The sequence below is a fragment of the Pseudomonas fluorescens HK44 genome (assembly GCF_000217955.3).
GTDB classification, from domain to species: Bacteria; Pseudomonadota; Gammaproteobacteria; order Pseudomonadales; family Pseudomonadaceae; genus Aquipseudomonas; species Aquipseudomonas fluorescens_AQ.
Genome location: NZ_AFOY02000018.1, coordinates 57672 through 115342 on the forward strand (window position 1 = coordinate 57672; position 57671 = coordinate 115342).

The 57671-nt window shown below is 59.9% G+C and carries 48 protein-coding genes, 1 tRNA gene and 3 pseudogenes (1 of these 52 only partly in view); 28 read left to right on the forward strand and 24 right to left on the reverse strand.

The window, feature by feature from the left end:
- Positions 1–14 precede the first annotated feature (14 nt).
- Positions 15–2546 carry a PepSY domain-containing protein gene (locus tag HK44_RS21785; protein WP_019691844.1) on the forward strand — a complete coding sequence of 844 codons (2532 nt, stop codon included), beginning with the start codon at positions 15–17 and terminating at the stop codon, positions 2544–2546.
- A gap of 320 nt (positions 2547–2866) precedes the next feature.
- Here HK44_RS21785 and HK44_RS21790 read toward each other — a convergent pair whose 3' ends face one another.
- The 3 genes from HK44_RS21790 to ptsP are packed head-to-tail and all read right to left on the reverse strand — an operon-like array spanning position 2867 to position 8420.
- Positions 2867–4606: a PTS fructose-like transporter subunit IIB gene (locus HK44_RS21790; protein ID WP_019691843.1), complete on the reverse strand. Its 1740-nt coding sequence runs from the start codon at positions 4604–4606 to the stop codon at positions 2867–2869.
- An 11-nt stretch (positions 4607–4617) separates the two neighbouring features.
- Entirely contained in the window at positions 4618–5559 is a 942-nt protein-coding gene (pfkB, locus tag HK44_RS21795) for a 1-phosphofructokinase (RefSeq protein ID WP_019691842.1), read from the reverse strand.
- On the reverse strand, positions 5559–8420 hold the full coding sequence (ptsP, locus tag HK44_RS21800; protein WP_019691841.1) for a phosphoenolpyruvate--protein phosphotransferase: 2862 nt from the start codon (positions 8418–8420) through the stop codon (positions 5559–5561). Before ptsP ends, pfkB begins: the two co-directional genes overlap by 1 nt.
- A 307-nt stretch (positions 8421–8727) precedes the next feature.
- Between ptsP and cra the strand changes: the two genes are divergently transcribed.
- Together cra and HK44_RS21810 are read left to right on the forward strand one after the other, a co-directional pair.
- Complete coding sequence (cra, locus tag HK44_RS21805; RefSeq protein WP_019691840.1) at positions 8728–9723, forward strand: catabolite repressor/activator; 996 nt, start codon at positions 8728–8730, stop codon at positions 9721–9723.
- A gap of 3 nt (positions 9724–9726) precedes the next feature.
- A complete protein-coding gene (locus HK44_RS21810) occupies positions 9727–10503 on the forward strand; it encodes a TatD family hydrolase (protein ID WP_019691839.1) in 777 nt (258 codons plus the stop codon).
- A 68-nt stretch (positions 10504–10571) separates the two neighbouring features.
- On the opposite strand, the gene HK44_RS30670 is transcribed toward HK44_RS21810, so the two are convergent.
- From HK44_RS30670 to HK44_RS29925, 5 genes and pseudogenes are all read right to left on the reverse strand, one after another.
- Complete coding sequence (locus HK44_RS30670) at positions 10572–11285, reverse strand: methyl-accepting chemotaxis protein (protein WP_431357346.1); 714 nt, start codon at positions 11283–11285, stop codon at positions 10572–10574.
- A gap of 144 nt (positions 11286–11429) precedes the next feature.
- A pseudogene (locus HK44_RS30675) lies at positions 11430–12569 on the reverse strand (HAMP domain-containing protein); the annotation flags it as partial.
- Between the two features lie 347 nt (positions 12570–12916).
- On the reverse strand, positions 12917–13753 hold the full coding sequence (gene ampE, locus HK44_RS21820) for a regulatory signaling modulator protein AmpE (RefSeq protein WP_019691837.1): 837 nt from the start codon (positions 13751–13753) through the stop codon (positions 12917–12919).
- Positions 13750–14310: a 1,6-anhydro-N-acetylmuramyl-L-alanine amidase AmpD gene (gene ampD / locus HK44_RS21825; protein ID WP_019691836.1), complete on the reverse strand. Its 561-nt coding sequence runs from the start codon at positions 14308–14310 to the stop codon at positions 13750–13752. Before ampD ends, ampE begins: the two co-directional genes overlap by 4 nt.
- Positions 14311–14374: 64 nt before the next feature.
- Positions 14375–14506 (reverse strand): annotated as a pseudogene (locus tag HK44_RS29925) (hypothetical protein); the annotation flags it as partial.
- Between the two features lie 160 nt (positions 14507–14666).
- Between HK44_RS29925 and nadC the strand changes: the two are divergent.
- The 3 genes from nadC (at position 14667) to HK44_RS21840 (ending at position 16783) form a co-directional block, all read left to right on the forward strand.
- Positions 14667–15515, forward strand: a complete 849-nt coding sequence (gene nadC / locus HK44_RS21830; protein ID WP_019691835.1) for a carboxylating nicotinate-nucleotide diphosphorylase — start codon at positions 14667–14669, stop codon at positions 15513–15515.
- Positions 15516–15957: 442 nt separating this feature from the next.
- Positions 15958–16437 (forward strand): Lrp/AsnC family transcriptional regulator, encoded by a 480-nt coding sequence (locus HK44_RS21835; RefSeq protein WP_007894448.1) that lies wholly within the window; start codon positions 15958–15960, stop codon positions 16435–16437.
- A 136-nt stretch (positions 16438–16573) separates the two neighbouring features.
- Positions 16574–16783, forward strand: a complete 210-nt coding sequence (locus HK44_RS21840) for a DUF2788 domain-containing protein (protein ID WP_003228500.1) — start codon at positions 16574–16576, stop codon at positions 16781–16783.
- Here HK44_RS21840 and HK44_RS21845 read toward each other — a convergent pair.
- The 4 genes from HK44_RS21845 to HK44_RS21860 all read right to left on the reverse strand — a co-directional run bounded on the left by HK44_RS21845 (position 16778) and on the right by HK44_RS21860 (position 23212).
- The gene (locus tag HK44_RS21845; protein WP_019691834.1) at positions 16778–17419 is read right to left on the reverse strand and encodes a pseudouridine synthase; all 642 of its coding nucleotides are present in this window, start codon (positions 17417–17419) and stop codon (positions 16778–16780) included. The genes HK44_RS21840 and HK44_RS21845 overlap by 6 nt on opposite strands.
- A 70-nt stretch (positions 17420–17489) precedes the next feature.
- Entirely contained in the window at positions 17490–18989 is a 1500-nt protein-coding gene (amn, locus tag HK44_RS21850) for an AMP nucleosidase (protein WP_162174774.1), read from the reverse strand.
- Between the two features lie 111 nt (positions 18990–19100).
- The gene (locus HK44_RS21855; RefSeq protein WP_019691832.1) at positions 19101–20750 is read right to left on the reverse strand and encodes an acyl-CoA dehydrogenase family protein; all 1650 of its coding nucleotides are present in this window, start codon (positions 20748–20750) and stop codon (positions 19101–19103) included.
- A 74-nt stretch (positions 20751–20824) separates the two neighbouring features.
- Positions 20825–23212 (reverse strand): hybrid sensor histidine kinase/response regulator, encoded by a 2388-nt coding sequence (locus tag HK44_RS21860; protein WP_024265122.1) that lies wholly within the window; start codon positions 23210–23212, stop codon positions 20825–20827.
- A gap of 331 nt (positions 23213–23543) precedes the next feature.
- Here HK44_RS21860 and HK44_RS21865 point away from each other — a divergent pair, with 331 nt between their 5' ends.
- The 4 genes from HK44_RS21865 (at position 23544) to HK44_RS21880 (ending at position 27078) form a co-directional block, all read left to right on the forward strand.
- Positions 23544–24341: a hydroxymethylpyrimidine/phosphomethylpyrimidine kinase gene (locus tag HK44_RS21865; RefSeq protein ID WP_019691830.1), complete on the forward strand. Its 798-nt coding sequence runs from the start codon at positions 23544–23546 to the stop codon at positions 24339–24341.
- 18 nt (positions 24342–24359) lie between these two features.
- Positions 24360–24983, forward strand: coding sequence for a thiamine phosphate synthase (gene thiE / locus HK44_RS21870; protein ID WP_019691829.1), 624 nt, complete (start codon positions 24360–24362; stop codon positions 24981–24983).
- A 32-nt stretch (positions 24984–25015) separates the two neighbouring features.
- Positions 25016–26299, forward strand: coding sequence for a glutamate-1-semialdehyde 2,1-aminomutase (gene hemL / locus HK44_RS21875; RefSeq protein ID WP_019691828.1), 1284 nt, complete (start codon positions 25016–25018; stop codon positions 26297–26299).
- A 224-nt stretch (positions 26300–26523) separates the two neighbouring features.
- A complete protein-coding gene (locus HK44_RS21880; RefSeq protein ID WP_019691827.1) occupies positions 26524–27078 on the forward strand; it encodes a tetratricopeptide repeat protein in 555 nt (184 codons plus the stop codon).
- Between the two features lie 148 nt (positions 27079–27226).
- Here HK44_RS21880 and HK44_RS21885 read toward each other — a convergent pair whose 3' ends face one another.
- Complete coding sequence (locus tag HK44_RS21885; protein ID WP_008052403.1) at positions 27227–27556, reverse strand: DUF1820 family protein; 330 nt, start codon at positions 27554–27556, stop codon at positions 27227–27229.
- 135 nt (positions 27557–27691) lie between these two features.
- Between HK44_RS21885 and miaB the strand changes: the two genes are divergently transcribed.
- The 5 genes from miaB to lnt all read left to right on the forward strand — a co-directional run bounded on the left by miaB (position 27692) and on the right by lnt (position 33159).
- Positions 27692–29026, forward strand: coding sequence for a tRNA (N6-isopentenyl adenosine(37)-C2)-methylthiotransferase MiaB (gene miaB / locus HK44_RS21890; protein ID WP_024265123.1), 1335 nt, complete (start codon positions 27692–27694; stop codon positions 29024–29026).
- A gap of 249 nt (positions 29027–29275) precedes the next feature.
- Positions 29276–30295 carry a PhoH family protein gene (locus HK44_RS21895; protein ID WP_019691825.1) on the forward strand — a complete coding sequence of 340 codons (1020 nt, stop codon included), beginning with the start codon at positions 29276–29278 and terminating at the stop codon, positions 30293–30295.
- The gene (ybeY, locus tag HK44_RS21900; protein WP_019691824.1) at positions 30288–30782 is read left to right on the forward strand and encodes an rRNA maturation RNase YbeY; all 495 of its coding nucleotides are present in this window, start codon (positions 30288–30290) and stop codon (positions 30780–30782) included. Before HK44_RS21895 ends, ybeY begins: the two co-directional genes overlap by 8 nt.
- Before the next feature lie 5 nt (positions 30783–30787).
- Positions 30788–31627, forward strand: coding sequence for an HlyC/CorC family transporter (locus HK44_RS21905; protein WP_019691823.1), 840 nt, complete (start codon positions 30788–30790; stop codon positions 31625–31627).
- An 8-nt stretch (positions 31628–31635) separates the two neighbouring features.
- Entirely contained in the window at positions 31636–33159 is a 1524-nt protein-coding gene (lnt, locus tag HK44_RS21910; RefSeq protein ID WP_019691822.1) for an apolipoprotein N-acyltransferase, read from the forward strand.
- A 155-nt stretch (positions 33160–33314) separates the two neighbouring features.
- Here lnt and HK44_RS21915 read toward each other — a convergent pair whose 3' ends face one another.
- Together HK44_RS21915 and HK44_RS21920 are read right to left on the reverse strand one after the other, a co-directional pair.
- A complete protein-coding gene (locus HK44_RS21915; protein ID WP_019691821.1) occupies positions 33315–34076 on the reverse strand; it encodes a YdcF family protein in 762 nt (253 codons plus the stop codon).
- Between the two features lie 136 nt (positions 34077–34212).
- Complete coding sequence (locus HK44_RS21920) at positions 34213–34536, reverse strand: hypothetical protein (RefSeq protein ID WP_019691820.1); 324 nt, start codon at positions 34534–34536, stop codon at positions 34213–34215.
- Between the two features lie 307 nt (positions 34537–34843).
- Here HK44_RS21920 and leuS point away from each other — a divergent pair, with 307 nt between their 5' ends.
- From leuS to holA, 3 genes are all read left to right on the forward strand, one after another.
- Positions 34844–37450 carry a leucine--tRNA ligase gene (gene leuS / locus HK44_RS21925; RefSeq protein WP_019691818.1) on the forward strand — a complete coding sequence of 869 codons (2607 nt, stop codon included), beginning with the start codon at positions 34844–34846 and terminating at the stop codon, positions 37448–37450.
- 89 nt (positions 37451–37539) lie between these two features.
- The gene (gene lptE, locus HK44_RS21930) at positions 37540–38145 is read left to right on the forward strand and encodes an LPS assembly lipoprotein LptE (RefSeq protein ID WP_019691817.1); all 606 of its coding nucleotides are present in this window, start codon (positions 37540–37542) and stop codon (positions 38143–38145) included.
- A gap of 39 nt (positions 38146–38184) precedes the next feature.
- Entirely contained in the window at positions 38185–39222 is a 1038-nt protein-coding gene (gene holA / locus HK44_RS21935) for a DNA polymerase III subunit delta (RefSeq protein ID WP_019691816.1), read from the forward strand.
- A gap of 97 nt (positions 39223–39319) precedes the next feature.
- Here holA and HK44_RS21940 read toward each other — a convergent pair whose 3' ends face one another.
- The gene (locus HK44_RS21940; RefSeq protein ID WP_019691815.1) at positions 39320–40210 is read right to left on the reverse strand and encodes an esterase/lipase family protein; all 891 of its coding nucleotides are present in this window, start codon (positions 40208–40210) and stop codon (positions 39320–39322) included.
- 389 nt (positions 40211–40599) lie between these two features.
- Here HK44_RS21940 and HK44_RS21945 point away from each other — a divergent pair, with 389 nt between their 5' ends.
- Both HK44_RS21945 and HK44_RS21950 read left to right on the forward strand, forming a co-directional pair.
- On the forward strand, positions 40600–41370 hold the full coding sequence (locus HK44_RS21945) for a hypothetical protein (protein WP_019691814.1): 771 nt from the start codon (positions 40600–40602) through the stop codon (positions 41368–41370).
- Between the two features lie 44 nt (positions 41371–41414).
- Positions 41415–42164 (forward strand): hypothetical protein, encoded by a 750-nt coding sequence (locus tag HK44_RS21950; RefSeq protein ID WP_141651762.1) that lies wholly within the window; start codon positions 41415–41417, stop codon positions 42162–42164.
- Positions 42165–42250: 86 nt separating this feature from the next.
- Here HK44_RS21950 and HK44_RS21955 read toward each other — a convergent pair whose 3' ends face one another.
- Positions 42251–44320 (reverse strand): AsmA family protein, encoded by a 2070-nt coding sequence (locus tag HK44_RS21955; RefSeq protein ID WP_019691812.1) that lies wholly within the window; start codon positions 44318–44320, stop codon positions 42251–42253.
- 385 nt (positions 44321–44705) lie between these two features.
- Between HK44_RS21955 and HK44_RS21960 the strand changes: the two genes are divergently transcribed.
- The 8 genes and pseudogenes from HK44_RS21960 (at position 44706) to HK44_RS21995 (ending at position 51221) form a co-directional block, all read left to right on the forward strand.
- Complete coding sequence (locus HK44_RS21960; protein ID WP_024265124.1) at positions 44706–45224, forward strand: hypothetical protein; 519 nt, start codon at positions 44706–44708, stop codon at positions 45222–45224.
- Between the two features lie 157 nt (positions 45225–45381).
- Positions 45382–46014 (forward strand): TetR family transcriptional regulator, encoded by a 633-nt coding sequence (locus HK44_RS21965; protein WP_019691809.1) that lies wholly within the window; start codon positions 45382–45384, stop codon positions 46012–46014.
- 313 nt (positions 46015–46327) lie between these two features.
- Positions 46328–46828, forward strand: a complete 501-nt coding sequence (gene ureE / locus HK44_RS21970) for an urease accessory protein UreE (protein ID WP_019691808.1) — start codon at positions 46328–46330, stop codon at positions 46826–46828.
- Positions 46825–47499, forward strand: a complete 675-nt coding sequence (locus HK44_RS21975) for an urease accessory protein UreF (RefSeq protein ID WP_019691807.1) — start codon at positions 46825–46827, stop codon at positions 47497–47499. Before ureE ends, HK44_RS21975 begins: the two co-directional genes overlap by 4 nt.
- 23 nt (positions 47500–47522) lie before the next feature.
- Entirely contained in the window at positions 47523–48137 is a 615-nt protein-coding gene (ureG, locus tag HK44_RS21980; protein ID WP_019691806.1) for an urease accessory protein UreG, read from the forward strand.
- Between the two features lie 38 nt (positions 48138–48175).
- Entirely contained in the window at positions 48176–48748 is a 573-nt protein-coding gene (locus HK44_RS21985; RefSeq protein ID WP_019691805.1) for a HupE/UreJ family protein, read from the forward strand.
- Between the two features lie 173 nt (positions 48749–48921).
- Positions 48922–50055: an AGE family epimerase/isomerase gene (locus tag HK44_RS21990; protein ID WP_019691804.1), complete on the forward strand. Its 1134-nt coding sequence runs from the start codon at positions 48922–48924 to the stop codon at positions 50053–50055.
- A 140-nt stretch (positions 50056–50195) separates the two neighbouring features.
- Positions 50196–51221, forward strand: a pseudogene (locus HK44_RS21995) (IS110 family transposase).
- Positions 51222–51507: 286 nt separating this feature from the next.
- On the opposite strand, the gene HK44_RS22000 reads toward HK44_RS21995, so the two are convergent.
- From HK44_RS22000 to pnp, 7 genes are all read right to left on the reverse strand, one after another.
- Positions 51508–52275 carry an SDR family oxidoreductase gene (locus HK44_RS22000; protein ID WP_024265125.1) on the reverse strand — a complete coding sequence of 256 codons (768 nt, stop codon included), beginning with the start codon at positions 52273–52275 and terminating at the stop codon, positions 51508–51510.
- 104 nt (positions 52276–52379) lie between these two features.
- On the reverse strand, positions 52380–53603 hold the full coding sequence (locus tag HK44_RS22005) for a TerC family protein (protein ID WP_019691802.1): 1224 nt from the start codon (positions 53601–53603) through the stop codon (positions 52380–52382).
- 95 nt (positions 53604–53698) lie between these two features.
- A complete protein-coding gene (gene hflC, locus HK44_RS22010; protein ID WP_019691801.1) occupies positions 53699–54580 on the reverse strand; it encodes a protease modulator HflC in 882 nt (293 codons plus the stop codon).
- Complete coding sequence (gene hflK / locus HK44_RS22015) at positions 54577–55611, reverse strand: FtsH protease activity modulator HflK (protein WP_019691800.1); 1035 nt, start codon at positions 55609–55611, stop codon at positions 54577–54579. Before hflK ends, hflC begins: the two co-directional genes overlap by 4 nt.
- A gap of 951 nt (positions 55612–56562) precedes the next feature.
- Complete coding sequence (locus HK44_RS22020; RefSeq protein ID WP_019691799.1) at positions 56563–56868, reverse strand: DUF6388 family protein; 306 nt, start codon at positions 56866–56868, stop codon at positions 56563–56565.
- A gap of 132 nt (positions 56869–57000) precedes the next feature.
- Positions 57001–57076 (reverse strand) — tRNA-Thr (locus tag HK44_RS22025).
- Positions 57077–57267: 191 nt separating this feature from the next.
- Positions 57268–57671: the 3' portion of a polyribonucleotide nucleotidyltransferase gene (pnp, locus tag HK44_RS22030; RefSeq protein WP_019691798.1), read on the reverse strand. Its footprint extends 1702 nt past the window's final position; only the last 404 of its 2106 coding nucleotides appear in the window; its start codon lies off the right edge, out of view — the gene reads right to left on this strand; the stop codon is at positions 57268–57270.

Consider the following 57671-nt stretch of genomic DNA (forward strand, 5'->3'; position numbering starts at 1 on the left):
ACAAGGCGGGCGATGTGTTGAAGAAACCCCTGTTCCAGCTGCACTGGCTCTTCGGCATCAGTGCGGGGCTGGCACTGGCCTTGATGGGCATTACCGGTGCGGCGGTGTCGTTTCAGGATGAGATCCTGCGGGCACTCAACCCACAAGTCCTGCTGGTCGAGAAGCAGGTGGCTGGCGTACTGCCGCCGGCCGATCTGGTGGCCAAGGTCGAGGCTGCCGAGGGCAAGAAAGTTGCGATGCTTTGGGTCGAAACCGAGAGCGGCTTTGCTGCGCGCGTGTTCTTCACCCCACCGCCGGGCGAGCGCCGCGGCCAGATGCGCTACGTCGACCCGTACACCGGCGACTACATGGGCGATGCCGTCGGCCAGGACTTTTTTGGCCTGATGCTGCAACTGCACCGTTTCCTGGCGATGGGCGACACCGGCCGGCAAATTACCGGTGCCTGCACCCTCATTCTGATTTTCTTCTGCCTGTCCGGGCTCTACTTGCGCTGGCCGCGTCAGGTCGCAAGCTGGCGAGCCTGGCTGACCCTCGACTGGGCGAAAAAAGGTCGCAGCTTCAACTGGGACCTGCACTCGGTCGCAGGCACCTGGTGCTTGCTGGTTTATTTGTTGGCCGCGCTGACCGGGCTGTCCTGGTCCTATGAGTGGTACAACAAGGGCCTGAGCAAACTGCTGTCCGACGCGCCGCAAAACGAGCGCACCAGACCAGATCGTGGTGCCCCGCCATCGGCCGGCCCCCTGCCGACCGCCGATTACAACGCGATCTGGAGCAGCATCTACAGCGCCGCCGGACCGGGCCTGAGCGCCTATAACGTGCGCATGCCACCAGTGGCCGGACAATCGGCGACCGTGTTTTATCTGTTGAAAAACTCACCCCATGACCGGGCGCTGAACCAGATCACTCTCGACCCGGCCACCGGAGTTATCAGCCGTCATGATCGCTACGGCGACAAGAGCTTCAAGGCGCAACTGTTGACCAGCCTCTATGCGCTGCACGTCGGCAGTTACTTCGGTCTCGTCGGGCGAATTGTGCTGACCCTGGCTTCGTTGACCATGCCGCTGTTCTTCATCACCGGCTGGTTGTTGTACCTGGACCGTCGGCGCAAGAAACGCCAGATCAAAAACGCCCGTAAAGATCTGGAGCAAACCGCCAGCGATGCACCGGCATGGCTGATCGGCTTTGCCAGCCAGAGCGGTTTTGCCGAACAGTTGGCGTGGCAGACCGCCAGCCAATTGCAGGCCGCCGGGTTGCCGGTAAAAGTGCAATCGCTGGCGGCTGTCAGCGAGCAGAATCTGCGTGAGTCGAGCAACGCACTGTTCGTGGTCAGCACCTTTGGCGACGGCCAAGCACCAGACAGCGCCCGGGGTTTCGAGCGCAAAGTGCTGGGCCAAGCACTGAGCCTTTCGAGCCTGAACTACGCCGTGCTTGGCCTTGGTGATCGGCAGTATCAACACTTCTGCGGCTTCGCCAAACGCTTGCATAGCTGGCTTTCGGAACACGGTGGCACCACGTTGTTTGCCCCCGTGGAAGTCGACAGCGGCGACCCTTATGCCCTGCGTCATTGGCAGCAACAACTCGGTCGACTGACCGGACAGCCACCGGTCGATACCTGGAAAGCCCCGAGCTACAACAACTGGACCTTGAGCAAGCGTGAACTGCTCAACCCCGACAGCAGCGGCGCCGACGTTTACCTGCTGGGCCTGACGCCGCCCGACACCAGCAGTTGGCTGGCCGGCGATCTGGTTGAAGTACTGCCGCGCAACTGCCGGGGCGCGATTGAACAGTTCCTTGATGGACTGGGCATCGCCGGCAACAGTCGGGTGCAACTCAATGGCGTGCAGCAAACCCTTGAACACGCCTTGGCCAGTCGCCAGTTGCCGGAGAATCGCGTGCACCTGGTCGGCCTGCACGCTCAGGCGCTGGTCGATGCGCTGGTGCCATTGACCATGCGCGAATACTCGATCGCCTCGATTGCTGCTGACGGCGTGCTCGAACTGCTGGTGCGTCAGGAATGCCATGCAGATGGGCGTTTGGGCGTCGGCTCTGGCTGGCTGACCGAATACGCGCCATTGGGTTCTGCCATCAGCTTGCGGGTACGGCGCAACAGCGGTTTTCATCTACCGGCAACGCCCATCCCGATGATTTTGCTGGGCAACGGCACCGGACTGGCAGGCCTGCGCAGCCTGCTCAAAGCGCGGATTGCCGAAGGTCAGACACGCAACTGGCTGCTGTTCGGCGAGCGTAATCGCGAGCACGACTTCCTCTGTCGCGATGAGCTTGAGGGATGGTTGATCGAGGGTGATCTGGAGCGAATGGACCTGGCGTTTTCACGGGATCAGGCCGAGAAGATCTACGTTCAGGATCGCCTGCGCCAACGCGCCGTCGAGCTGAAACAATGGCTGGCAGGCGGTGCATCGATCTACATCTGCGGCAGCCTGCAAGGGATGGCCTCAGGGGTGGATCAGGTGCTCAACGAGTTACTCGGTGTTGATGAAGTCGAGCGGTTGATCGAGCAGGGCCGCTACCGACGCGACGTCTACTGAAGTCCCCCTCACCCTAACCCTCCCGAAACGTCGGACCGCCCCAAGGGGCGAGAGGACTGACCGTGGTGTTCTGAGGATGTGCTGCGACCTGAAAGCACTGTGCCGAATCCATAAACGACTCGGTTTTTCAGGCCAATGAACAGCAAGCCACGTCCACAGCTTGCATCACTCGACGGCGTCCCGAGTCGAATTCGCTCATGGTGTTCTCCCGAAAAGGAAAACTTAAGCATGGCTGTGTGAATCAGGCATGACACAAAAGTCCACCAGTGCCACTGGTCCCTTTGTGGGAGCGAGCAAGCTCGCTCCCACAGGGTTAGCTGTCAGGCGCTGGCCGGTTCCAATGCCAACTCGACAACTTCCGGACGCTTGACCAGCGCATAGACCACCGCCGTCAACAGGCTCCCGGCAACAATCGCCAGCAAGTACAGCAGCGCATGGTTGATCGCGTTCGGGATCAGCATCACGAACAAGCCACCGTGCGGCGCCATCAGTTTGCAGCCGAAATACATCGACAGCGCACCGGCCAGGGCACCACCGGCGATGCTCGCCGGAATCACCCGCAGCGGGTCTTTGGCGGCGAATGGAATAGCCCCTTCGGAGATAAAGCACAGCCCCAGCACCAAGGCGGCTTTACCGGCTTCGCGCTCGGTCTGGGCGAACTTGCGACGGGCAATGAACGTGGCGATGCCCAGGCCAATCGGCGGCACCATGCCAGCGGCCATGGTCGCGGCCATCGGCGCATAACTTTGCGACGCCAACAGCCCCACCGAGAACGCATAAGCGGCCTTGTTGATCGGTCCGCCGAGGTCGACGCACATCATGCCGCCGAGCAATACCCCCAGCAGAATCGCGTTGGTGGTGCCCATGCTGTCGAGGAAATGCGTCAGGCTTTCCAGCAGTCCGGCGACCGGTTTACCGACCACATAGATCATCACCAGCCCGGTGAACAAACTCGCCAGCAACGGGATGATCAGAATCGGCTTCAGCGCTTCCAGACTTTGCGGCAGGCGTGCATAACGGTTGATCGCCTGCGCCGCGTAACCGGCGATGAAGCCGGCAATGATCCCGCCGATAAACCCGGCGCCCAGGGTGCTCGCCAACAGCCCACCGATCATCCCTGGCGCCAGGCCCGGACGGTCGGCAATCGAGTAGGCGATGTAACCCGCCAGCAACGGCACCATCAACTTGAACGCGGTATCACCACCGATCTGCATCAATGCCGCCGCCAGCGTGCCCGGTTCCTTGAACGCAGTGATGCCGAAGACAAACGACAGCGCAATCATCAAGCCCCCGGCCACGACCATCGGCAGCATGAACGAGACGCCCGTCAGCAGGTGTTTGTAGACCCCGGTTTTCTCCTGCTTGGCCAGGCCTTTGGCGCCGGTCGACGCGGTTTCCTGCGTGCCTTCGGCCAAGGCTTTGTTGAGTGTGGCTTCGGCCTGCTTCAGGGCGATACCCGTGCCGCAGCGGTAAATTTTCTTGCCGGCGAAACGCTCGGTGGCGACTTCGATGTCTGCCGCCAACAGCACCACATCGGCATCCGCGATGGCTTGCGCGCTCAACGGATTGCGCGCGCCGACCGAGCCCTGGGTTTCCACCTGCAAGTCATAACCCAGACGCTTGGCCGCCTGCTGCAAGGCTTCGGCCGCCATAAAGGTATGGGCGACACCGGTCGGACACGCAGTGACTGCGACCAGACGCGGCGCGGTTTTGCTGACGGCCGCGGGTTCGACGACGGCTTGCGGGGCGACGTAGATCTGGGCTTCTTCAGCACCACGGCGCAGCACCGCATCGACGTCTTGCAGGGCTTGGGACGGCGTGCTCTGGAACACCCGCTTGCCGACAAACCGCGACATATCCACAGTCCCGGTGCTGACCAGCAACACCCACTCGGCATCATCGAGCGTCGCTGCGGACAACTGGCGCTCCGGGTGTGCGGCGTCATGCACTTCAACGCAGGTCATCCAGCCCTGACGCTGCGCGGCGGCATCGAGCAAACGCGCGCACAGCACACTGGTAACCATGCCATTCGGGCAGGCAGTAACAATGGCTAACTTCATGACCAACCCTCTTATTGTTCTGTCAGGGGGCGCACGCGCACACCCTGTTCGAGCTGCGCCAGTTGCGCGGCGTCGCCGATACCGAAACCGATCTGCGTGACGGCCATCGCGGCAATCGCCGTCGCGGTGCGCAACGTCTGCTCAGGCGTATCGGCACTGAGCAAACCGTGGAGCATGCCCGCCAGCAACGAATCGCCTGCACCCACCGTACTGACTACACTGACCCTGGGTGGGGTGGCGTGCATCGCCGAGCCGACACTGAACCAGTTGACGCCCTCGGCACCGTGGGAAATCACCACGTGTTCGATGCCATGTGCGTGCAAACGACTCGCCGCTTCGGCTTGTGCAGCCACCGAAACCACCTCGCAATCCAGCGCCTCGGACAGTTCTTCGGTGTTCGGCTTGATCAGCCACGGGCCCGCCGTCAGTCCTGCGCGCAAGGCTTCGCCGCTGGTGTCGAGGGCGACTTTCAAACCCCGTGACTTGAGGCGCAGCAACAACCCGTGCAACCACTGCGCGCTGACGCCACGCGGCAAACTGCCGGCGACCACTACGGCGTCATGACCCAAGGTGATCTGATCCAGACGATCGAGCAACGCCTGCTGCGCGGCGGTACTGACCACCGGCCCCGGACCGTTGATGTCAGTGATGCGTCCATCCGCTTCCGCCAGTTTGATGTTGCTGCGAGTCTCGCCAGGAACGCGGATGAAGGCGTCGACAAAACCGCGTTTGGCGAACAGGGCTTCGAACGCCTGAAGATTGTCCTCACCGAGAAAACCGCTGACCGTCAGCTGATGCCCGAGGTCTGCAAGCACCTGCGCCACGTTGATGCCCTTGCCGGCGGCGTGGGTGTGCATGGTGTCGCTGCGATTGACCTGACCAGGTTCCAGATGCGGCAACTGAACGGTGAGGTCCAGCGCCGGGTTGAGGGTCAGGGTTAGGATTTTGGCCATTACAGAGCCTCCACTAATGCGCGCACTTCATTTGCGCTGCCCACGGCCAGTGCCTGTTGGGCCAGATGTTTTACCTGCGCAAGACTCAGCTCACGAACCCGTGCCTTGACCTCGCCGATACTGCGCGCCGAAACGCTCAACTCATCCACACCCAGGCCAACCAACACCGGTACCGCCAGCGGGTCGGCCGCCAGTTCGCCACACACGCCGACCCACTTGCCATGGGCATGGGCGGCACGCACCGTGATGTCGATCAGTTGCAACACCGCCGGGTGCAAGCCATCGGCCTGGGCCGACAGGGTCGGATGACCGCGGTCGATGGCCAGGGTGTATTGGGTCAGGTCATTGGTGCCGACGCTGAAGAAGTCGACTTCCCTGGCCAACACCTGCGCCAGTAAAGCCGCCGACGGCACTTCGATCATGATCCCCAGTTGCAGGTCGGCCACCGGGATCTCCAGACGCAGGCGCTCGGTCATGTCCCGCGCCTGACGCCATTCATCCACGCTGCCGACCATCGGGAACATGATCCGCAACGGGCGGTTGTCGGCGGCGCGCAGCAAGGCGCGCAACTGGGCTTCCATAATGTGCGGGCGTTGCAAGGTCAGGCGAATGCCACGAACGCCGAGGAACGGGTTTTCCTCCTTGGCAATCGGCCAATACGGCAACGGCTTGTCACCGCCAACGTCCAGGGTCCGCACCACCAGCGGCCGCCCGGCCAGGCCGTCGAGCACCCGACGGTATTCGGTCTCTTGAGTGGCTTCGTCCGGCGCTTGCGGATGGGCCATGAAAATCAGTTCGGTGCGCAGCAGGCCAACCCCTTCAGCGCCCTGCTCCACCGCGCTGACCACACCTGCGCTTTCGCCGATGTTGGCGAACACTTCGACTGCATGGCCGTCGGTGGTCAGCGCCGGCTGGTGACGCTGGGCTGCTGCCGCTTGCAGGCGTTGTTCGCGGTTGTCACGTTCTTCGGCAGCACGCTGCAACGTCGCCGCATCGGCGTCGACATGCAGCCGACCACGCTGGCCGTCGAGCAGCAACGGCGTGCCCGGCGCCAGCCGCAACACCGCCACACCAGCGCCGACCAGCGCCGGAATGCCCAAGGCCCGAGCGACGATCGCGCTGTGGGCGGTGGCACCGCCACGCGCGGTAAGAATGCCGGCCACCCGCGTCGGGTCCAGGCGTGCAACGTCCGATGGACCCACTTCATCCATCACCAGAATATACGGCTGATCCGGTTCGCTCGGGGTCTCGATACCACACAGTTGCGCCAGCACCCGCCGACCGATATCGCGCAAGTCCGCTGCACGCTCGGCGAGCAAGGCATCCTGCAAGGATTCCTGTTGTCTGGCCGCCGCGTCGATCACCGCCATCCACGCCGCTTCAGCGCTTTCGCCTTGCTTGAGGCGAGTGTCGACGTCGTCGGTCAGTTCCGGGTCGTCGAGCATTTCCTGGTGGGTGATGAAAATCTCGCGAATGGCCTTGGCCTTGCTGCGCTGGATCAACCCTTCGATATCGCGGCGAACATCGGCCAGTGAAGTTTTCAGACGCTCACGTTCGATCGCCGTAGACTCGCCCCGCAACGGGTAATCGATCGCTTGCAGCACCTGAATATGCGCAGGACCGATGGCAATCCCCGGCGCAGCAGCGATGGCCTGAATCACGCTGCCGGAGGCGGGAGCAACCACGACGTCAATGATTTCGTCGATGACCTCGCTCTGTGCACTCACCGTCGGCAACGGTTCGATGTCTTCGCCCAGGCCTTCTTCGATAGCCGCCAGCAGCGCCGGTAACGCATCGGCGGCGATGCTCGGCTCGGCAATCAACTCCAACACCTGGCCGCGACGGGCGCCGAGGCTGAGCAGTTTGCTCAAGCTCTTCACCGACACGGCGCTGTCCTGACCGTCGACGATACGGATACGGATCTCGCCTTCAAAACTTTTCGCCAATTGCGCAAGGATCTTCGCCGGCCGCGCGTGCAAGCCGTGGGCATTCGCCAGGGTAATGCGGGCACTCGGCCAATCAGCCGGCAATTCGCCGCCCAGCACTTCCAGCACCGCACGACGGCTGGTGGCGCGACCGAGTTCGTGACCACGGCCTTCAATCAGCAAGGCGCAAAGACGTTCGAGCAAGGCCTGATGCGCCTCGCCAAGGCTGGCCAGACAGAACAGCCCGCTCAGTGGCTGGCCAAGGTAACGAATCGGTTTGTCCGGGGTGACGAAGGCCAGGCCCGGGCGTTTGACCGTTTGCTCGCTGTGCAACCACCACAGGCCATCACCCAGCGGCAGCGCTTCTACCTGCTGCAATACCGCGGAAAAACCATTGCTCACGCAGTCGGCCTGACGCAACAACCGCGCACCACGCCAGACCAGCTCTTCGAAATCGTCGGCGGAGACGCCCAGGCCGATCATTTGTGCATCCAGCGCCAGCTCTTGCGGTGCGCCTTGCAGCAGTTTCAACAAGGCGTCGCTGCTACTGGCGCGGCGCAAGGCCTGGCCCAGATCGGTTTCACCGAGGGCGCGGGTCAGCAATTGCAGCAGGCGCAAATGCTCGTCGGATTTGGCCGCGATACCGATCGCCAGATAGACGATGTGGCCGTCGCCCCAATCCACCCCTTCGGGGAACTGCAGCAAACGCACGCCAGTGGTGTGCACCAGATCGCGGGTATCGGGGGTTCCGTGGGGGATCGCAATACCTTGACCGAGAAAGGTCGAACCCTGGGCTTCACGCGCCTGCAAGCCGCTGAGGTAACCCTCGGCCACCAGGCCATCGGTGACCAGTTGGTCGGCCAACAAACGCAATGCGGCGGCTTTATCCACAGCCGACTGGCCCATGGATATCTGCTCTATGGTGAGCTCGAGCATGCTTTCTCCTTTTTGGCGCGGGGTCGCACCAGGTATTGTTTTGATTGAATCAGTTTAGGCTTTATTCAGAGCACTCTTTTTCAGAGCATCCTTTGTCGGTTTCGCGGCAGAACCGGCAAAAAGAGCCAATAGCGAAGAAAATACGCCTGCTGAAACGTTTAATCTAGATCAGTTGGCACGTTACTCGATAATCTCCCATCCTTGAAGTCCAACTTGTCGGATGAGTTGCGACATGGGTCGCGTGCCGTAATCGGGTAGGATTGGACAAAATGTCGGGGCAAGCCCGAAAAAACAAGGAAATCCCGGGTTGAAACTCAGTGATATCGCCCAGTTGGCCGGTGTGTCTGTCACCACCGCCAGCTATGTCATCAATGGCAAGGCCGAACAGCAGCGCATCAGCAACGCCACCGTCGAGCGCGTGCGCGCGGTGGTCGAGCAACATGGCTTTACGCCTAATCCTCAAGCGGCCGGATTGCGCAGTCGGCACACCCGAACCCTGGGCTTCATTCTGCCGGACCTGGAAAACCCCAGTTACGCGCGGATCGCCAAGCTCCTTGAACAGGGTGCCCGGGCACGTGGCTATCAATTGCTGATTGCCAGCTCCGACGATGCGCCGGACAGCGAACGCCAGTTGCTCAAGCTGTTTCGCGCACGGCGTTGCGATGCGCTGATCGTCGCCAGCTGCCTGCCGGCCGGCGATGACAGCTATCGCCAGTTGCAGGCCAAGGGTTTACCGATCATTGCCATTGACCGGGTCATGGAGCCTGAGTATTTCTGCTCTGTGATCAGCGATGATCGCGAAGCCAGCCTGAACCTCACCCGCAGTCTGTTGACGCCTGAGCCCAAACAGATTGCGCTGATCGGTGCGCGGCCCGAACTGAGCATCAGCCAGGAGCGTGCCGCCGGCTTCAGGCAGGCTCTGGTCGACTTCAAGGGTGACGTCCTGATCGAACACGGCGAGGCGTTCAGCCGCGACTGCGGTCGCCAGTTGATGGACGAGTTGCTGCAACGCCTCGGCCACTTGCCGGATGCGCTGGTGACGACGTCCTACGTGCTGCTTCAAGGCGTGTTCGATGCCTTGCATGACTTCCCGTTGAAAACCCGCCCGCTGCGCCTCGGCACGTTTGGCGACACGCAGTTGCTGGACTTCCTGCCGCTGCCGGTCAACGCCATGGCCCAACAGCATCAACTGATCGCCGACAAAGTCCTGCAACTGGCCCTCGCCGCGATTGAAGAAGCCCATTATCAACCCGGTGTGCAAGCCATCGCGCGGACCTTCAAACAGCGTATTCGCCAGGACTGAAACGTGGAGCTGATCGACAGCCACACTCATCTGGACTTTCCGGATTTCGACCCGGACCGGCAAGCTCTGTTGGCTCAAAGCCGCGCCCTGGGTGTGAAGCGAATGGTGGTGCTGGGGGTTTATCAGCGCAATTGGCAGCGGGTCTGGGATCTGGTGCAAAGCGATCCAGACCTGCATGCCGCGTTTGGCCTGCATCCGGCCTACCTCGATGAACATCGTCCCGCTGACCTGACTGCGCTGGCGGACTGGCTGACGCGTCTGGCCGGCCATCGGCAACTGTGCGCCGTGGGCGAAATTGGCCTGGATTACTTTCTTGAGGACCTGGACCGCGAACGTCAGCAAGCACTGTTTGAAGCACAGCTGCAACTGGCGGCAGACTTCCAGTTGCCGGCGCTGCTGCATGTGCGGCGCAGCCATGCGGCGGTGATTGCGACCTTGAAACGCTTCAGGCTCAAACGCGCCGGCATCATCCACGCCTTTGCCGGCAGCCAGGAAGAGGCCCGCGAATACCTCAAGCTCGGTTTCAAACTGGGATTGGGCGGCGCGGCAACCTGGCCACAAGCCTTGCGCATGCACAAAGTGATCGCCGGTTTGCCGCTGGAATCGGTCGTGCTGGAAACCGATTCACCGGACATGGCGCCCGCCATGTACCCCGGACAACGCAACAGCCCTGCTCACCTGCCGGCAATTTGCACGGCACTGGCGCAGATCATGGCCATCAGCCCCGAGCAACTGGCCGTCGCCAGCACCGCCAACGCCTGCGAGCTGTTCAACTGGTAATAACTGACAGCACAAAACACCTGTGGGAACGCCGCCCGGCTGCCCCCACATTTATTCGTGGTGAGGCATCAAACCCTGAATGCGCTGATCAAGTGCTTCAACTGCACCACTTGGGCCGACAGTGCACGACTGGCATGCTCGGTCTGGTGCGCACCTTCGGCGGTGCGCTCGCCGGCCCGGTTGATCTCGACAATGTTCTGGTCGATATCGTGGGCCACCGCGGTTTGCTGCTCGACTGCCGCAGCAATTTGCTGGTTCTGATCGACGATCATGCCCACCGCGCCCAGGATGTTTTCCAGGGCTTGCTGGACCTTTTCCGACTGGCCGACCGTGCCGCTGGCCATCTGGTGACTGACGCCCATGGCCTTCACGGCGGCGCCAACGCCACCGTGCAGCCTGGCAATCATTTGCTCGATTTCTTCGGTCGATTGCTGGGTACGTTTGGCCAGGGTGCGGACCTCATCGGCCACCACCGCAAAGCCACGTCCCTGCTCACCCGCACGGGCGGCCTCGATGGCCGCGTTGAGCGCCAACAGGTTGGTCTGCTCGGCGATGCTCTTGATCACTTCCAGCACACGGCTGATGGACTGGCTGTCGCTGGCCAGTTGATTGATCACCAGCACTGACGAGTCGATTTCGCTGGCCAGTTGCGCAATGCTGCCTTGTTGCGACTCGACCAACCCGCGACCGCTAATGGTTTCATCGTTGACGCTGTGGGCACTGCTGACGGCAGCTGCCGCACTGCGCGCAACTTCCTGAGCGGTGGCCGACATCTGGTTCATCGCCGTGGCGACTTGCTCGATCTGCGTACGCTGACCGGCCACCGCCTGATTGCTCCGGGCCGATACCGTTTCCACCTGACTCGCCTGACGCTCCACCTCGTTGACGGTCTTGCCGACCAACTCGATCAGGTCATGAATCTTGGCCACGGTGCCATTGAAGACGTTGCCCAACTCACCCAACTCATCGCGGCTGTGGGCGGTAAACGTGATGGTCATGTCACCGGCCGCCACCTTGTCCATGACTCCGCCGAGACGCTTGAGGGTGGTGCGGGTGGAGGCATAGAAGCCGCCATAGAGATAAAAAATCAGCACGAACACCACCGACAGCGCCACCGCCTGCAGCAGCATGTGCGTGCGGTTCTGTTCCAGGCGTTGCTGCAATTGAACGCCGAGAAACTTAAGCGTCGCGTCATTCAGTTGATAGGTCTTGTCCATCAGCCCGGTGACCTGATCGTAAAAACCCTGCCAGGGTTTATCGAGGGTATCGGCCACCACCACTTGCTCTTCAAACAGCTCGCTGGCTTGCTTGAGTGTGGCTTTGCTGACATTGGCCGAGGGTTCCAGCACCTCACGCGCCGCTTTGCCGGCAGCCAGTGCATCCTGCAACCTCAAGGCGTATTCAGCCTGAAGCTTCTCGATCTGAGCCAGCAGTTCATCGAACCGGGTGCCCGAAGCGGAGTTGAGAAACCCCTGCCCCAGCGAGTAGGCCCCCATCGCCCGGCCTTCGCCGAGGGTTTGCGTCACACGCGGGGTAACGTTGGTGATCAGCTCGCTCAATTGGCGCAAATCACTCTGGTTATCACGACTCAGGCCGGCCTGGCTGGCGATGATCTGACTGAAAATCTGCGCATTGCCGAGCAGTTTGCCGATCAGCGCACTTTTGCCTTGCAGAGACGTCTCCGCTTGTTGAGCCTTGAACGCTGCAATCATTTCATCGCGCTTGCCATCAAAAACGCTGACCTGCTCAGGATCGATGGTCATCGCGGTCAGGCTTTGCAGGCGTGCCAGCACGCTCTGCTCAAGGGTGCTGATTTTCGATTCGGTATCTCCAGCCTTGCCAGACTGGCCAAGGGTCGCGTTGATCTGTACCAGGTTGTTCAGGGTTTCCAGATCCCGCCGCAGCGTAAGCCCACTGCCCAGCAGATCGAGGCTTTGCAATTCGACCTGAGTGCCCTGGAATTCGCGATACGAATCCCGAACCAGATAGAAATTGGTCACCAGCATGGGGAAGAAAAACAGCACGCTGATCAGGCTGAACTTCATGCCGAAGCTCAGGCGATTCATCAGCGCAACGGCGGGATAGAGCAAACTCTTCACGGACGTCCCCCTTTCATTTCTTATTTTTTTTCGGTAGGCACGCAGATACAGCAAATAGCCACTATGGCGCGCTGCTTCTGTATAACTCAAATCGAAGGGAGGTTTTGTAACTTAAGGTTAACGTCCCGAACGCGATCACTCAGGCTGGCAGAAAAACCTGTGGCGAGGGGGCTTGCCCCCGCTGGGGTGCGAAGCGCCCCTAAAATAGAAGTACGCGGTTCGTCAGGAGAAGTGAGTCAACCGGTTTTACGACTGCTCTGCAGCCGAACGGGGGCAAGCCCCCTCGCCACAAAAGCGTTCGCCACACAGCTGGATCAGGGCAACACGGTCCAAACGGCAAACCCGGCATACCAGACCACCGCCGCCCGCAGCAGCAGTTCCCAGATCTGATCCAGGTTGTGAACCCCTTCCGGCCCCGCCACTGGCGCCGGAATCTCACCCGCGACCACGCCGACGTTTTCGATCAACTGTGCAGCGCTGATATTCCAGTTCAACAATTCATGGAGCATCACCCGGCTGACCGCGACGAAGTTGCCGACCAGAGCAAAACTCGCGGCCAGCAAGCGCACCGGCAGCCAGTCAAAGGCATGTCGCAATTGTGCGGCGCGCTCGACCACTGCCGGGTTCTTGCCGTGCTCGGCCGCCAGGGCCAGCAAGCGATAACTCAAGGCCGCCACCGGACCGAGCAGGAAGTACCAGAAAATCACCGCAAAAAAACGCTGGTAAGCCTCCCACAGCAAATGGGCTTGAACCTTCTGCAGCAACTGCTCGCCGCTGTCGGCGCAAATATCCAGGTCACGTTTGGCGACAAGCGCCGCCGCTTGCAGGTCTTCCCGGCGCCACGCATCACGAAACGGTCCCAGGCCACCGAGCAAATCACCACGGCCCAGGCTGTAAATCACCACCAGCAAATGCACCGGCAAGGCCAGCAAGCCATAGGCCACCGGCTCCAGTACCAGCAACAAAAAGCCGAGTAACGCCACAGGGAACAGCACCAGCAATGCCAGTACCAGCCAAGGCCGATTCACAAGCTTTGGGCTGGCTTCATAGTTGGCCAGCTCCCGCAGCCATCCACTGTCGCGCTGAACTTGATGCCGCAAGGCCGAGAACTTCTCGATCCAGACCGCCAGCAGTAACACCAGAAAACTCATTGTGCTTCCCCTTTTTCCAGAGCTCGGCGATAGCGTGCCCAGTCGAACGCCGGTCCCGGATCCGTCTTGCGCCCGGGTGCGATATCGCTATGCCCCTGGATACGTGAATGGGTGATGGCTGTAAACGTAGACTGCAATTGGTGGGTCAGGGCAATCAGCGCGTGATATTGAGCCTCGGTGAACGGCAGATCATCAGTGCCTTCAAGCTCGATACCAAGGGAGAAATCGTTACAGCCTTCGCGCCCCTCGAACCGGGAAACGCCGGCGTGCCACGCCCGATCAAGACAAGAGACAAACTGTGTGATCGCGCCGTCACGCTCGATCAGAAAATGCGCAGACACACGCAAGTCGGCAATCCCTTCAAAGTAGGGGTGCTCGGTGACATCCAGGCGGTTCTGAAAAAATTCCTGCACCTTGCCCGTCGCGAACTGCGCCGGTGGCAGGCTGATGTTGTGGATCACCAGCAAGGAGATTTCGCCCGTGGGGCGCGCATTGAAGTTGGGTGACGGGCAATGGCGCACGCCTTCAAACCAACCGCTCGCGGGGTCCAACTGCATACAGGCTCCTTCAATGACGGCTCTGACGGGCTCCAGTATGCCGTGATCGCCCCTCAGGTTGCGATCACTTGCCACAATTGAGTCGACGCAGGTTGCCAATCACCGACTCCAGTGCCCGATCGAACAACAAGCTGTCGTCGAGCGTACGCACCGCGCTACGGCGAAACTCCAGGGCCAGCCCGGTGCGAGCGCGCTCATCGCCGGATCATCGACAAAGTCATTCAGCCGCCGCTGCACCATCTGCTCGATGCGCAGGTCCAGGCTTGAGCATCGGGATCTGCAAGCACCCGATCAACGCCTTGGGTTCGCTTGCAGCATGGCCCTATAATCGGACCACTTTGTTTGTGGAGCCCATTATGCCGAATATACGCCTCGCCGATTTGACCGCCGAAATCGAAGCCAACGTGCGCCGTGCGTTGCTTGAAGACATCGGCAGCGGCGACATCACCGCACAACTGATCCCGGCCGAACGCCTGGCCAAAGCCACGATCATTACCCGTGATGCGGCCGTCATCAGCGGCACGGCCTGGGTCGACGCGGTGTTTCGGCAGCTGGACCCACGGGTCGCGGTGCACTGGCAAGTGCGCGACGGTGAACGCGTGAGCCCCAATCAGGCGCTGTTTCACCTCGAAGGCCCCGCCCGTTCGCTGCTGACTGGCGAACGTAGTGCGCTGAACTTTCTGCAGCTGCTTTCCGGTGTCGCCACGCGTGCGCAATACCTGGCCGACGTCGTTGCCGATACTCAGGTGAAACTGCTGGATACCCGCAAAACCCTGCCTGGGTTGCGATTGGCGCAAAAGTACGCCGTGACCTGCGGCAGCTGCCACAACCACCGCATCGGCCTGTACGACGCTTTTCTGATCAAGGAAAACCATATCGCTGCCTGCGGTGGCATCCCTCAAGCCATCGCCGCCGCGCACAAGATCGCGCCGGGTAAACCGGTCGAGATTGAAGTGGAAAGTCTGGAGGAGCTCAAGGAGGCCCTGGCGGCAGGGGCCGATATCATCATGCTCGATGAACTGAGCCTGGACGACATGCGCGAAGCCGTGCGGCTGAATGCCGGCAAGGCGAAACTCGAGGCCAGTGGCGGCGTCAACGAAAGCACCTTGCGGCCAATCGCCGAAACGGGCGTGGATTACATCTCGATTGGTGCCATGACCAAGGATGTGAAGGCTGTGGACCTGTCGATGCGCTTGAGTCTCTGACAATCGGCATAGGGGACAGCCTTCATAGGCCGTTCCCCTGCCACACCGCCCAGCATGCGGGTCCGTACCGGGCGGGCCTGATCTTTGACCACAAACCCACATCATTGCGCCCATGCCGGGCGCACATAAAAAAGGGAGACCCGTCGGCCTCCCTTTGAGAACTTCGTCCGTGCTCGACGCTTTTGACGTCGGCTCACCTCACTCCGTCTTCTGGACAGTGTGTAGCCCGGGGGCCAACTCAGCTCCGGTGGGAGTGGTGGCCGCGACTGGCCTGATTCGGCGGGTCGCTGTGGACTGTTTGTCCGGGCAGTGATTCTGGTGATAAGAATAGGCTTGGGGCGGCGGCAGAGGATTGCGAAGATTGCTCAAATAAACATGACTTGCGCAATTTTTAACCTTAAATAGATAATCTGCCGCAATTGTTACGACAAAGGCCTGATTCATGAGCAAACTCGACCGATACGACTTGAGCATTTTGGCGGAATTGCAGCGCGACGCACGCATCTCCAATCAGGAACTCGCCGAACGTATCGGCCTGTCGCCATCGCCTTGTTCGCGGCGGGTCAAGCAGCTTGAAGACGACGGCTACATCACCCGCCAGGTGGCCCTGCTCGACCGCAAGATGCTCGGCCTGAGCCTGACCGCCTATGTATTGATCGGCATGGACCGGCACACCCCCGAGCGCTTCGAAAACTTCGAAGCCGCTATCCGCACCTTGCCGCAAGTGCTCGAATGCAGCCTGGTGACCGGGATGGACGCCGACTATCAACTCAAGGTGGTGGTGCCGGACATGGACCACTACCAGAAACTGCTGCTCGGCCACCTGACCCGCATTGAAGGTGTGACCAGCGTGCGCTCAAGCTTTGTACTGAACCAGGTGCTCAACAGCACCGAGTTGCCGTTGACTCACCTGCGCAGCTGATCCCGCTTTTGTGGCGAGGGGGCAAGCCCCCTCGCCACATAAACCTGCGGCAGACCGACGCACGTCAGTGTGCCGCCAGTATCCATTGGCGTATACTTCTCCAGCCTTTTTTGCCCTGCCTGCGTTGGAGATAGTGATGGATCCTGCAGTATTTGAAGAGTGGATGATGACCGGTCTGGTCAGCATCCTGATCATTTTCATGGGTTTCATCGTCTGGGATCTGGCGAAAAAATCCAAGGCCGGACGCTTCGGTTCGTTCATCCTGTTCTTTGTGCTGGGTCTGGGCGTGGCCGCGTTCATCATCAAGAGTGTGGTGATCGGCCTGATCGAATCCGGCGCTTTATAAACGCGCCGGCGCTTCTTTCCACTGCCCCTGATCAAGGCCTTCGATCGTCCAGTCGCCGATTCGCACCCGCACCAGACGCAGGGTTGGCAAGCCAACTGCAGCGGTCATGCGCCGCACCTGACGGTTGCGCCCTTCACGAATCACCAATTCCAGCCAACTGGTCGGCACGCTTTTACGAAAGCGCACCGGTGGGTTACGCGGCCATAGCTCAGGTTCTTCCAGCTGCCGCGCCTGCGCCGGCAAGGTCATGCCGTCATTCAACTCGACACCCTCGCGCAAGCGCTGCAATTGCTCGGCGCTCGGCTCGCCTTCCACTTGCACCCAATAGGTCTTGGCCAACTTGTGTTTCGGATCAGCAATGCGCGCCTGAAGCTGACCATCGTTGGTCAACAACAGCAAGCCTTCGCTGTCACGGTCCAGCCGTCCTGCCGGGTAAATCCCGGGAATATCGATAAAGTCCTTGAGCGTCGCCCGCCCTTCTGCGTCGCTGAACTGCGTCAGCACGTCGAAGGGTTTGTTGAACAGAATCAGCTTTGGCTCGGCCGGTGGCGCTTTGGCAACACGTCGCGGGGCTGAAGAGGATTGCGCAGGTTTCACGCCGGGGCGGCGGGAAGCGGGACGAGGAGGACGCGGCATGGCAAAAACAACATCTAACGGTCAGGGCTCACCATGCTAGTGGCCCGACCGTTAAATAACCACTATCCAATCAGCGGAATGGCGGCTCGTCGAAGCTGCGCAGTTTGCGCGAGTGCAACGAGTTGAGCTCGGTGCGCAACAGATCCACCGCCGCGATACCGATCTTCAAGTGCTGGCTGACCGCACGCTCATAGAAGGCGTTGGCCGAACCCGGCAACTTGATTTCACTGTGCAGCGGCTTGTCCGACACACACAGCAAGGTGCCGTATGGCACGCGCAGACGATAGCCTTGCGCAGCAATGGTGCCGCTTTCCATGTCCACGGCAACCGCGCGAGACAGGTTGATCAACGGACGCTCCTGAGCCCAGCGCAATTCCCAGTTACGGTCATCGTAGGTCAGCACGGTGCCGGTGCGCAGGCGTTTTTTCAGGTCATCACCCTTTTCGCCGGTAACGTTGGCTGCCGCTTGCTGCAAGGCCAACTGCACTTCGGCCAGGGCCGGAATCGGAATGTTCGGCGGCACCACCCGGTCGAGAATCCCGTCGCGACGCATGTACGCGTGGGCCAACACGTAATCACCGATGGTCTGCGACTGCCGCAGGCCGCCGCAGTGACCGATCATCAGCCAGCAATGCGGGCGCAACACGGCCAAGTGGTCGGTGATGTTCTTGGCGTTGGACGGGCCCACGCCAATGTTCACCAGGGTGACGCCGTGGCCGTCAGACGCTTGCAGGTGATAGGCCGGCATCTGATAACGGTGCCAGACCACGCCTGCGGCAATGGCCGACGCTTCGCCGTGATCCATGCTCTTGTCGATGATCACGTTGCCCGGCAAGACCATGCGCACGAAACGCGGATCGGTGCGCAATTGCTCCAGGCCATGGGTGATGAACTGGTCGACATAACGGTGGTAGTTGGTGAGCAGGATCCACGGCTGCACATGGCGCCAGTCGCTGCCGGTGTAGTGCACCAGACGGCGCAGGGAGAAATCCACCCGCGCTGCGTCGAACAACGCCAATGGCAGCGGATCAGTGTTTTCCCAATCGTACAAACCATCGGCAATGCCGTCGGTGGCGGCCGACAAATCGGTGCTCGGGAACACTCGCGCCAGTACCGCAGCAGTGACGCCGGAGCCGGCCAGTTCATCGCCCTGCTCGACCACGTACGGATACGGGATGTTCTGCTCACTGACGCCGACTTCCACCGTCACGGTGAAGTCGTGCATCAGCGGCACCAGTTGCTCCAGCAAATACTTACGGAAAGCCGCCGGATGGGTGACGGTGATGCTGTAGGTCCCTGGCAACTGGACCTTGGCGTAAGCCCGCGTGGTCTGTGGGACTTCACCCTGACAAAGGTAGGTCAGGCGTAATTCTGGGTAACGAAACATCGCACGCTGCTCAGCGTCGGGTTCGATGCGGTCCTTCAGATAACGCTTGAGCGCCTGACTCAACGCCGTGGTGGCCCGCTCGTGCAGAGCGGCAAGCCGATCGACGGCTTGTTCGGCGGTTTGAACGACAATAAAGGCTTCGGTCACGATCAGCTTCCTGTGTTCTGACTTGCAGACCTTCATCTTGCCTGCAACATCGCTTTACGGAAACCATTGTGTGTTGGCTACACACCATTGCTGATGCACTGAAATACCCTGTGGGAGCGAGCCTGCTCCCACAAAGGTTGATGGTGATCAGAAACCCTGCGGGGTGGACCGTGCCACAATTGCTTCCACATCCAGACCACGCGGCAAGGTCCCGTAAACCCGACCGGCCGTTCCCAACCGGCTGGCGATGAAGGCATCGCTGACGGCGGCGTTTCCGGCTTCGAGCAGCAGCTTGGCTTGCAAACCCAGGGCGATGTCTTCGGTCAGCTGTCGGGCGCGATATTGAATGTCATCGGTGTCCTTGAACGCCGCCTGCAACTGGCTGATGTGCCCGGCCAGACGCTTGTCGCCATGACCGTCACCGAGCTCGCTGAACAACGCATCGAGCACACCCGGCTCTTTCGACAGCGCTCGCAACACGTCAAGGCACTGAACATTGCCGGAACCTTCCCACGTCGAATTCACCGGCGCCTCACGGTACAGGCGCGGCAGAATGCTGTCTTCGACATAACCCGCACCGCCCATGCATTCGGCGGCTTCGTTGATCATGGCCGGCGCACGTTTGCAGATCCAGTATTTGCCCACTGCCGTTACCAGCCGGGCGTATTTGGCTTCCTGAGTGTCATCGAGGTGATCCAGCGCCCGGCCCATGCGCAGGCTCAACGCCAGCGCGGCTTCGCTTTCCAGCGCCAGGTCGGCGAGCACGTTTTGCATCAGCGGCTGTTCGCTGAGCAATTGACCGCCAACCCTGCGGTGCGCGCAGTGATGGCTGGCCTGGGTCAATGCCTGACGCATCAGGGCGCTGGAGCCGACCATGCAATCGAAACGGGTCATGGCCACCATCTCGATAATGGTCGGCACGCCGCGCCCTTCTTCGCCGATCATCCACGCCAGCGCCCCGCGAAACTCGACTTCGCTGGAGGCATTGGAGCAATTGCCGAGTTTGTTCTTCAGCCGCTGGATGTAGAACTGGTTGCGCGTGTCATCCGGGCGATGCCGTGGCAGCAGGAAACAGGTCAGGCCCTTGTCGGTTTGCGCCAGCGTCAGGAAGGCATCACACATCGGTGCCGAACAGAACCATTTGTGCCCCACCAGTTCATACGCCTGGCCGGGCCCCGCTGCGCCGACCGGATAAGCCTTGGTGGTGTTGGCCCGAACGTCGGTGCCACCCTGTTTCTCGGTCATTGCCATGCCGATGGTGACGCCCACCTTGTGGGCCATGCCGACATTGCGCGGGTCATAGTCGGTGGCGAGAATTTTCGGCAGCCACTGCTTGGCGATGTCCGGTTGCAGGCGCAATGCCGGGACGCTGGCGAAGGTCATGGTCAGCGGGCAGCCACTGCCGGCTTCGGCCTGGCTGTGCAGGTAACTCATGGCCGCACGGGCAACGTGGGCGCCGGACTGCGGATCGGTCCAGGGCAAGGAGGTCAAGCCGTGCTCGACAGCCGTGCGCATGAGTTCATGGTAGGCCGGGTGAAACTCCACCAGATCGACGCGGTGGCCGTAGCGATCATGGCTGGTGAAGACCGGCTTGTTCTGGTTGGCCAGGAACCCCGCTTCCATCAACGGGCCACCGGCCAAAGCGCCGTACGCATCGATGCGCGCGTCAGCCCAACCCGCCCCGAAACGCCGCGCCCACTCTTGCAATGGCAGGTCGATGCGATAGAGGTTGGTCCCGTCCAGCGACGGCGGCTGGTTGGTGACTTCGTGGGTTTCGGCGAACTGATGCAGGTTCATGGCGGGGCCTCCTTGGGTCAGTTGAGACCTTCAGTTAAGCACCGCCTCCCCACCGAACAAAGTGGTATATCCGCCTAAATATCGGCGCTTTCACCTTGTTTCGGACAAAGCACCCGACGATAGAGCGTCGCTTGCAACTCATCGAATTTCACCGGTTTGCCAAGGTAATCGGTCAATCCCCGCTCAAGATCCAGCCCCTGAACCGAGACCACCGCAGCCAGCACCGGTAATTCGGCACAACCGGGCAGGGCGCGGATCTGGCTGTCGATCGACAGTCCGTCGAGCAGCGGCAACGGGCAGTCGATCAGCACCGCGTCGAACGGTTCGCCGCGCAGAAACTCCAGCGCCGCCTCACCGCTGTCGGTGCTGCGAACCCGATAGCCGAGCTTGAGCAACATGCCACGCACCACCAACTGATTGATGCTGTTGTCGTCGACCAGCAACACCGTACAGTCCTGCGGTGCGCGTAAACGGACGCTACCGTGAACCTGGCGCGATTGAGCGACAACCGGTTGCACGACATTCACCACGTCGAACTCGACATCAAGCTGAAAGCGGCTACCGCGTCCGGGCTCGGAGCGATGGGTCAAACGTCCGCCAAGCAGCTCGACCAATTGCCGACAGATCGCCAGGCCGACACCCAACCCACCGTATTCGCGTGTCATCGAGCCGTCGAGCTGGAAAAACCGCTGATACAGCGTGGCTTCACCCAGATCGGTGAAACCGATGCCGGTGTCGATCACGGCAAAAGACAGCGCCAGACGCCCCTCTTCGGCAAACTTGCCGCTGACCCGCAAGGCCACCCCGCCCACCCGGGTGAACTTGATCGCGTTATCCAGCAAGCACTCCAGACCTTGCGCCAGCTTGGCGCTGTCACCGTGCAGACGGTCAGGTAGCCCGGGAGTCAGATCGACCTTGAAGTCCAACGCCTTGCTCGCGGCGTTGGCGGCGAACTGCTGCTGCAAGGTCTCGATCATCGCGCGCAAGCTGAACGCTTCGGGGTACACCTTGAGTCGACCGGCCTGCAATTCAGTCAGGGTCAGAATGCCGTTGACCATGCGCATCATGTCCCGCGCCGAACCGGCAGCCGTTTGTTGATACTGCTCAAGCTCCGGGTCGAGGTCGACGGTCTGCATCAACTCCAGTGAACCGATCACACCGTTCATGGGCGTGCGCAGTTCGTGGGTCAGCGTCGCGAGAAATTCATCCTTGAGCTGGTTACTGCGGGCCAGTTGCTGGTTCAACACTTCGAGCTTCTGCCCGGCATCAAACAGCGTCTGCGCCTGCTGCTCGCGCATGGCGTTAATCCGGTCGGCCAGGGCCAGCGACAGCAGCGCAACTTCAATCGCCGAGCCGATCTGACTGGCGTACATGGTCAGGAACACATTGGGCAGATAGCCGAGCACCATCAATGTATTGACGACACCGCCGAGCAGAAACGCCGACCAGGCAATGATGAAGTAGCGCGCCACCCGCAAGCCACGCCACCAGGCGAAAATCCCGGCGGCGAAAATCACCACGGTAAAGATCAATGCCAATGCCGTCGCCAAGCGCAGGGCCAGGGCATAGCTGGTCATCAACGACAGCCCGACCACCACTGCGCTGCACGCAATCAACACCAACAGCAGGCGATCGAGCCAGCGACTGCAACTGGCCGTCTGCAGGAAGCTGCGGGCGAACTGGCTGCCGAACAGTGCGGCGCTGCCAATGAAGAACGGCGTCGAGGCGTTGGCCCACCACGGGTTGTTCGGCCAGAAATATTCGACTGCAGCGCCGTTGACCGACAGCTGATAGAGGCCGAACGAGGCGATATAGAAGATGTAGTAGAGGTAACTGGTGTCTCGCACGCTCAAGAAGATGAACAGGTTGTAGACCAGCATCCCGAGCAGTACGCCGTAAATCAGACCCAGCACATACAGGCGCAAGGGCTGGTCTTCCAGATAGGCGGTGCTCGACCAAAGGGTCAGTGGCGCCTGTATCGAACCCTCGCTTTGCAGGCGCAAGTACAGCGTTTCGCGCTGATCGGGGACGAAGTCCAGTTTGAACAGATAGTTGTTCTGCCGAACCTGGCGACTGGCGAACGGCAAGGTATCGCCGGTACGACTGGCCAATCGGTATTCACCGGTGCTGTCCGGCAGATAGAGGTCGATATGGTCCATCGGCGGATAAGCCAGTTCCAGCAGCCATCGGCGTTGAGCGTCGGGGTTGATCGGACGGTAGTGCAGATCGACTTTGAGCCAGAACGCCGAATGCGAATAACCGGCGTTCAACGTGTCTTTGTCGTGGGTCTTGAAGTTGCCGGCCGCCGCTTGCGCGCGCACATCGGCGATGGATGCAGTGCCGGCGACATCTTCGTACACCTGCATGACTCGTCCCAAGGGGAGGCTTTGGGTGAGCTCATCAAAATCGGCTGCGGCCGCCAACATCGGCAAGCTCAACAGCAACATCAGCAAATAGCGCATAAAGCCCCAGCGTGGCCAGTCCGGTTGTGTCAGGAAGCCCCCCATTCCCTTTGAGCAGACGTAAAACCGGCATTACCTGTTATTGATTTGGATCCACTCTAGCATAGCCGTTGATGGCCATTGAACACCATTGAAGAATTTAGTCTAAAGGCTCTAGAGCGGGCCTTTCAGAGCAATTCACAGAACCAGATTTATTGAGCCGGTCAGATTGCGACAAGGTTTCCCCCGTAGCAGCTGCCGAAGGCTGCGTTCGGCAGCTGCTACAAAGACCGAGTTATGAGTCATCGGTCGGCACACCGAAAAAAGATGTTTGGTGGTAAGCTCGCGCACCATGAATATCTACAGCTCTCGCCCCGTTGTCCTCTGTCTCTCCGGCCACGACCCAAGTGGTGGCGCCGGCTTGCAGGCAGATATCGAAGCCCTGCTCGCTCAGGGTTGTCATGCAGCCCCTGCAGTTACCGCGCTGACCGTGCAAGATACGGTCAACGTGAGCGACTTCCGCGTTCTCGACCGTGAGTGGGTGCTGGCACAAGCCAACGCCGTGCTCAACGACTCGACGGTCGCGGCGGTCAAGCTGGGCATGCTCGGCTCACTGGAAATGGTCGACACCGTCGTCGAACTGCTTCAGGCGCATCCGCATTTGCCGGTGGTCTGTGACCCGGTGCTGCGCGCCGGCGGTGGTGGACGACTGGGCAAGGACGAGGTCGGCTATGCCATGCGCGAGCGCCTGCTGCCACTGGCGATCATCGCCACCCCTAACCTCCCGGAAGCACGCATCCTTGCCGAACTGCCCGAAGGCACGGCCGATGAATGCGCAGAAAAACTCCTGCCTTACGTCAAGCACCTGCTGATCACCGGCGGTCATGGCGACGAACACGAAGTGCATAATCGCCTGTACAGCCGCGACGGCAGCCGCCACACCTACACCTGCCAGCGTCTGCCCGGCAGCTATCACGGTTCGGGCTGCACCTTGGCCAGCGCCCTGGCCGGACGCCTGGCCCAGGGCGAACACCTGGCCAGCGCGGTACAGTCGGCACTCAATTACACGTGGCGCACCCTGCGAGACGCCGAACAGCTTGGCAAAGGCCAGTTCGTGCCTCGTCGTCTGCCGCTGGACTTTTGCTCGTAACGCCATGAGGCCTGCCCGATGAGATTACGTGGCCTGTACGCCATTACCGACAGCCAACTGCTGGCCGGCAAGTTCTTGCCTTACGTGGAGGCTGCGCTGGACGGCGGCGTCACACTGCTGCAGTACCGCGACAAAAGCAGCGACGAGGCCCGCCGACTGCGTGAGGCCGAGGCCCTGCATGACCTGTGCGGACGCTACAAGACCCAACTGATCATCAATGACGACGCCGAGCTGGCCGCGCGCCTGGGCGTCGGCGTACACCTGGGGCAGACCGACGGCCCGCTCACCCCGGCCCGCTCGCTGCTGGGTCGCGAGGCAATCATCGGTTCGACCTGCCACGCGCAACTCGAACTTGCCGAACAAGCGGCAAAAGAAGGCGCCAGTTACGTCGCCTTCGGCCGCTTCTTCAACTCCAACACCAAGCCCGGCGCGCCGACATGCAGTCTCGAACTGCTCGACCAGGCCCGCAGCAAACTGCACCTGCCGATCTGCGCGATCGGCGGCATCACCCTCGACAACGCCGCCCCGCTGGTGGCCCACGGGGTCGATCTGCTGGCCGTGGTGCATGGACTGTTTGGTGCCGAAAACACTCAAGAAGTGACGCGCCGTGCTCGCGCCTTCAACGACTTGTTCAAAGCTTAAGTATTCCATTACCGATTTTTGAGAGTCCAATCATGTCTCGTTCCGAAACCCTGTTTGCCAATGCCCAGAAACACATTCCCGGCGGCGTGAACTCGCCTGTGCGTGCCTTCAAGAGCGTCGGCGGCACGCCGCTGTTCTTCAAGCACGCCGAAGGCGCCTACGTGACGGACGAAGACGACAAGCGTTATGTCGATTACGTCGGCTCCTGGGGCCCGATGATTCTCGGCCACAGCCATCCGGACGTGCTGGACGCAGTGCGCAAGCAGCTTGAACACGGTCTGTCCTACGGCGCCCCGACTGCGATGGAAACCGAGATGGCCGACCTGGTCTGCTCGATCGTGCCGTCGATGGAAATGGTGCGCATGGTCAGCTCCGGCACCGAGGCGACCATGAGCGCCATTCGCCTGGCCCGTGGTTTCACCGGCCGCGACAGCATCATCAAGTTCGAAGGTTGCTACCACGGTCACTCCGACAGCCTGTTGGTGAAAGCCGGTTCCGGCCTGCTGACCCAAGGCGTGCCAAGCTCCGCCGGGGTGCCTGCCGCCTTCGCCAAACACACCCTGACGCTACCATTCAACGACATCGACGCCGTTGAAAAAATGCTTGCCGAACTCGGCCAGGAAGTGGCGTGCATCATCGTCGAGCCCGTGGCCGGCAACATGAACTGCGTGCCGCCAGCGCCAGGTTTCCTCGAAGGCCTGCGCACCCTGTGTGACCAACACGGCGTGGTGCTGATCTTCGACGAAGTGATGACCGGTTTCCGCGTCGCCCTCGGGGGTGCCCAGGCACACTACGGCGTAACCCCGGACCTGAGCACCTTCGGCAAGATCATCGGTGGCGGCATGCCGGTCGGCTGCTTCGGCGGCAAGCGCGAAATCATGTCGCACATCGCACCGCTGGGCCCGGTTTACCAGGCAGGCACCCTGTCAGGCAACCCGCTGGCCATGGCCGCCGGCCTGACCACCCTGCGCCTGATCAGCCGCCCGGGCTTCCACGCCGAACTCAGCGAGTACACCAGTCGCCTGCTCGATGGCCTGCAACAGCGCGCCGACGCCGCTGGCATCCCGTTCGTGACCACCCAGGCCGGCGGCATGTTTGGCCTGTACTTCAGCGGTGCCGACGACATCGTGACCTTCGATGATGTGATGGCCAGCGATGCCAACCTGTTCAAACGCTTCTTCCACCTGATGCTCGAAGGTGGCGTGTACCTGGCACCGAGCGCTTTCGAAGCCGGCTTCACTTCGATCGCTCACGGCGAAGCCGAGCTGAAACTGACGCTGGACGCCGCTGAACGTGCATTCGCTGCGTTGAAGTAATGCGATAGACGCTGACGTCGACGATTGTCGGCGTCAGCTTTATCCTACCTGTCTACCTTATTTCTTACGCGACACCGATAAATCCCCAAAAAGCAGCAGATATAATCCCCGCGCGGCAGAAAAACGAGTAAAGACTTTGTAAGGTGGGTCCTGCTTATTTCATAATGCGCGCTTATTGGATCCCTCGACGGGTCCGCGCGCCCTTCAGAGGTAAGTCGATTCCCATGAACCGCACCGGCCGCGCCCTTGCACTGGGCTGCCTGTTGCTCCTTCAGCCCCTGCTCGCGCATGCACAAGCAGGCGGCAACTCGTTGTTGATCCCAGCGATGGGTCGTTGCACCCTCAATACCCAGCCTGAAGACCTGAAGGAGGCCCTCGCCGCCTGCCAGAAAGCGTCGGACGCCGGGGATGCGGAAGCGCAATACGAGTTGGGCGAGTTCTACTACGAAGGTAAACGCGTACCGCGCGACCTCAATCAAGCCCTCAGTTACTTCGAAAAAGCTTCGCTGCAAGGCCATGCTCAGGCGCAATTCAAACTCGGCATCATGTTCTTCCATGGCGAAGGCGTGCCGGCCAATAACGTTCAGGCGTATATCGTGCTGAAAATGGCCGCGGTCAACGGCGCGGAAGACGCGCTGGACACCGCCGACGAAGTGGCCGAGCACATGCAACGCGATGAACTGGAAGTCGCCACCCAGGTGCTGGGGCAAATTTTCCGTAAATACCTGATGGAACTGCAAAGCGCGGACGGGCGTACGCCGTTCTCGCCATTGCCCTGAACCCAGCGCGGGCTACTGTGGCGAGGGAGCTTGCTCCCACTCGACTGCGCAGCAGTCGTAAAGTCAGCTAACGCGGTGTGACAGATATAATTCAGGGCCGCTTCGCGCCCCAGCGGGAGCAAGCTCCCTCGCCACAGGGGGCAGCCGCTTACTTCTCAGGCATCGGCATCGGAAACGGCATGACATTACCAACCGCGCCACGGGCTTCGCTGATTTTCGGGGTGCCCATACGCTCGACTTCGTCGATGCGCACAATCGAATGCATCGGCACAAAACTGCGCACCACGCCTTCGAACTGAGCCTTGAGCTTCTCTTCGCTCGGATCGACGACCACTTGCGTGCGCTCGCCAAAGACGAACTCTTCCACTTCCAGAAAGCCCCACAGATCACTTTGATAGATCTGCTTGGCGTACATTTCGAACACCTGGCCCTGGTTGAGGAAAATCACCTTGTAGATTGGAGCTTCACGTTTGGTCATGGTGGGCGAGCAACACATCGAGGGATAAAAATAAGGGCGCGAACTATAGCATAGCCGCTGGACGCACGACGGTAGGAACCTGGGGACTTGTTCCCTATAATGCGCGGTTCTTTGAATCACGTGATGACTCCGTCCATGGCCAAGAAGCTCTATATCGAAACCCACGGTTGCCAGATGAACGAGTACGACAGCTCGCGCATGGTTGATCTGCTGGGCGAACATCAGGCCCTGGAAGTGACGGCGCGCGCCGAAGATGCGGATGTCATCCTGCTCAACACCTGCTCGATTCGCGAACGCGCCCAGGACCGGGTGTATTCCCAACTCGGCCGCTGGCGCGAACTGAAGCTCGCCAACCCGGAAATGGTCATCGCCGTCGGCGGTTGCGTGGCCAGCCAGGAAGGTGCGGCAATCCGTGACCGTGCGCCCTACGTCGACGTGGTCTTCGGCCCGCAGACCCTGCACCGTCTGCCGGAAATGATCGACGCCGCGCGCCTGACCAAGCTGCCGCAAGTCGACGTCTCGTTCCCGGAAATCGAAAAGTTCGACCACCTGCCTGAACCGCGCATCGATGGCCCAAGCGCCTATGTTTCGGTGATGGAAGGTTGCAGCAAGTACTGCACTTTCTGCGTAGTGCCCTATACCCGCGGAGAAGAAGTCAGCCGGCCGTTCGACGACGTGATTGCCGAGATCATTCACCTGGCAGAAAACGGCGTGCGTGAAGTCACGCTGCTAGGGCAGAACGTCAACGGCTACCGCGGCCTGACCCACGACGGGCGCCTGGCCGATCTGGCCGAGCTGATCCGCGTGGTGGCGGCCGTCGATGGCATCGACCGTATTCGCTACACCACGTCGCACCCGCTGGAGTTTTCCGACAGCCTGATCCAGGCCCACGCCGAAGTGCCGGAACTGGTCAAACACCTGCATTTGCCGGTGCAGTCGGGTTCGGACCGGATTCTTGCGGCGATGAAGCGCAACCACACCGCACTCGAATACAAATCGAAACTGCGCAAGCTGCGCGCCGCCGTGCCGGGTATTTGCATCAGCTCGGACTTCATCGTCGGCTTCCCCGGCGAGACCGAAAAAGACTTCGAACAGACCATGAAGCTGATTGAAGACGTCGGTTTCGATTTCTCCTACTCGTTCGTCTACAGCCAGCGCCCGGGCACCCCGGCCGCCGACCTGGCCGACGAAACCCCGGAAGAATTGAAAAAAGAGCGCCTGAACGCCCTGCAACATCGCCTCAATCAGCAGGGTTTCGAGATCAGCCGACAAATGGTCGGTTCGACCCAGCGGATCCTGGTGACCGATTACTCGAAAAAAGACCCCGGCGAACTGCAAGGCCGAACCGAGAATAATCGAATCGTAAACTTTCGCTGCGACAATCCGACCTTGATCGGCCAGTTCGCAGACGTGCACATCGACGCCGCACAGCCGCACTCGCTGCGTGGCTCGTTGATTCAACAGGGCTAGCGCGGACTCTTGTGGCGAGGGAGCTTGCTCCCGCTCGGTTGCGAAGCAGCCGCAAACCGGTCGCTTCGGTATCCCCCGAAAAACCGCAGTGGCTGGGGTGGGAGCGCTTCGCACTCCAGCGGGAGCAAGCTCCCTCGCCACAGGTATGGAATGGGTGTTTGATGTTGGCCTGTTTAAGAGCTTTCGCACCCAGGCCTCTGGCGTTATCCTTGATTTATCTCCATTGCCCCAGGGCGGCTAAAAACAACCTTGAACGCACCCATAGAACCACATCGTTTCATCCTCGAGCCCTTTGAGGCTCATCGCTTCGCCAATCTGTGCGGGCAATTCGACGAGCATTTGCGCTTGATCGAACAGCGCCTGGCGATCGTGATCCGCAATCGCGGCAATCAGTTCGAATTGATCGGCGAGCTCAAGCACACCCTCTCCGCGGAAAACCTTCTGCGCCGCCTCTACCGTGAAACCAAGAGTAGCGAGCTGTCGCCAGACATGGTTCACCTGTTCCTGCAGGAATCGGCCGTGGAAGAAATGGACAACCATTCGCCCGCCGAACCTTCCGTTGCCCTGCGCACCAAAAAAGGCATGATTCGCCCTCGCGGCTTGAATCAGTTGCGGTACGTGAAGGAAATCCTGGGCAACGACATCAACTTCGGCATTGGCCCGGCCGGTACCGGCAAGACCTATCTGGCCGTTGCCTGCGCAGTCGATGCACTGGAGCGCGAACAGATCCGCCGCATCCTGCTGGTACGTCCAGCGGTCGAGGCAGGCGAAAAACTCGGCTTCCTGCCCGGCGACCTGGCACAAAAAATCGACCCGTACCTGCGCCCGTTGTATGACGCACTGTACGAAATGCTCGGATTTGAACACGTCGCCAAGCTGATCGAGCGCCAGGTGATCGAAGTCGCGCCACTGGCTTACATGCGTGGCCGTACGCTGAACAACAGCTTCATCATCCTCGACGAAAGCCAGAACACCACCGTTGAACAGATGAAGATGTTCCTGACGCGGATCGGTTTTGGCTCGACCGCGGTCATCACCGGTGACATCACCCAGATCGACCTGCCGAAGGGCACCAAGTCCGGGCTGATTCACGTCATCGACGTGCTCAAGGAAGTACCGGGTATCAGCTTTACCCACTTCAAGCCCAAAGACGTCGTGCGCCACCCGCTGGTGCAACGCATTGTCGAAGCCTATGAGCGTTTCGAAAATCGCCTGATTGACGAACCTGCAACGCTTTCCACCGAAAAGGGCAATCGCCACGATGCTTGAGCTTGATCTGCAACTGGCGACCGAAGCGCCTGCCCCAAGCGAAGCCGAATTCCGTCAATGGTGCGAACTGGCCCTGCGTCAGCGCACCGCCGACTCCGAATTGACCATTCGCCTGGTCGACGAGGAAGAAGGCCGCGAGCTGAACTACACCTGGCGCCAAAAGGATTACGCAACCAATGTGTTGTCGTTCCCTGCCGACGTGCCCGACGAGTTGCTGGACATCCCGTTGCTGGGCGATCTGGTGATCTGCGTGGCCGTGGTCGAGCGCGAGGCTGCCGAGCAAGGCAAGGAATTAAAGGCCCACTGGGCGCATCTGGTCATTCACGGCTGCTTGCATCTGCTTGGTTACGACCATATAGATGACGACGAAGCCGAAGAAATGGAAGCACTGGAACGAACGTTGCTTGCAGAGTTGGGTCATCCTGACCCGTATGCGGACGACGAAACCGAAACATCCCCTATCGTTACAACAAAGGATTCAGAGTAATCGCTATGAGCGAAGATCGATCGAGCAACGGGCAAAAGTCCTGGCTGGGTAAACTCACCCAGGCTTTTGCCCACGAGCCGAAAAACCGTCAGGAGCTGCTGGAGCTTCTGCGTGATGCCCATCAGAACAAGTTGCTGGACAGCGAAGCGCTGGCCATCGTCGAGGGTGCTATCCAGGTCGCTGACCTGCAAGTACGCGACATCATGGTCCCACGCTCGCAGATGGTCAGTATCAAGGCGACCCAGACACCCCGTGAATTCCTCCCGGCCGTGGTTGAGTCCGCACACTCGCGTTATCCGGTGATCGGCGAGAGCCACGACGACGTCATGGGCGTATTGCTGGCCAAGGACTTGTTGCCGCTGATCCTCAAGGAGAACGGCGACAGCTTCAACATCAAGGATTTGCTGCGTCCGGCCACCTTCGTGCCCGAGTCCAAGCGTCTGAACGTGTTGCTGCGCGAGTTCCGCGCCAACCATAACCACATGGCCATCGTCATCGACGAATACGGCGGCGTGGCGGGTCTGGTGACCATCGAAGACGTGCTCGAACAAATCGTCGGCGACATCGAAGACGAGCACGACGTTGAAGAAGACAGCTACATCAAGCCACTGCCAAGCGGCGACTTCCTGATCAAGGCCCTGACGCCGATCGAGAACTTCAACGAGTTCTTCGACAGCGAATTCTCCGACGACGAATTCGACACCGTTGGCGGCCTGGTGATGAGCGCGTTCGGACACCTGCCAAAACGCAACGAAATCACTGAAATCGGCGCCTATCGCTTCCGCATCCTGAACGCCGACAGCCGTCGCATTCACTTGCTGCGCTTGACCCCTATAGCCCGTTAAGGACTGACATGCGTTGGATCACCCGCCCCGGCTGGCCCGGTAACCTGCTGGCCGTGGCGGCCGGTGCACTCACCACTCTGGCCTTGGCGCCGTTCGATATCTGGCCGCTGGCATTGCTGGCGGTCGGATTTTTCTATGCAGGCTTGCGTGAACTGACACCTCGTCAGGCACTGGGTCGCGGTTGGTGCTTTGGTTTCGGCCTGTTTGGCGCCGGTACCAGCTGGATCTACTACAGCATCCACAACTTTGGCGGCGCTTCGATGCTGCTCGCCGGGTTGCTGATGCTGGCTTTCACCGCTGCGATTGCCTGGTTCTTCGCCCTCCCCGCCTGGCTCTGGGCGCGCTGGTTGCGCCGTAACGAAGCGCCATTGGCCGATGCCTTGGCATTTGCGGCACTGTGGGTGGGTCAGGAAGCGTTTCGTGGCTGGTTCCTCACCGGTTTTCCATGGCTCTATTCCGGTTACAGCCAACTCGACGCCCCGCTTGCCGGATTGGCGCCATTGGGCGGCATGTGGCTGATTTCCTTCAGCCTGGCCCTGACCGCCGCGCTTGCGTACAACCTGCCACGCCTGATCAGGGCCGGACGCAAAGGTTTTATTGTCGCAGGCCTGCTGTTGCTGGCCGCGCCCTGGGTCATCGGCCTGTCGCTCAAAGACCACGCCTGGACCAGCCCTTCGGGTAACCCGCTGAGCGTCGCGGCGATTCAGGGCAACATCGAACAAAGCATGAAGTGGGATCCGGCGCAGCTCAACGCGCAACTGGCGCTGTACCGCGACATGAGTTTCAGCTCCAAACGTGTCGACCTGCTGATCTGGCCGGAAACCGCGGTCCCGGTGCTCAAGGAGTCTGCCGAGGGCTACCTGAACATGATGGGCAGCTTCGCCGCCGACCGTAACTCGGCACTGATTACCGGCGTGCCGATCCGCCAGGAAGTGCATCAAGAGAGACGCTTCTTCAATGGCATCACGGTGGTTGGCCAAGGCGATGGCACTTACCTCAAGCAGAAACTGGTGCCGTTTGGCGAATACGTACCGCTGCAAGAGTTGCTGCGCGGCCTGATTGCGTTCTTCGATCTGCCAATGTCGGATTTCGCCCGCGGTCCGGCTGATCAGCCGTTATTGCAAGCCAAGGGTTATCAGATTGCACCGTTCATCTGTTACGAAGTGGTCTACCCGGAATTTGCCGCCAGCCTTTCGGCGCGCAGCGATTTGCTGCTGACCATCAGCAACGACACCTGGTTCGGCACCTCCATCGGCCCGCTGCAACACATGCAAATGGCGCAGATGCGGGCGCTTGAGGCTGGCCGCTGGATGATTCGTGCAACCAACAATGGCGTCACCGGATTAATCGACCCCTTCGGCAAAATCACCGTGCAAATCCCGCAATTCGAACGCGGCATTCTCTACGGCGACGTGGTGCCGATGCACAACCTGACGCCTTACCTGCAATGGCGCTCGTGGCCACTGCTCATCCTTTGTGTACTGCTGTTTGGCTGGGCACTGTTGACCAGCCGGATCGCCAAGACGGTTTAAGCACTTGTGGCGAGGGAGCTTGCTCCCGCTGGAGTGCGAAGCGCTCCCAACCCGGTCACTACGGTTCTTCAGGTGATACCGAAGCGACCGGTTTGCGGCTGCTGCGCACCCGAGCGGGAGCAAGCTCCCTCGCCACAGAGGTGGGAACGATCAATTCAGCGGTAAAAGATCGAATACCCGATCTGCCCCACGGCCTCATTCAACAACTGGCCCGATCGCCAGATTGATTTGAACGTTGGCATCCAGCCGCCCAACGGTTCGGCATTATCGGTGCCTAAAAAGCCCACCGGTGCCGGCACCACGGTAAATCCCGCCCGCTCGAAACTCCAGACGCTGCGCGGCATATGCCAGGCTTGCGTCACCACCACGACCCGCTTAAACCCTAAAGGCTCCAGCATTTCGGCGGTGAATTGAGCGTTTTCCCACGTGGTGAGGCTGCGCCCTTCCTGCCAACGCACCGTGACCCCAAAATCATCCTGCAACGAATCGGCCATCATCTTTGCTTCGGTCGGTGGCGTGCCATAGTGCAGGCCGCCACTGGTCAACACGGGCAGGCCCGATGCCTTGGCCAGTCGCGCCGCATAGCGCTCGCGCTCCAGCGCCACGCCGGTCGGCTGATCGGAACCCCAGGCAAGGTCACCGCGTTCGCGCCCCGCCCCCAACACCACAATCACATCCGCGCGCTCGGCCAGAGTCGCCCACTCGCTGCGGGCCAGCGGTGCTTCACGCTCAAGGGCCTTGGCGCTCCACTGCACAACGACCGGCAAGCTCATCAAACAGAACCCTCCGGCCCCCAAGGCAAAACACAGCCCCGCAAGGCGTGGTCTTGAGCGGCGCAACCACCAGGCAAGCGCAAGCAACAGCAAAAATATACCGGGCGGCAGAAGCAATTGTTTAACGAAATAACGAAAGGGCATCGAGCATCTCCAGAGATGCCCGAAGCCTAAGTGGGTTGAAGCAATGCGACAACTAAGATGGAAGGCCTTTTCATCAAAAAGCCATCATGGGCGACATCATGCGCCCGCTTGGGGCAACAAACATTTGCCTGATCACTTACTTGACCAGCAGGGACCGGACCTTTACCGCGTCTCTGCGAGATAGCTTGTCTTGCAACCAGATAATTTTCGCCGAACGGGGGACGTCCTTAGGCTTCACTGCTTCTGATGACAAGCATCCTTGCGCCTCACGCTCACTACGGTCCAGATAAGCCATGATCAGTTCGAACTCTGCGCGGCTCAACCCGCGAAGTTCCAGCTCCACCGGACGCTCATCGCGTAACCGGCCAGCTGTCCTTGCGGCATCCAGGGCCAGCCCCAGGCGCTCTATCAGCTTTTCGTACAACTCCGGTTTAGTTACTTTTCGTTGTGACTCAACCATCCCTCACCTCATTGAAGATAAGACTCACTCCCCATCTAGAGCTTAGCTTCGCTGAGCAAACCGTTCAGGTGCCGCGACCAACGGCCCTAGGGTCTGTTGACGTTGGGTGGCGAGCCACCCAACGTCAACAGACCCTAGGCGTGTAATCAGGGTTTCCCTCGGTAGAGCGCGGTCATGTATGCTACGGCGCTTCCTGTAACTCCACTTCCAGCTCGGCTGGGCATCGAAAACGCCACTTTTGGCGTCATCAGCGTCCAGCGTTGCATTGAAGAGGATTAGGCCACCCCTATTCAGTTCAAAAGTAGCCATGCACGAACACTATCAGCCCCGCGAAATCGAAAATGCTGCCCAGTCGTTCTGGGACGAGCAAAAGTCCTTTGAAGTCAGTGAACAGCCAGGCAAGGAGACGTTCTACTGCCTGTCGATGTTCCCTTACCCCAGCGGCAAGCTACACATGGGGCACGTGCGCAACTACACCATTGGCGACGTGATCTCCCGTTATCAGCGCATGCAAGGCAAAAACGTCCTGCAACCCATGGGTTGGGACGCTTTCGGCATGCCGGCGGAAAACGCCGCAATGAAGAACAACGTAGCGCCCGCCAAGTGGACCTACGAAAACATCGCCTACATGAAATCCCAGCTGCGCAGCCTGGGCCTGGCGGTCGACTGGTCACGCGAAGTCACCACCTGCAAGCCTGATTACTACCGCTGGGAACAATGGCTGTTCACTCGCCTGTTCGAAAAAGGCGTGATCTACCGTAAAAACGGCACCGTGAACTGGGACCCGATCGACCAGACCGTTCTGGCCAACGAACAGGTGATCGATGGTCGCGGCTGGCGCTCCGGCGCGCTGATCGAAAAACGCGAAATCCCGATGTACTACTTCAAGATCACCGCTTACGCGGATGAACTGCTGGAGAGTCTCGACGACCTGCCGGGCTGGCCTGAGCAAGTCAAAACCATGCAGCGCAACTGGATTGGCAAATCCCGCGGCATGGAAGTGCAGTTCCCGTACAACGTCGACTCGATCGGCGAAACGGGCGCGCTGAAAGTCTTCACCACCCGTCCGGACACCCTGATGGGCGCGACCTACGTTGCCGTGGCAGCCGAGCACCACCTGGCAACCCTGGCCGCGCAGAACAACCCTGAGCTGCAAGCGTTCATCGCGCAATGCAAAGGCGGCAGCGTGGCCGAAGCCGACGTTGCCACCCAGGAGAAAAAAGGCCTGCCGACCTCGCTGTTCGTCGAGCACCCGCTGACCGGTGAAAAACTGCCGGTGTGGGTCGCCAACTACGTGCTGATGCACTACGGCGATGGCGCGGTCATGGCGGTACCGGCACACGATGAGCGTGATTTCGAATTCGCCACCAAGTACGGCCTGCCGATCAAGTCCGTGGTGCGCACCAGCGCTGGCGACGAGAACCCGGCGCCGTGGCAGGACGCCTACGGCGAACACGGCACGCTGATCAACTCCGGCGAGTTCGACGGCCTGGACTTCGCGGGCGCGTTCGACGCCATCGAAGTGGCCCTGATCAAGAAAAACCTCGGTGCCTCGCGCACCCAGTTCCGCCTGCGCGACTGGGGCATCAGCCGCCAGCGTTACTGGGGCTGCCCGATCCCGATCATCCACTGCGATACCTGCGGTGACGTGCCGGTGCCGGAAGACCAACTGCCTGTCGTGCTGCCGGAAGACGTCGTACCCGATGGCGCCGGTTCGCCATTGGCGCGTATGCCCGAGTTCTACGAATGCATGTGCCCGAAATGCGGCGCGCCTGCCAAGCGTGAAACCGACACCATGGACACCTTCGTCGAGTCCTCGTGGTACTACGCCCGCTACGCCTCGCCGCACTATGAAGGTGGCCTGGTAGAAAAATCCGCGGCCGACCACTGGCTGCCGGTGGATCAATACATCGGCGGTATCGAACACGCGATCCTGCACCTGCTCTACGCGCGCTTCTTCCACAAGCTGATGCGTGACGAAGGTCTGGTGAGCTCCAACGAACCGTTCAAGAACCTGCTGACCCAGGGCATGGTGATCGCCGAGACTTACTATCGTCGCGAAGCCAACGGCGCTTATACCTGGTTCAACCCGGCGGACGTCGAGCTTGAGCGTGACAGCAAAGCCAAGGTTATCAGCGCCAAGTTGAAAGCTGACGGCTTGCCGGTGGAAATCGGCGGGACCGAGAAGATGGCCAAGTCGAAGAACAACGGGGTCGATCCACAGTCGATGATCGATCAGTTTGGCGCAGACACTTGCCGCCTGTTCATGATGTTCGCCTCGCCACCCGACATGAGCGCGGAATGGTCCGACTCTGGAGTAGAAGGTTCGCACCGTTTCCTCAAGCGCGTCTGGCGTCTTGCTCAAGCGCACGTCACCCAGGGCCTTCCGGGCAAACTGGACGTCGCCACCTTGAACGACGAGCAGAAAGCCATTCGCCGTTCGATCCACCAGGCTATCAAACAGGCCAGCCACGACGTGGGCCAGAACCACAAGTTCAACACTGCCATCGCCCAGGTGATGACGCTGATGAACGTGCTGGAAAAAGCCGCACAAGGCACCGAACAGGACCGCGCGCTGATCCACGAAGGCTTGGAAACGGTGACCCTGCTCCTCGCCCCGATCACCCCGCACATCAGCCATGAGCTGTGGCATCGCCTGGGTCACGTCGATCCGGTGATCGATGCCGGTTGGCCGGTTCTGGACGACAGCGCGCTGGTCCAAGACAGCCTGCAACTGGTGATTCAGGTCAACGGCAAGCTGCGCGGCCAGATCGAAATGCCGGCCAGTGCCAGTCGCGAAGAAGTCGAAGCCGCCGCACGGGCCAATGAAAACGTGCTGCGCTTTGTCGACGGCCTGACTATTCGTAAAGTGATCGTAGTGCCCGGAAAACTGGTCAATATCGTCGCTAGCTAATTGGATCAGGCGCAAGGTCCGTACCTGGCGCCGAACAGAACCTTTCGGGTCGCACGCTCGGCCCACATGGTTTCAAGGGGAGCAACAAGATGATCAAACGCAATCTGCTGGTGATGGGGCTCGCCGTTCTGTTGAGCGCCTGCGGCTTCCAGCTGCGCGGTACCGGCACCGCCGAACTGGCGATCAGGGAACTCGACCTGAGCGCGCGCAACTCGTATGGCGAAACTGTGACGCTGATGCGTCAGGTGCTTGAAAGCAGCGGCGTCAAAGTCTATGCCAGCGCACCTTACAAGCTGGTATTGACCAACGAACAGGAAACCCAACGCAGCCTCAGCTACTCCGGCGGCGGCCATTCGGCCGAGTATGAGCTGACCACCGTGCTGAACTATCAAATCGTGGGCCACAACAAGCTGTCCCTGCTCGACGACAAACTGCAAGTGCAGAAGGTCTTCATCCACGACGGCAGCAACATCACTGGCTCCGACCAGGAGGCCAACGAAGTGCGCAAGGAAATGCGTCGCGACCTGGTGCAACGCATGATGCTGCGCCTGCAACAGCTTACCCCGGCTCAGCTTGATCAGTTGCAACAGACTGCCGATGACCGTGCCAAAGCGGAAGCCGACGCGCTGGAGGCAGCCCGTAAAGCTGAAGCGAACACTCCGCGTCAGTCACCTATGCAAGTGCCGACCGAGTAAGTCGTACGGGGCGCTCCGGCGCCCCGTTCGCCCTGTCTTATGAAACTAGCCCCCGCCCAGCTTGGAAAACACCTGCAAGGCACCCTCGCGCCCGTTTACATCATCAGTGGCGATGACCCACTGCTGTGTCAGGAAGCCGCCGACGCCATCCGTGTCGCGGCCCGCCAGCAAGGTTTTGACGAGCGCCAGGTATTCAGCGCAGACGCCAGTTTCGACTGGGGTACGCTGCTGCAAGCCGGCGCCAGCATGTCGTTGTTCGCCGAAAAGCGTCTGCTGGAGTTGCGCTTGCCGTCCGGCAAACCGGGCGACAAGGGTGCAGCAGCGCTGATGGAGTACTGCTCACGCCCCGCCGAAGACACCTTGCTGCTGATCAGCCTGCCAAAGCTCGACGGTAGCGCACAAAAAACCAAGTGGGGCAAGGCGCTGGTCGAAGGCCCGCAGACCCAGTTCGTGCAAATCTGGCCGGTGGATACCAACCAGTTGCCGCAGTGGATTCGTCAACGCCTGTCCCAGGCCGGGCTTGCCGCCAGCCAGGACGCTGTCGAACTGATTGCAGCAAGGGTGGAAGGCAACCTGCTGGCGGCCGCCCAGGAAATTGAAAAACTCAAGCTGATGGCCGAAGGTGGCCAGATCACGGTCGAAACGGTGCAAGCCGCAGTCGCCGACAGCGCGCGCTTCGATGTTTTCGGGCTGACCGATGCCATTCTTAACGGTGAAGCGGCGCACGCCTTACGCATGCTTGAAGGTTTGCGCGGCGAAGGCGTCGAACCACCGGTGATTCTTTGGGCGCTGGCCCGAGAGCTTCGGCTACTGGCCAACCTGTCGCTGCAATACAGCCAGGGTGTGCCGCTGGACAAAGCCTTCAGCCAGGCGCGACCGCCCGTCTGGGACAAACGCAAACCCCTGATGAGCAAAGCCCTGCAACGCCATTCGGCGCAGCGCTGGGCTCAACTGCTGCTCGATGCCCAGCGGATCGACGCACAAATCAAAGGCCAGGCTGCCGGTTCGCCGTGGATGAGCCTGAGCCGCTTGTCGTTGTTGATGGCCGGTCAGCGCCTCAACTTGCCAGCTGAATAAAAGATAGTCCGAACGCGGCCCGAACCTGTAGCAGCTTCACATGGACCGCATCCCCCTGAGCGGCCGCAAGCGGCGATCTTTTCTGCGGCACAACACGTCAAACTCCCGCCGCCTTCAACCGCTGCGCATGCTCGACAAATAATCGCACCGGGTCAGCGCCTTTGCCTACCAGCCCCAGCGACTGGTTGACGATGTCGAAGTGATCCAGCGGGTATTCATCGCCAATCACCGTGCCAAGGTGTGAGCTGTAGCGCCCGACCATGCCGTCGCAATGTCCCACCTCACGGACGAAGGTGGTGGCGAACAAGCGACAGCTGCGGTTGGTGCCATCGAACAGGTTGCCACCACAGTCGGTCTTGCCCGGCTGCAAGGTCCCGGACCACGAGTAATAGCGCACGCCGTTTACCAACTCCGGCCCATGCCCGCCCCAGGTCTCGGGCAATCCCTGTGGATAACGCTGATTGAACAGCGCGACCCCTTCGCTGGTCAGCGAGTTGTGCGAGGCATGTACATCCACCGGCCATTTGTGCCTGCGATAACCGGTTTCCAGCAGGCCCATCAACCACGCAACCAGCTGCAACAAGGCACTCAGCACACGGCCTTTCGCACTGTCGGGTGGACAGTGTTTGTGCAGGTAGTCCGCCAGCTCCGAGCCATGGTTGGGCCCCGCTACCGAGGTCACCGAGGCCACCTGGTCCGGGCGTTTGGCGGCAGCGTAACGGGCGGTCAGCGAACCTTGGCTGTGGCCGATCAGATTGACTTTGCCCGCTCCGGTTTCGCGCAATATCTCATCGATTTGCACCAACAGTTCTTCACCGCGCACTTCGTTGGAATTGACGGGCGAAACCTGTACCGCGATCACTGTCGCCCCATCCCGGCGCAGCGCCGAAATAATCCCGTACCAGTAGGGGTAGAACAGCAGGCGAATAAACCCGAGCATTCCCGGGACGAGCACTAAGGGATAACGCGTGGAGGTCTCTCGCGACATGGGCAGACAACCTTGTGATCGATGAAAAGGCCCAAGGGGGATGCAAGACGTCGATCTCGAGCATCGCCACCGAAGATGACACCTTCACCACCAGTCTATGACATTCCCGGCTCGCTATTTCACGCCTGTCACTCACACTTAAGAAGCGGACACACTGGCGACATGACGATTATATTCAGCGAATTGTAACAACAGCAGACTTACCGCAGTCAAATAACGACACACATTCTTAATGCACACCCGAAAACAGCGCCCTCTTAAACTAACAACCACAGAACCACACCGCAGCAATCATCGAGTTACAAACTCACGCTCGACTTAAAATCCCAGTTGCTTATATTTCAAATCACAGACAAGAAGTCTGCAATCAAACAACAAGGACTCTTTTTATGCACATTGAACAACGCCTCGAATTTCTTGATACGCTTCCTGCTTTACCAGCTTCGAGCTTTACACCTCGAGTCGCTGCGTTCAGCTCACTGATCGACCCACCGGTCGACCCAAACAAAGAAAGCGGCACCGTCGGTCCGGAAATGATGAACATTTACATGCCCGGCGTCTCGGTGCAAAACCGTAAAGACGTTGACAACTGCAAGTTGCTAGTTCAAAACGCCGCAACACAACTGTATGACCCAATCAAGCAACTGCACGAGTGGTACAAGTACTACACCGAGAGCCTCGCCAAACTTGGCTGGGTCACCCAGGCGTCCCAAGTCAAGGATATAACCATCAGAAAAACCGGCCTCTCCATGGATGCTGTAGCCTTTGAGATACTTCAGGGCCTGGTGGGTGCAAATGCCCCCCAATTGCTGGCGCTCGCTGGCAAAGCCGTTGATGGCGTGAAAAATAATGAGGGCCTGATCAATATTTACAATCGCAATGCCAAAATTGGCTATGAAGCCAAGTTTGACATGTCGCCAGTCTGGCAAACCCGCGAAGGTTCGCCAATGATGATTCTTAACTGCACATCCGTGGATGTCAGGGAAAGCACTCGGGGCATTCTCTGGTGGAAGTCGACCAGTCAATCCACCGCTGTAAAATCGGCAGCATCGGCCGTTTATCTCAACGTGGATACCTATGACCAAGTACGTGCTGCCGTTCTTAAGAAGCTTGGCCAGGCTGCCGAAGACTTCCTGGACAGCATTCCGGGCTTTCAATAATTACATTCAAGTAAATTGATGAAAACCGAGGCCAATGAGTACTCATGGCCTCCGTTCCCGCCAATCCGCTTTCATCTCATTTTCCCGGAGCTTTTATGAAGTCTATGACACCCGACATTTACCTCGTCGACGGAAACATTACACTTTTTTACGGTTCACATTCCGAGGGCTATAAAAAAGACATTTTGCATTCCAGCCTACTGGCACAACTGATCGCCAACAGCACTCCCGATACTGAGCTCAATGCTTACCGAAAAACCCTGAGCATCTTCTCCTGGGCAACCAATAGCTTCGAAAACCGAAGAATCAAGAAAGAACCTTCGAGCCTGTTGACCCTTGCAAAGACAGGTTTATCCAGCGCATTAACGGAAGAGCAATTACAACAATTTAGCAACGTATTTACCATCATAAAACAGCTGCCTGATGATTCCCCGATCATTGAGGCGATATTGAATAAAACTCAAAGAGAACACATTCCCGCCGCCAACCCCGACACCTCCTTACCCAGTGTAAAACCCACCTTCAGCATCAGCATGCTTCTGACAATTGTCCGCGAAAACAAAACAACCCTTTCACTTCAAATATCGTTCGAAACTTCCCGCTCCGTTGACATCACGATTCTCGATCAAGTGATCCCCGAAAAGACTATTCTCGGTGACCCCGAAACCTTCTTATGGACTACCCATCTGCTGGAAGAGAAGTACGACGCCATCAGAAACCAGGTGACTGAAAAGCTGGGAAGCAAGGTAGACACCCACCTTTTTCACGTAGATCCAACTGCACTAATACACTAAATGAAAGACTGAAGCGCCAAAGGCATGCAGTGCATTAATGGCGCTGCGAACGCCATTGGCGCTCAAAGCCGCTGTTGGTGCCTTCTTCAACCCTTGACGGTCTTTGGCACCTTACCCGCCTTCATCTGCTCCAACAACGGTGCGCACTGATTCGGCTCGCCGCCACTCGGCGCTACCAGTGCCAGAAGCCCCGCCGCCGGACCGGCAATCACGCCCAGCGCCACCATCCCCGCGCCCCGCAGCATCAACGGTACGCCCTTCACGCCGGTATCCGGCTTGATGAACTTGCCGCGCACATACAGCGGCGAACGCAACGAGATCAGCCGCACGCCCTTGGACTCTGGCGTGATGGTCAGGTCGAGCTGCTCAGTGGCCATGTTCGCCGTGCCGTCGATGTAGACGATCGCGTTCTCGGTGTCGAACACAAACAGCCGGGAGGTCGCCAAACCGCTCTTGACGTCGAAGTCGGCCGCCGCGCAGTTGATCTTCACGTCCTGGTCGCCAAAGATTTTCCCGACCACATAATTGCCGACGTTCAACCCAGCCAGCTCCATCAATTGACGACTGATCGCACCATCATTCATCAACAGCTTCAGATCGCCGTTGGCGCTGCCCAGCAACGCTGCCACCGAGTTGCCGTGACCTGCGAGGTCGGCGTCACCGTTGAGCTCACCGAAGCTGGTCTTCATCGTCTCGAAGCTCGGGAACAGTTGCTTGAGTTTGAAGCCGCGCGCGGTCAGCTTCGCCCGTCCTTCCAGCGGCGTGGCAAGGCCATTCAGACGGATCTGCGCATCGAGCTTGCCGCCCGCGACACCAAAGCGCAGCGGCTCCAGGCTGATTTGACCATCGTTGAGCACCAGATGCGTGTAGAGATCGGTAAACGGCAGCTTCTCGCTCTGAACGATGCGTTTGCCGGTGAACTCGACATCGGCGTCCATATCGCGCCAGCGCTCGGTACGGAACTCCTCGACCGGCAATACCTTGTCTGCTGGCTGCTTGCTTTCGCCGCCTCGGGCCTTTTGCTTGGCATTGGAGTCGGCGCCGATCAACGGCGCGAGGTCGGCGAACAGCAGTTGATTGGAGACCAGCGCACCACTGAGCTTGGGCCGTGGCTGGCTGGCGACATACATCAGGTCGCCGTGAATATCACTGCCGCCGATGGCGCCGTTGAATGCCTCGTAGTGGAACGTCGCACCGTCCGCCTGGCGCAGGTTGGCGATCAAGTGACCGTCGGTGGCGTAAGGCGGCGAAGCCGGCAGGGGTATACCGGTCAAGGGATAAAGATTGCCCAGGCTGGAGCCGGCCAGTTTCAGGCGCAGGTCCAGTGCGCCGAGGTTCAGCGGGTCGGTCAGGGTGCCGGCCAGCTCGACACTGGTGTCGGCAATCTTCACCTGCGCGTGCAACGGGAACGGCTTGGTCGCGTCCTGTAATGCCAGCAGCCCACCGACCTTGCCTTCACCCGTCAGTTTCTGACCGTGATACTGGCCTTTGACCTTCAGCGCGAACGCATAGTCTTGCGGCGCCGAGCCCTTCTCCAGCGCTTTCTTCGCGGCTATATCACCAACGATGTCGCTGAACGGAATCGGCTTGCCCAGCAGATCGATCAGCAGGTCGAGCTGAGTGTTGAGGCCCTGATCGTCGAGCGTGACGTGGCCTTTGTCGAAGCCGATTGCGCCGATGTCTACCCCCCAGCGGGACGGTTCGGCATTCGGGTCTTTCGGATCGAACTTGAAGGTCCAGTTGGCGCGGCCATCGGCCAGGCGTTGCAGGTCGGCATTGGGTTCGGTGAGGTCGATACGCGGAATCACTACCCGCTGCGCCACTAGAGCCAACGGCGAGATCCGCAACTCGACGCGTTTGAGGCTGACCATTTGCGGCTTTTTCGACCAGTCCGGGTTGCCCAGGCTCAAGTCCTCGGCCACCACATGCGGCCATGGCACCCAGGCGCGCCAACCGCCTTCATCGATTTCACGTTTCCAGGCCACCGTCAGATTGCCGTTGATGGCAAAGGGTCGGTGCAGTTCTTCAGAAACTTTGGTGTTGAGCGGCGGTTTGATCCGGTTCCAGTCGAAGAACGCGATGATCACCACCAGCAGCGCCATCAACAGCACGAGACTGCCGACACCCCAAATGAGAATTTTACGAGTGCGCGTCATTGCACAGGGCTCCTGATTACGACTCAGCGCCCGAACTGCGACGCACGTATGAAACGGTAGGCCAGAAATCGGCGGATTATGGAAATTACGACTGGCAAATGCCCCGCAGGTTTAACGCCCCGTCCATTCGGGCATAAAAAACCAGTTTTCCTAACCACTCAGCCAGCTTCCGTTACCCGCTCCGCACTTTTCCGTCGCGCGAGTGAGTCGAAAATACCCACCTCGGTGCAAAAGCGTTCCGCGGAAACGTCCGTTCTAGAGGCTTTCCGCCGAACAATCAATTCCGTTGATTATTACCATTGCCTTTATGAACTTTTATATCGACTTATCGAGAGTAGCATTAGCTTCGTACCCACTTTATAGCCCTCCCGAGGAGCAGCCCATCATGAAACGCCAATTACTGCTTAGCCTGACCCTTTCGATGTTAGCCAGCACTGCTTTTGCTCTGCCATCTGCCGAGCAGGCAACCCCGCAAGTCAAATTCAGCCATTCGGCTTATAGCCAAACGGTTGCCGACGGGGCCAATGGTAACGAACGTCTGAAAGAAAAAGGCCTGATCACTCAGGACGGCTACGACAAGACACCACAAGGTCAGACCCTGGCCTCCGACGGTTCCGACCGCACTCCACAAGGTCAGACCCTGGCTTCCGATGGTTCCGATCGCACTCCACAAGGTCAGACCCTGGCTTCCGATGGATCCGATCGCACTCCACAAGGTCAGACCCTGGCTTCCGACGGTTCCGATCGCACCCCACAAGGTCAGACCCTGGCTTCCGACGGATCCGATCGCACTCCACAAGGTCAGACCCTGGCTTCAGACGGATCCGATCGCACTCCACAAGGTCAGACCCTGGCTGAAGGTGGTGGTGACCGCGTGATCGAACGCAATGCTAGTCTGAGCTAAGGCCATGCTGGCCCGGAAAAAAGCCCGATCTCCTGGATCGGGCTTTGACTTTATGTAGCTCGCACTCCCCGCCTCACGTTCCTTTACTCAAGTTCGACGCCAGCAAAGCCGATTTGCTAGAGTGCGCCGCTGTCCTTGATTAGAAGTCAGCCTCCTGATGCTGCCCCGCGCCGAACAGAAACAACAGACCCGCAACGCCTTGATGGACGCTGCCCGCCACCTGATGGAATGCGGCCGAGGATTCGGCAGCCTGAGCCTGCGTGAAGTGGCGAAAACCGCTGGCATTGTCCCGACCGGTTTCTACCGGCACTTTGCCGATATGGATCAGCTAGGCCTGGAACTGGTCAGGGAAGTCGGCCAGACCTTCCGCGAAACCATCCGCCTGGTGCGCCACAATGAATTCGTCATGGGCGGGATCATTGATGCCTCGGTACGAATTTTCCTTGATGTGGTCGCGGCCAACCGTTCGCAGTTCCTGTTTCTGGCGCGCGAACAATATGGTGGCTCGCTGCCAGTGCGCCTGGCCATCGGCAAACTGCGCGAAAACATCAGCTCGGACCTGGCCGCTGACCTGTCCTTGATGCCCAAACTGCAACACCTCGATTTTGCCGGGTTGTCGGTGATGGCCGACCTGATCGTCAAAAGCGTGTTCGCCACTCTCCCCGACATCATCGACCCGCCCGCCGAAGCCTTGCCCGTGCACCTGACGCCACAGGCGAAGATCACTCAGCAGCTGCGTTTTATCTTTATCGGCTTGAAGCACTGGCAAGGACTGGGCAGTACCGAGTAATCGTTCCCACGCAGAGTGCTGATCGTTCCCACGCTCCCGCGTGGAAAACAGCCCGGGACGCTCCGCGTCCCTTTGACGGCGTAACGCAAAGCGTCACCGGAGGCATTCCTTTGCTGCGCGTGGGAACGATCAATCAACCGCGCTGTAATTTGGTGCGCGCCAGAGTGCCACGCACCAACTTCACCCGGCTCACCTTCAAATCACGCAACATCCAGAAACATCTTCTACGCTCTGACAGGGTTTTCCTACGTCTCGGCCGATTGGCAAGCCCCTTGCTCTAGCCTGAGCATTGTCCTTTGCTGGAAGCCTTCCAATGCTGGTGATTCATCGCAGAATCGACCCTCAACCCGTCTGGGCCGCCGAGTTGCACCTGAACTTCGAGGCGCGCAGTAAAAGTCGCTTGCGCTGTTTCAGTGCCGAAGGTGAAGACGTCGGGTTGTTTTTGGAGCGCGGGCAGCCGCCACTGTACGACGGCGAATGCCTGGCGGCCGAAGACGGCCGCATCGTCCGCGTCTGTGCCCGCCCCGAACAACTGCTGCACGTCACCTGCGCCAATACGTTCGAACTGACCCGCGCCGCCTATCACCTGGGCAACCGCCACGTTGCCCTGCAAGTCGGTGACGGCTGGCTGCGCCTGCTCGACGATTACGTGCTCAAAGCCATGCTCGAACAGCTGGGCGCGCAGACCGCAAACATCGAAGCCGCGTTCCAGCCGGAGCACGGCGCCTATGGCGGTGGCCATCATCATTCGCGGCACGGCGACGAGGACTTCAACTATCCGCCGAAACTGCATCAGTTCGGCGTACGCACGTGAACCCGGCCTGGGCGCTGCTGCGTCTGGCCAGCCCGCAATTGCCGATTGGTGGCTACAGCTATTCCCAAGGCCTGGAAATGGCTGTGGATAACGGCCGCGTGACGAATCCGTCATCAGCCAAACGCTGGATCAGCGATCAGTTGCTGCTCAACCTGGCGCGCTTCGAAGCGCCGCTGCTGCTTGCCCATTGCACCGCCGCGGTCAATGACGACTGGCCACAGCTGCTGCAACGCTGTGAGGAACACCGCGCCAGCCGGGAAACCCGCGAGCTGCATCAGGAGAGCCGCCAAATGGGCTATTCCCTGCAGCAACTGCTCAACGGCTTGCCGGAACTGGATGACGCCGCCCGCAGCTTTCTCGCACAACGCAGCGAACCGCATCTGGCGCTCGGCTGGGCGCTGGCTGCCCGCGCCTGGCAGATCAGCCCGCAAGACGCACTCGCCGCCTGGCTCTGGAGCTGGCTGGAAAATCAATTGGCAGTGTTGATGAAAACCCTTCCGCTGGGCCAGCAAGCCGCACAACGCCTCACCAGCGAACTACTGCCGCTGCTGCAACAGGCGCAGCAAAACGCCTCAAGCATCGACCCTCAACATTACGGCAGCGCCGCTTTCGGCCTGTCCCTGGCGTGCATGGCCCATGAGCGCCAGTACAGCCGTCTGTTCCGTTCCTAGGGCCTGTTATTTTGGAGAATCACATGAACACACAACCTCTGCGCGTCGGCATCGGCGGCCCGGTCGGTTCCGGCAAAACCGCGCTGACTTTGGCCCTGTGCCTGGCGTTGCGTGATCGCTACAACCTGGCAGTGGTCACCAACGACATCTACACCCGCGAAGACGCCGATTTTCTGGTGCGCAACGAAGCGCTGGCCCCCGAACGGATCATTGGCGTGGAAACCGGCGGTTGCCCGCACACGGCGATCCGCGAAGATGCGTCGATCAACCTCGAAGCGGTAGATCAACTGAACCGGCGCTTTCCCGGTCTCGATCTGATTCTGGTGGAGTCCGGTGGCGACAACCTGTCGGCGACCTTCAGCCCGGAACTCTCGGACCTGACGATCTACGTGATCGACGTCTCGGCCGGCGACAAGCTGCCACGCAAGGGCGGACCGGGGATCTGCAAATCCGACCTGCTGGTGATCAACAAGATCGACCTGGCGCCACTGGTAGGCGCATCGCTGTCGATGATGGACAGCGACACCCGGCGCATGCGAGGCGGTAAGCCGTTTGTCTTCAGTAACCAGAAAACCGGCCAGGGCCTTGAAGAAATCATCGCCTTCATCGAGCGCCAGGGGTTGCTGACCGCAGCCTGAAACTTATCCACACGCGTTATCAACAAGGAAGCTTATTCATGACACTCAAACGCATCTCCGCCGCCGCTGCCCTGCTGCTTACGCCCGCCCTGGCCTTCGCCCACCCCGGCCATGGCGACAACGGTTTGCTGGCCGGTATCAGCCACCCGATTGGCGGTCTCGACCATGTGCTGGCGATGCTGGCCGTGGGGTTATGGGCCGCGCAACAAAAGGGCGCAGCGCGCTGGGCGCTGCCGTGTGCCTTCGTCGGCGTCATGCTGATCGGCGGAATGCTCGGGTTTGAGGGCTTGAACCTGCCAGCGCTGGAGAGCGGGATTGCCGCTTCGGTGCTCGCGTTGGGCCTGGCGGTGGCATTGGCGGTGCGTCCACCGTTGAGCCTGGCGATTGGCGCAACGGCACTGTTTGCCTTGTTCCACGGTGTGGCGCATGGCCTGGAGCTTCCGGCCATGTCCAGCCCGTGGACTTATGCGATGGGTTTTGTCGCGGCAACCGCTGCCCTGCATGCTGCCGGTTTCGCACTGGTGCGCGTGTTGCCGCAAGCCGCTGCGCCGTTGGTTCGGCTGGCCGGTGCTGCTTCAGCGGCAACCGGAGTCTGGTTGCTCGCCGGCTGAGTTTTCTATTGTCAGCACCGGCCCCATCGCGAGCAGGCTCGCTCCACATTGGTCCTGCGCACACAACTCCATTGTGGGAGCGAGCCTGCTCGCGATGAGGGCCGGACAGACACTGCTTCTCTCAGGCCTGCTACCATGTCGCGCAAACACTCCTGCCGTGACGACGCCAGCCAATGCCCGATGCTCCCCGCTCCGCCTCCCAGCCTGAATTGAATACCCTGTTCGCCACCGTGCAGCAGCACTTCCTGGACGTGATCGTGCCGCTCTGGCAAGGTCCCGGCTGGAACGCAGACATGGCGCTGCCGTATGAAGCACTGGACGCCGAGCACCGGCCATTGCCGCCACAACGCTACCGAGCCATGGCCTGCGCGCGGCAGCTGTACCTGTTCGCCAGCCTGATCGGTGATGTACCGGCTGCCGAAGAGCGGGCCGCCGCGCTGTTTCGCTCGTTGCAACGGCATTTCCACGATGCTGAGCACGGCGGCTGGTTCTACAGCATCAATGCCCATGGCGCACCGCTGGATCAGCGTAAAGACCTCTACACCCACGCCTTCATTCTGTTTGCCTGCGCCCATTACTGGGCCAAGGTTCGTGAGCCGTTGGTTGCGTCGGTGCTCAATGCTGCACTGGAAGTCGTCGCCCAGCGTTTCGCCACAGACGACGGTCTGTACGAAGCCTGCCTCGACCGCGACTGGTCATCGCTCCAGTCCGGGCCGTTGCAGAACCCGCTGATGCACCTGGCCGAAGCGTTCCTCGCCACCCTGTCAGTACGCGACGACGCCCCGGTCGAGGCCTCGCTCAATGCACTGTGCGAGGCCATGCAAAAGCACTTCATCGACCCGCAGCACGGGGTGATGATGGAAAAACCGCTGGGGGCTGTGGATAACTGGTTTGAGCCGGGGCATCAATTCGAATGGTTCTTCCTGCTGGAGTCATCGGCGTTGCTGCGCGGATCAACACTGCACGCCTCGCTGACCCGCGCATTCCCGCTCACCGAACAACTGGGCGTCAATCAGCAAACGGGCGCAGTGCGAGCGATGCTCGACCTTGAACTGGACGGCCGACCTCGTGATGAGACCCAGCGCATCTGGGCCCAGGCAGAATACCTGCGCGCCCTGACTTTGCGTCCGGACAGCGAAGCGTTGCTTGAGCGTCAATTGAACGCCTTGCAACAGCGCTTCGTGCATGCTGGTGGCTGGTACGAGTGCCTGGACAGGGATGGCGCGGTCAGCCGCCGGGACATGCCGTCGACCACGCCTTACCATTTGGCGACCTGTTATCGCGGCCTCGCCGAATATTTCGGCTGACAGAAAGACCACCATCGCGAGCAGGCTCGCTCCCACAGGGATCGGCTAACACCAGAGATCAAATAATGAAATGGCTACCCCCGCCGCCCCCTGTGATCGCCCACTAAGCTTTCGCAGGGGGCTCATCGGAGACCGTTGCCATGAACAAAGTAGCTATTGCCGCCATCGATCTGGGAAAACACTCTTTCCATCTACACGCGCAAGATGATCGTGGTCATGAGTTTACCGCAAAAAGTTTACTCGTGCGGCGCTCATGCAGCACCTGATGAATCTCGAACCCTGCACCGTTGTGATGGAAGCCTGCGGCGGAGCCCACTTCATGGCGCAGGAGGTCGCGAAGCTGGGACATACGCCCAAGCTCATTGCCCCGCATCTCGTACGCCCTTACGTGAAAAGCAACAAAAACGACTTCGCTGATGCCGAGGCGATCTGCGAGGCGGCGACTCGTCCAACAATGCGCTTTGTACACCCCAAAACCCAGGCTCAGCAGCTGCTGGCCATGCTCAACTCGACACGCGATTCGTTCATCAAAGAGCGCACCGCGACCGTCAATCGGATTCACGCAGCGCTTTTGGAGGTCGGCGTCAGTCTGGCCACAGGCTTCAAGCCCATCAAAGAACTGCCCGCTCGGCTTGAAGCGAGTTCAATTCCTGTGCCCATCAAAAAACTTCTGACGAGGTTGCAGGAGCACTTCACCTATCTGGATGGGCAGATCAAGACGCTGGACAAGGAAGTGGAATGCCAGGCCGCCGAAGATGATCTGGCGGCTCGTTTGATGACCATGCCCTGCGTAGGCCCGATCACCTCCAGCGTCCTGGCTGCCGAATTGGGCGATGGCAAGCAGTTCAAATGCGGCCGAGGCTATTCGGCCTCAATCGGGCTGATACCCAAACAGCATTCTACGGGCGGCAAGACCGTCCTGCTGGGCATCAGCAAGCGAGGTGATCGCAACCAGCGGCGCCTGCTTGTCCAATGTGCCCGTGTTTACCTGATGCAACTGGACCGACAGAAAGGCTGGCTGGCGGACTGGGTCCGGCAGCTATTGGCCCACCATCACTCCAACCATGTGGTCTGCGCGCTGGCCAACAAGCTGGCAAGGATCGCCTGGGCGATTGCTGGCCCACCACACTGAATTTGATGCAGGGCCAACCGCGATGAACGCCTGACCCTGCTGTCACCCGAGCACCACCCACCTGGTTTTGCGATGCTGGATAACAGATGACGTGAACGGCTAACCGGCCTGACGACAACCCTGAGCTCCCACACGGCTGAAAGGCCGTTCGAATAATTAGGATCGTTAGGCATCGATTCTCATCGAGGCGCGGGGTTGCCACCCCACACAGACGCCGGATAGATGAAAGCAAGCCAAACACGCATCAAAAACAGTATTGCAGAAAAGGGGGTAACCATAGATGTGGGAGCGAGCCTGCTCGCGATGAAGGCGACTCGGTCTTACGCTTTGCTACTGCGGTCGATTGCAAACCCGCCCCAGGTCTGGCTCACCGGCATCAACTCCAGACGGTTGATGTTGATGTGCGCCGGGGCATTGAGGACCCAGAAAATCGTCTCGGCGATGTCCTGCGGCTGGATCGGCTCGGCACCCGCGTAAGTGGCGTCGTAGCGTGCCTGGTCACCGCCAAAGCGCACCAGCGAGAACTCGCTTTCACACAGGCCCGGCTCGATGTTGCTCACCCGCACACCGGTGCCTTGCAGGTCGCAACGCAGGTTCAGCGAGAACTGTTTGACGAACGCTTTGGTCGCGCCATACACGTGGCTGCCCGGGTATGGGTAGTTGCCGGCGATGGAACCCAGGTTGATGATCCCGGCACCGCGGCCGTGGGCGATCAAGCGTGGCAGCAGCAGGCGAGTGCTGTACATCAGGCCTTTGATATTGGTGTCGACCATGGTCTCCCAATCGTCCAGATCGCACTTGGGCGCAGGGTCTACACCCAGGGCCAGGCCCGCGTTGTTGATCAGCCCGCGCAGCTTGGCAAACGACGGCGGCAGGTTGTCGATCGCCTCCTCCATGGCCTTGCGGTCACGCACGTCGAGCACCAGGCCATGGACTTCGGTCTGCTTCGACAATTCGGCGCACAAGGCATTCAGACGCTCTTCACGACGGCCTGTCAGTACCAGTTTCCAGCCGGCCTCGGCAAAACGACGGGCACAGGCTTCACCAAAACCGGACGTCGCGCCGGTAATAAACAGGGTGTTGGACATCGTGTTCTCCTGGTTTGGGCTGATACGCAGCCGTTGGAATAAAAACTCAACCAGCAGCATGCCCGGCCCGGAGCGCAGCGGCAACCAGGTCATTGGTGATCACTTCACAGGCTGCGTGCACACTGGATCTGCGAGAAGCTGCCGCCATTGAGGGTGACGATCGTGGCGCTGGTTTTCTCGATCTCGCTGGGGAGCGTCAGGTGCAGGTCCTTGAGGGCCCTCTGCGGGGTTTGCCAGAGGATGGTCTTGTACCTCACGTAACCAGTGGCTTCACCGCCGCCCGTGACGAGCCGGATCGTACTGCCGCCGGGTCGATAGTAAAGGGTGGTGCTCGCCCCCGTGCAGACGTACGCATACTCCTTTTGCGGCGTGGGCAGCAGGCCACCGGACAATCCGCCCACCAGGCTATACAACGCAGCGCTGATCACGAAAATACCGGCAAGCCCCGCCAACACCGTCGCCAGCCCGTTGTAATTGCCGAACAGGCGACGCGGCGGCTCGTCACTGGACGCGTCAATCGAAGGCGCAGGCGATGCAGTCAGGACGACCTCGGGTTTCACGAGAGGCAACGCAACCGGTTCGCGGACCGGCTGCTGAAACCTGACCGCACGTGCAACCGGCTGCACGACCGCAAGTTTGGGCAACCGCGCACGTTGCCGAAGAATGATCCGGGCCTGAAGAACCACATACGCCGCACACAACAGGGGCACCACTTGATTGAGTGCAGGTGACTGGCTGTTGACCCAGCCCACGACCACCGGATCGGAGACCGCAATATCTCCCGCGACATAGCCCAGCAGTGCGGCGCCAATCGACACCAGCACCGGCTGACGCTGTAGCAACCGAGTGATTTGCAGGCTGCCGAACATCAGCAGCGGCACGCTCATCAGCAAGCCCAGCACCAGATAAAAGACACTGCCCTGTGCCACCGCCGCCAGACCGACCACGTTGTCCATGCTCATGATCAGGTCGGCGGTCAGCACCGTGACCACTGCGCCGCCCAACGTCTGCGGTGAGCCGCCTGACGAATCGCCCTCCTCGCCGGCCTCTTCCTCGGTCAGCAGCCGTATGGCGATCACCAGCAACAGCAGCGCGCCGATCAATTTGAGCCACGGCACCAGCAGCAACCAACCGGCCAGTGTGGTCAGCAGTGCCCGCAGGACGATGGCGCCACTGGTGCCGATCAACACGGCCCGACGCAGCTGCTGCGGCGGCAACCCGCGACAGGCCAGGGCGATCACCAACGCGTTGTCGCCCGACAGGATCAAGTCCAGCAGGAACACTTCGAAGACCATGCTCAGCGCGTGCAGTGCACCATCAAATAACATCGAGCGGTTTCCTGGCAAAAGACGGCGTCATCGGAACATCATCCCAGCGAACCGCTCAGGCCTGTGGTCTGCACACAGATCACTCATAGCCATCGCTACTTGCCGCTGGTCGCTGCCGGTCCGTTCCGGAACTGCTTGAGAAACGCAGCATCAGGCGTCAGTACCAACATCGGCTGACTGTCGGACAGCGCCTGGCGGTAGGTCTGTAACGAGCGGTACAACTTGTAGAATTCCGGGTCTTTGCTGAACGCCGCCGAAAGAATCTGGTTGGCCGCCGCATCGGCCTCACCATGAGTGATTGCCGACTGGCGCTGGACTTCCGAGAGCAACACCGTGCGATCACGGTCGGCCTTGGCCTGGATTTGCTGGGCCCATTCAAACCCCTGCGCGCGCAGTTCCTTGGCTTCGCGCTGGCGCTCGGATTTCATCCGGTCGTAAATCGCCTGACTGGCCTCCAGCGGCAGATCGGCGCGGTGCAGACGCACCTCCGTCACCTCGATGCCGAGTGCGCGAGCCTTGTCGGCGACGTCTTTCTCGATGATCGCGACTTCCTGCTGACGGGCCGGCGACAACAGCGAACGCAGCGATACCTCACCCAACTCACGGCGCAGTGAAGAACTGACCATTTGCGTCAGCTGGGCATTGGCTTGGTCCAGGGTCCCGACGGCCTGATAAAACCGCAGCGGGTCGCTGATGCGAAAACGCGTATAGGTCTCGACCTCGATACGCTTCTGATCGCCGAGAATTACTTGTTCGGCCGGCGATGCCAGGGTTTGCAGACGGCTGTCGTAAAACACGATGGAATCGCTGAACGGCACCTTGAACTTGAGCCCCGGCTCCCCGGCAACGCCCATCGGCGCGCCAAAGCGGATGATCAGTGCCTGTTGCGATTCATCGACGACATAGGCCGACGCGGCCAACGCCCAAAGCGCAAGCGCGACCACGGCTGCGGCCAACCATTTGACGGTGCGGTTCATGGTCGGGCGTCCTTTTGCTGCGGTTTGCCAGGCTCGCTCAGCGGCATGTACGGCACCACTCCGGACATGCCCTTGCCGGAAGAATCAATGATGACTTTGGAAGCCTTTTTCAGAACCTCATCCATGCTCTCCATGTACAGACGCCAGGCAGTGACGTCTTTGGATTGCACATAGCTGTTGTAAACCGAGAGAAACCGCTTGGCCTCGCCCTCGGCCAGGTTGCCGACTTGCGCCTGGTAAGCTTCGGCTTCCTGGGTGATACGCGCCGCGTCACCACGGGCACGGGGAATCACGTCGTTGGCATAGGCTTCGGCTTCGTTGCGGGCGCGTTCCTGGTCGGCGCGGGCGCGCTGTACATCGTTGAACGCATCGATCACCTGCGGCGGCGGATCGACCCGTTGCAATTGCACCTGAGTGATGAGAATCCCCGCCTGCTCGCGGTCCAGCAGTTGCTGCAGCAAGTCCCGGGTTTCATCGGCGATCTGTGCACGCTTGTCAGACATCACCGACTGAATCGGCGTACGCCCAATCACCTCGCGCAGCGCGCTTTCGGCTGCAAGTTTCACCGAGCGCTCCGGATCGCTGATCTTGAACAGGTAAAGCCGCGCGTCCTTGATCCGCCAGAACACCGTACAGTCGGCTTCGACGATGTTTTCGTCACCGGTGAGCATCTGCTTGTCGCGCGCGCCATTGCTCGCAGCGCTCTGCACACTGGTACTGGTGCCCAGTTGCAACTGATTGACCTGAGTGATCTTGGGTAACAGGACCGTTTCGACAGGATAGGGCAAGTGATAGTGCAGTCCGGACTCCGCGGTTTGCTGCCAGCGCCCGAAGCGCAGCACAATGCCCTGCTCGTCCGGCTGAACCTTGTAGATGCCGGAGCTGATCCAGGCCAGTAAAACCAGCCCGCCGATCAGTGCCAGTCCCCGTCCACCGAGATCCATCACGGCCAGATCGTAGCCCAATCGCTTGAACAGCCGACGCAACGGGCTGACAGACTCGACAGGAACAAAGGCGGGACTATCGGTCATGCAATGGCTCCATGTCGTCAAATGACGAGCGCCCATTCAGGGGCGCCAAGGCGCGCAGAGTACCTGAACCCAAAACCGCGAAAATGAAAATTCTGTCATGTTCGCTGTACAAAAAACGCTCAACTACTGCCAGCCCTTGGCCGCTCTGGCCCGCAGGCAACTGCACGCACCTTATCCACAGCCCCGTCCACAGTCTTTGGGGGCAAGTGCAAACCTTGAGACGCGCTATCTACAAGGCTTTGCGGGCAGATTTGAAAGTTTTTTGCTTGACCTGGGCACTGACAAGTGTAGCCAGCATCGGTTGGTGCGACCGGCCAGTCGCAGAGACGATGGCTACACACCAGTTATTACGGCCCTTTGCCGAGTCTTTCCAGAGTTTAACCACAGACTTATCCACAGGCTGTGCAACGACTGTTCAGCCGCTGGGCACCGGTAACAAAAAGGTTGACAAGGCTTACTCAAGGCCGCTGAAAAACGCCTGATCAAAAAACAACCACAACCCTGCAAGCCACGCCGTTAAAGGCGTCCAGGCAGTTGCTCCCATGTTACCCACAGCCAGTTCCACAGCAAACGGGGACAAGTCAAAACTGTGGAAAAACAGCCATTTGCAGCGGCTTTATGTCGCGCTTTAACAGGTTGCGAATATTGTTTTCCACATTTTTCGCAAACACCTGCGGACACCTGAAAAACATCCACCTGCGTAGCAGCTGTCGAGCCTGCGAGGTGGTGTTCGAGGCGGGCCGCGTTCGGACGACGTCCTCGAGAATCCGCGTATGCGGTTTGCCTGGAAAAATGCGTCAGCTGACTTTACGACCGCTCTATGGCCGAACGCATGCAGTTGCGCTTCACTTCGTTCGCTGGGGCCAGCTAACGGCGGGACTTGCACTCACAAGATTGCGCCTATGCTGGGCGCACAAAAGAAACGCCAGCCTCATGAGGCTGGCGTTGCTCTCAAACCACCAGATTGTTCATCTCGCAGTATTCTTCCCACTCGACGCCCAGCACTTCGGCTGCTTCCTTGTGCAACGCAAGGCGCGTCGCTTCGTATTCTTCCGGCGTTGAGGTGTACTTGAGCGTCAGCTCCCAGGGCTGCAAGCCCTGTGCTTCTGCCTCGTCCTCGAACGCCCACTGAATCTGATCTTTCTGATCGTCGGCGCTCAGGTTCTTGATCTCTTCCATCAATTCTGGCGCATCAAGCATGTACTTCTTGAGGGCCTCTGCGTGACGGGCTTCTTGTGTCAGTTCTTTAACAGTCATTTCGTTCTCTCTGATCTAGGAATGGAAGATGGATCTGGATCATCAAGGATCTCTCTGACGCAGAAAACCGTTTAAAGCACGGTTTATCTGGCCTTCAGAACCATTCGGGATCATCTGAAAACAAGTGGTGCCTGGTGCCCGAGACAGGAATCGAACCTGCGACCTTCGCGTTACGAGTGCGCTGCTCTACCGACTGAGCTACACGGGCGGTGGGCTAAAGCTAGCACTGACTTTGGGGTCGGGCAACCTGGACAAGCGCCTCATTTTTCACGGATTTGCACTGAGCCTCTGTAGTAGCTGGCAAAGCTAGCTGCTACAAGGGGCGCATTGACTGCACACAGCAAAACGCCCCGAACCAGTCGGGGCGTTTGCTTGTTCAGCGCTTAAGCTGCGGGGTAATTAAACGCCCGAAGCCTTGGCCGCTGCTACGTCTTTGATGGACAGCTTGATACGGCCGCGGTTGTCCACGTCCAGTACCAGAACTTCCACTTCCTGGCCTTCTTTCAGGATGTCGGTCACTTTCTCGACACGAGCGTCGCTCAGCATCGAGATGTGAACCAGACCGTCCTTGCCAGGCAGGATGTTGACGAATGCGCCGAAGTCGACGATGCGCTCAACTTTACCGACGTAGATCTTGCCGATTTCAGCTTCAGCGGTGATACCCAGAACACGCTGACGAGCGGCTTCAGCTGCTTCCTTGGTTTCACCGAAGATCTTGATCGAGCCGTCGTCTTCGATGTCGATCGAAGCCTTGGTCTCTTCACAGATCGCACGAATGGTCGCGCCGCCTTTACCGATGACAT

Excerpts from the sequence above, each read along its gene's own strand:
- HK44_RS22000 (WP_024265125.1), bottom strand. The coding sequence starts at position 52,275 with ATGTCCAACACCCTGTTTATTACCGGCGCGACGTCCGGTTTTGGTGAA.
- HK44_RS21965 (WP_019691809.1), top strand. The coding sequence starts at position 45,382 with ATGCTGCCCCGCGCCGAACAGAAACAACAGACCCGCAACGCCTTGATG.
- nadC (WP_019691835.1), top strand. The coding sequence starts at position 14,667 with ATGCCGAATATACGCCTCGCCGATTTGACCGCCGAAATCGAAGCCAAC.
- HK44_RS21915 (WP_019691821.1), bottom strand. The coding sequence starts at position 34,076 with ATGCCCTTTCGTTATTTCGTTAAACAATTGCTTCTGCCGCCCGGTATA.
- HK44_RS21950 (WP_141651762.1), top strand. The coding sequence starts at position 41,415 with ATGGCCTCCGTTCCCGCCAATCCGCTTTCATCTCATTTTCCCGGAGCT.
- amn (WP_162174774.1), bottom strand. The coding sequence starts at position 18,989 with ATGAAGGTCTGCAAGTCAGAACACAGGAAGCTGATCGTGACCGAAGCC.
- HK44_RS21880 (WP_019691827.1), top strand. The coding sequence starts at position 26,524 with ATGAACCGCACCGGCCGCGCCCTTGCACTGGGCTGCCTGTTGCTCCTT.
- HK44_RS21845 (WP_019691834.1), bottom strand. The coding sequence starts at position 17,419 with ATGCCGCGTCCTCCTCGTCCCGCTTCCCGCCGCCCCGGCGTGAAACCT.
- holA (WP_019691816.1), top strand. The coding sequence starts at position 38,185 with ATGAAACTAGCCCCCGCCCAGCTTGGAAAACACCTGCAAGGCACCCTC.
- hflC (WP_019691801.1), bottom strand. The coding sequence starts at position 54,580 with ATGAACCGCACCGTCAAATGGTTGGCCGCAGCCGTGGTCGCGCTTGCG.
- thiE (WP_019691829.1), top strand. The coding sequence starts at position 24,360 with ATGAGATTACGTGGCCTGTACGCCATTACCGACAGCCAACTGCTGGCC.
- HK44_RS21940 (WP_019691815.1), bottom strand. The coding sequence starts at position 40,210 with ATGTCGCGAGAGACCTCCACGCGTTATCCCTTAGTGCTCGTCCCGGGA.
- HK44_RS21960 (WP_024265124.1), top strand. The coding sequence starts at position 44,706 with ATGAAACGCCAATTACTGCTTAGCCTGACCCTTTCGATGTTAGCCAGC.
- HK44_RS22020 (WP_019691799.1), bottom strand. The coding sequence starts at position 56,868 with ATGACTGTTAAAGAACTGACACAAGAAGCCCGTCACGCAGAGGCCCTC.
- ureG (WP_019691806.1), top strand. The coding sequence starts at position 47,523 with ATGAACACACAACCTCTGCGCGTCGGCATCGGCGGCCCGGTCGGTTCC.
- ptsP (WP_019691841.1), bottom strand. The coding sequence starts at position 8,420 with ATGCTCGAGCTCACCATAGAGCAGATATCCATGGGCCAGTCGGCTGTG.
- hemL (WP_019691828.1), top strand. The coding sequence starts at position 25,016 with ATGTCTCGTTCCGAAACCCTGTTTGCCAATGCCCAGAAACACATTCCC.
- HK44_RS21835 (WP_007894448.1), top strand. The coding sequence starts at position 15,958 with ATGAGCAAACTCGACCGATACGACTTGAGCATTTTGGCGGAATTGCAG.
- HK44_RS21885 (WP_008052403.1), bottom strand. The coding sequence starts at position 27,556 with ATGACCAAACGTGAAGCTCCAATCTACAAGGTGATTTTCCTCAACCAG.
- ampD (WP_019691836.1), bottom strand. The coding sequence starts at position 14,310 with ATGCAGTTGGACCCCGCGAGCGGTTGGTTTGAAGGCGTGCGCCATTGC.
- HK44_RS21790 (WP_019691843.1), bottom strand. The coding sequence starts at position 4,606 with ATGAAGTTAGCCATTGTTACTGCCTGCCCGAATGGCATGGTTACCAGT.
- pfkB (WP_019691842.1), bottom strand. The coding sequence starts at position 5,559 with ATGGCCAAAATCCTAACCCTGACCCTCAACCCGGCGCTGGACCTCACC.
- HK44_RS21865 (WP_019691830.1), top strand. The coding sequence starts at position 23,544 with ATGAATATCTACAGCTCTCGCCCCGTTGTCCTCTGTCTCTCCGGCCAC.
- HK44_RS21920 (WP_019691820.1), bottom strand. The coding sequence starts at position 34,536 with ATGGTTGAGTCACAACGAAAAGTAACTAAACCGGAGTTGTACGAAAAG.
- ybeY (WP_019691824.1), top strand. The coding sequence starts at position 30,288 with ATGCTTGAGCTTGATCTGCAACTGGCGACCGAAGCGCCTGCCCCAAGC.
- lptE (WP_019691817.1), top strand. The coding sequence starts at position 37,540 with ATGATCAAACGCAATCTGCTGGTGATGGGGCTCGCCGTTCTGTTGAGC.
- HK44_RS21840 (WP_003228500.1), top strand. The coding sequence starts at position 16,574 with ATGGATCCTGCAGTATTTGAAGAGTGGATGATGACCGGTCTGGTCAGC.
- lnt (WP_019691822.1), top strand. The coding sequence starts at position 31,636 with ATGCGTTGGATCACCCGCCCCGGCTGGCCCGGTAACCTGCTGGCCGTG.
- HK44_RS30670 (WP_431357346.1), bottom strand. The coding sequence starts at position 11,285 with ATGAACCAGATGTCGGCCACCGCTCAGGAAGTTGCGCGCAGTGCGGCA.
- HK44_RS21985 (WP_019691805.1), top strand. The coding sequence starts at position 48,176 with ATGACACTCAAACGCATCTCCGCCGCCGCTGCCCTGCTGCTTACGCCC.
- HK44_RS21905 (WP_019691823.1), top strand. The coding sequence starts at position 30,788 with ATGAGCGAAGATCGATCGAGCAACGGGCAAAAGTCCTGGCTGGGTAAA.
- ampE (WP_019691837.1), bottom strand. The coding sequence starts at position 13,753 with ATGAGTTTTCTGGTGTTACTGCTGGCGGTCTGGATCGAGAAGTTCTCG.
- HK44_RS21955 (WP_019691812.1), bottom strand. The coding sequence starts at position 44,320 with ATGACGCGCACTCGTAAAATTCTCATTTGGGGTGTCGGCAGTCTCGTG.
- HK44_RS21855 (WP_019691832.1), bottom strand. The coding sequence starts at position 20,750 with ATGAACCTGCATCAGTTCGCCGAAACCCACGAAGTCACCAACCAGCCG.
- miaB (WP_024265123.1), top strand. The coding sequence starts at position 27,692 with ATGGCCAAGAAGCTCTATATCGAAACCCACGGTTGCCAGATGAACGAG.
- HK44_RS21860 (WP_024265122.1), bottom strand. The coding sequence starts at position 23,212 with ATGCGCTATTTGCTGATGTTGCTGTTGAGCTTGCCGATGTTGGCGGCC.
- leuS (WP_019691818.1), top strand. The coding sequence starts at position 34,844 with ATGCACGAACACTATCAGCCCCGCGAAATCGAAAATGCTGCCCAGTCG.
- HK44_RS21990 (WP_019691804.1), top strand. The coding sequence starts at position 48,922 with ATGCCCGATGCTCCCCGCTCCGCCTCCCAGCCTGAATTGAATACCCTG.
- HK44_RS22005 (WP_019691802.1), bottom strand. The coding sequence starts at position 53,603 with ATGTTATTTGATGGTGCACTGCACGCGCTGAGCATGGTCTTCGAAGTG.
- hflK (WP_019691800.1), bottom strand. The coding sequence starts at position 55,611 with ATGACCGATAGTCCCGCCTTTGTTCCTGTCGAGTCTGTCAGCCCGTTG.
- HK44_RS21945 (WP_019691814.1), top strand. The coding sequence starts at position 40,600 with ATGCACATTGAACAACGCCTCGAATTTCTTGATACGCTTCCTGCTTTA.
- ureE (WP_019691808.1), top strand. The coding sequence starts at position 46,328 with ATGCTGGTGATTCATCGCAGAATCGACCCTCAACCCGTCTGGGCCGCC.